General features: G+C 66.2%; 54 protein-coding genes and 1 pseudogene (2 of these 55 cut by a window edge). 30 read left to right on the top strand and 25 right to left on the bottom strand.

The features are described from left to right. The 5 genes from IWX78_RS09145 to pip all read right to left on the bottom strand — a co-directional run. Window positions 1-549: the 5' portion of a hypothetical protein gene (locus IWX78_RS09145; RefSeq protein ID WP_196833204.1), read on the bottom strand. 114 nt of this gene lie to the left of the window's left edge; the window shows 549 of its 663 coding nt (coding positions 1-549); it begins with the start codon at window positions 547-549; its stop codon lies off the left edge, out of view. Next, a complete protein-coding gene (locus IWX78_RS09140; RefSeq protein WP_196833203.1) occupies window positions 546-1,031 on the bottom strand; it encodes an adenylyltransferase/cytidyltransferase family protein in 486 nt (161 codons plus the stop codon). The genes IWX78_RS09145 and IWX78_RS09140 overlap by 4 nt, the downstream gene beginning before the upstream one ends. After that, a complete protein-coding gene (locus IWX78_RS09135) occupies window positions 1,031-2,638 on the bottom strand; it encodes a sugar transferase (RefSeq protein ID WP_196833202.1) in 1,608 nt (535 codons plus the stop codon). The genes IWX78_RS09140 and IWX78_RS09135 overlap by 1 nt, the downstream gene beginning before the upstream one ends. A gap of 116 nt (window positions 2,639-2,754) precedes the next feature. Further along, entirely contained in the window at window positions 2,755-3,642 is an 888-nt protein-coding gene (ypfJ, locus tag IWX78_RS09130; protein ID WP_196833201.1) for a KPN_02809 family neutral zinc metallopeptidase, read from the bottom strand. Window positions 3,643-3,705: 63 nt separating this feature from the next. Continuing rightward, entirely contained in the window at window positions 3,706-4,662 is a 957-nt protein-coding gene (gene pip, locus IWX78_RS09125; RefSeq protein ID WP_196833200.1) for a prolyl aminopeptidase, read from the bottom strand. A 78-nt stretch (window positions 4,663-4,740) separates the two neighbouring features. Between pip and IWX78_RS09120 the strand changes: the two genes are divergently transcribed. Genes IWX78_RS09120 through IWX78_RS09110 form a run of 3 tightly spaced genes read left to right on the top strand, consistent with a single transcriptional unit; the run spans window position 4,741 to window position 7,454 of the window. Then, window positions 4,741-5,724 carry a malate dehydrogenase gene (locus IWX78_RS09120; RefSeq protein ID WP_196833199.1) on the top strand — a complete coding sequence of 328 codons (984 nt, stop codon included), beginning with the start codon at window positions 4,741-4,743 and terminating at the stop codon, window positions 5,722-5,724. 33 nt (window positions 5,725-5,757) lie between these two features. Then, window positions 5,758-6,762, top strand: a complete 1,005-nt coding sequence (locus tag IWX78_RS09115) for an aldo/keto reductase family protein (protein WP_196833198.1) — start codon at window positions 5,758-5,760, stop codon at window positions 6,760-6,762. A gap of 26 nt (window positions 6,763-6,788) precedes the next feature. Continuing rightward, window positions 6,789-7,454 carry an SDR family oxidoreductase gene (locus tag IWX78_RS09110; RefSeq protein WP_196833197.1) on the top strand — a complete coding sequence of 222 codons (666 nt, stop codon included), beginning with the start codon at window positions 6,789-6,791 and terminating at the stop codon, window positions 7,452-7,454. Between the two features lie 25 nt (window positions 7,455-7,479). On the opposite strand, the gene IWX78_RS09105 is transcribed toward IWX78_RS09110, so the two are convergent. Continuing rightward, window positions 7,480-8,280: a TetR/AcrR family transcriptional regulator gene (locus IWX78_RS09105; RefSeq protein WP_196833196.1), complete on the bottom strand. Its 801-nt coding sequence runs from the start codon at window positions 8,278-8,280 to the stop codon at window positions 7,480-7,482. A gap of 77 nt (window positions 8,281-8,357) precedes the next feature. Between IWX78_RS09105 and IWX78_RS09100 the strand changes: the two genes are divergently transcribed. Continuing rightward, the gene (locus tag IWX78_RS09100) at window positions 8,358-9,293 is read left to right on the top strand and encodes an ATP-binding cassette domain-containing protein (RefSeq protein WP_334684650.1); all 936 of its coding nucleotides are present in this window, start codon (window positions 8,358-8,360) and stop codon (window positions 9,291-9,293) included. Further along, entirely contained in the window at window positions 9,293-10,093 is an 801-nt protein-coding gene (locus IWX78_RS09095; RefSeq protein WP_196833194.1) for an ABC transporter permease, read from the top strand. The genes IWX78_RS09100 and IWX78_RS09095 overlap by 1 nt, the downstream gene beginning before the upstream one ends. Window positions 10,094-10,152: 59 nt before the next feature. On the opposite strand, the gene IWX78_RS09090 is transcribed toward IWX78_RS09095, so the two are convergent. From IWX78_RS09090 to IWX78_RS09070, 5 genes are all read right to left on the bottom strand, one after another. Beyond that, window positions 10,153-12,273: an acyl-CoA dehydrogenase family protein gene (locus IWX78_RS09090; RefSeq protein ID WP_196833193.1), complete on the bottom strand. Its 2,121-nt coding sequence runs from the start codon at window positions 12,271-12,273 to the stop codon at window positions 10,153-10,155. Window positions 12,274-12,753: 480 nt separating this feature from the next. Further along, window positions 12,754-14,625, bottom strand: coding sequence for a DNA helicase RecQ (gene recQ, locus IWX78_RS09085; RefSeq protein WP_442929232.1), 1,872 nt, complete (start codon window positions 14,623-14,625; stop codon window positions 12,754-12,756). Between the two features lie 109 nt (window positions 14,626-14,734). Further along, complete coding sequence (locus IWX78_RS09080) at window positions 14,735-15,439, bottom strand: copper resistance CopC family protein (protein ID WP_196833192.1); 705 nt, start codon at window positions 15,437-15,439, stop codon at window positions 14,735-14,737. Further along, window positions 15,436-16,200 carry a YcnI family copper-binding membrane protein gene (locus IWX78_RS09075; protein WP_196833191.1) on the bottom strand — a complete coding sequence of 255 codons (765 nt, stop codon included), beginning with the start codon at window positions 16,198-16,200 and terminating at the stop codon, window positions 15,436-15,438. Before IWX78_RS09075 ends, IWX78_RS09080 begins: the two co-directional genes overlap by 4 nt. Window positions 16,201-16,324: 124 nt before the next feature. Then, window positions 16,325-16,930 (bottom strand): hypothetical protein, encoded by a 606-nt coding sequence (locus tag IWX78_RS09070; RefSeq protein ID WP_196833190.1) that lies wholly within the window; start codon window positions 16,928-16,930, stop codon window positions 16,325-16,327. Window positions 16,931-17,049: 119 nt separating this feature from the next. Between IWX78_RS09070 and IWX78_RS09065 the strand changes: the two genes are divergently transcribed. The 7 genes from IWX78_RS09065 to IWX78_RS09035 all read left to right on the top strand — a co-directional run bounded on the left by IWX78_RS09065 (window position 17,050) and on the right by IWX78_RS09035 (window position 23,366). After that, complete coding sequence (locus IWX78_RS09065; protein ID WP_196833189.1) at window positions 17,050-17,373, top strand: GNAT family N-acetyltransferase; 324 nt, start codon at window positions 17,050-17,052, stop codon at window positions 17,371-17,373. Next, the gene (locus tag IWX78_RS09060) at window positions 17,370-18,326 is read left to right on the top strand and encodes a pirin family protein (protein WP_196833188.1); all 957 of its coding nucleotides are present in this window, start codon (window positions 17,370-17,372) and stop codon (window positions 18,324-18,326) included. The genes IWX78_RS09065 and IWX78_RS09060 overlap by 4 nt, the downstream gene beginning before the upstream one ends. Before the next feature lie 92 nt (window positions 18,327-18,418). Then, the gene (locus IWX78_RS09055) at window positions 18,419-19,015 is read left to right on the top strand and encodes an ECF transporter S component (RefSeq protein ID WP_196833187.1); all 597 of its coding nucleotides are present in this window, start codon (window positions 18,419-18,421) and stop codon (window positions 19,013-19,015) included. A 13-nt stretch (window positions 19,016-19,028) separates the two neighbouring features. After that, the gene (locus tag IWX78_RS09050; RefSeq protein ID WP_196833186.1) at window positions 19,029-20,738 is read left to right on the top strand and encodes an ABC transporter ATP-binding protein; all 1,710 of its coding nucleotides are present in this window, start codon (window positions 19,029-19,031) and stop codon (window positions 20,736-20,738) included. After that, on the top strand, window positions 20,735-21,535 hold the full coding sequence (locus IWX78_RS09045) for an energy-coupling factor transporter transmembrane component T family protein (protein WP_196833185.1): 801 nt from the start codon (window positions 20,735-20,737) through the stop codon (window positions 21,533-21,535). The genes IWX78_RS09050 and IWX78_RS09045 overlap by 4 nt, the downstream gene beginning before the upstream one ends. Window positions 21,536-21,604: 69 nt before the next feature. Further along, a complete protein-coding gene (locus tag IWX78_RS09040) occupies window positions 21,605-22,702 on the top strand; it encodes an Rv2578c family radical SAM protein (protein ID WP_196833184.1) in 1,098 nt (365 codons plus the stop codon). A 64-nt stretch (window positions 22,703-22,766) separates the two neighbouring features. After that, on the top strand, window positions 22,767-23,366 hold the full coding sequence (locus tag IWX78_RS09035; RefSeq protein ID WP_196833183.1) for an antibiotic biosynthesis monooxygenase: 600 nt from the start codon (window positions 22,767-22,769) through the stop codon (window positions 23,364-23,366). Here IWX78_RS09035 and IWX78_RS09030 read toward each other — a convergent pair. After that, window positions 23,353-23,781: a GNAT family acetyltransferase gene (locus tag IWX78_RS09030; RefSeq protein WP_196833182.1), complete on the bottom strand. Its 429-nt coding sequence runs from the start codon at window positions 23,779-23,781 to the stop codon at window positions 23,353-23,355. The genes IWX78_RS09035 and IWX78_RS09030 overlap by 14 nt on opposite strands. A gap of 76 nt (window positions 23,782-23,857) precedes the next feature. Then, window positions 23,858-25,939, bottom strand: a complete 2,082-nt coding sequence (locus IWX78_RS09025) for a DEAD/DEAH box helicase (protein ID WP_196833181.1) — start codon at window positions 25,937-25,939, stop codon at window positions 23,858-23,860. 373 nt (window positions 25,940-26,312) lie between these two features. Here IWX78_RS09025 and IWX78_RS09020 point away from each other — a divergent pair, with 373 nt between their 5' ends. From IWX78_RS09020 to IWX78_RS09005, 4 genes and pseudogenes are all read left to right on the top strand, one after another. Continuing rightward, a complete protein-coding gene (locus tag IWX78_RS09020; RefSeq protein ID WP_196833180.1) occupies window positions 26,313-26,579 on the top strand; it encodes a GlsB/YeaQ/YmgE family stress response membrane protein in 267 nt (88 codons plus the stop codon). Between the two features lie 172 nt (window positions 26,580-26,751). Next, window positions 26,752-27,048, top strand: a complete 297-nt coding sequence (locus IWX78_RS09015; protein ID WP_196833179.1) for a Fe-S cluster assembly protein HesB — start codon at window positions 26,752-26,754, stop codon at window positions 27,046-27,048. Between the two features lie 45 nt (window positions 27,049-27,093). Next, window positions 27,094-27,588: a GNAT family N-acetyltransferase gene (locus tag IWX78_RS09010; protein WP_196833178.1), complete on the top strand. Its 495-nt coding sequence runs from the start codon at window positions 27,094-27,096 to the stop codon at window positions 27,586-27,588. Between the two features lie 49 nt (window positions 27,589-27,637). Beyond that, window positions 27,638-28,237, top strand: a pseudogene (locus IWX78_RS09005) (DedA family protein); the annotation flags it as partial. A gap of 137 nt (window positions 28,238-28,374) precedes the next feature. Here IWX78_RS09005 and IWX78_RS09000 read toward each other — a convergent pair. Beyond that, window positions 28,375-29,130, bottom strand: coding sequence for an IclR family transcriptional regulator (locus IWX78_RS09000; RefSeq protein WP_196833177.1), 756 nt, complete (start codon window positions 29,128-29,130; stop codon window positions 28,375-28,377). A gap of 94 nt (window positions 29,131-29,224) precedes the next feature. Between IWX78_RS09000 and hutH the strand changes: the two genes are divergently transcribed. The 3 genes from hutH to hutI are packed head-to-tail and all read left to right on the top strand — an operon-like array spanning window position 29,225 to window position 33,614. Then, window positions 29,225-30,796: a histidine ammonia-lyase gene (gene hutH / locus IWX78_RS08995; RefSeq protein ID WP_196833176.1), complete on the top strand. Its 1,572-nt coding sequence runs from the start codon at window positions 29,225-29,227 to the stop codon at window positions 30,794-30,796. Further along, on the top strand, window positions 30,793-32,448 hold the full coding sequence (hutU, locus tag IWX78_RS08990; RefSeq protein WP_196833175.1) for a urocanate hydratase: 1,656 nt from the start codon (window positions 30,793-30,795) through the stop codon (window positions 32,446-32,448). The genes hutH and hutU overlap by 4 nt, the downstream gene beginning before the upstream one ends. Further along, window positions 32,445-33,614 carry an imidazolonepropionase gene (gene hutI / locus IWX78_RS08985; RefSeq protein ID WP_196833174.1) on the top strand — a complete coding sequence of 390 codons (1,170 nt, stop codon included), beginning with the start codon at window positions 32,445-32,447 and terminating at the stop codon, window positions 33,612-33,614. Before hutU ends, hutI begins: the two co-directional genes overlap by 4 nt. 50 nt (window positions 33,615-33,664) lie before the next feature. On the opposite strand, the gene IWX78_RS08980 is transcribed toward hutI, so the two are convergent. The 3 genes from IWX78_RS08980 to yczR form a co-directional block, all read right to left on the bottom strand. After that, the gene (locus IWX78_RS08980; protein WP_196833173.1) at window positions 33,665-34,567 is read right to left on the bottom strand and encodes an arginase family protein; all 903 of its coding nucleotides are present in this window, start codon (window positions 34,565-34,567) and stop codon (window positions 33,665-33,667) included. Between the two features lie 104 nt (window positions 34,568-34,671). After that, entirely contained in the window at window positions 34,672-38,133 is a 3,462-nt protein-coding gene (locus IWX78_RS08975; RefSeq protein WP_196833172.1) for an efflux RND transporter permease subunit, read from the bottom strand. A gap of 145 nt (window positions 38,134-38,278) precedes the next feature. Continuing rightward, window positions 38,279-39,709 carry a MocR-like transcription factor YczR gene (gene yczR / locus IWX78_RS08970; protein ID WP_196833171.1) on the bottom strand — a complete coding sequence of 477 codons (1,431 nt, stop codon included), beginning with the start codon at window positions 39,707-39,709 and terminating at the stop codon, window positions 38,279-38,281. Window positions 39,710-39,771: 62 nt separating this feature from the next. Here yczR and yczE point away from each other — a divergent pair, with 62 nt between their 5' ends. Then, window positions 39,772-40,422, top strand: coding sequence for a membrane protein YczE (yczE, locus tag IWX78_RS08965; RefSeq protein ID WP_196833170.1), 651 nt, complete (start codon window positions 39,772-39,774; stop codon window positions 40,420-40,422). A gap of 60 nt (window positions 40,423-40,482) precedes the next feature. Here yczE and IWX78_RS08960 read toward each other — a convergent pair whose 3' ends face one another. Next, on the bottom strand, window positions 40,483-41,226 hold the full coding sequence (locus tag IWX78_RS08960) for a MerR family transcriptional regulator (RefSeq protein ID WP_196833169.1): 744 nt from the start codon (window positions 41,224-41,226) through the stop codon (window positions 40,483-40,485). A gap of 156 nt (window positions 41,227-41,382) precedes the next feature. Here IWX78_RS08960 and IWX78_RS08955 point away from each other — a divergent pair, with 156 nt between their 5' ends. From IWX78_RS08955 to IWX78_RS08935, 5 genes are all read left to right on the top strand, one after another. Further along, the gene (locus IWX78_RS08955) at window positions 41,383-41,682 is read left to right on the top strand and encodes a rhodanese-like domain-containing protein (protein ID WP_196833168.1); all 300 of its coding nucleotides are present in this window, start codon (window positions 41,383-41,385) and stop codon (window positions 41,680-41,682) included. A 125-nt stretch (window positions 41,683-41,807) separates the two neighbouring features. Beyond that, entirely contained in the window at window positions 41,808-42,686 is an 879-nt protein-coding gene (locus tag IWX78_RS08950; protein WP_196833167.1) for a DUF4097 family beta strand repeat-containing protein, read from the top strand. Then, window positions 42,683-43,309 carry a PadR family transcriptional regulator gene (locus IWX78_RS08945; RefSeq protein WP_196833166.1) on the top strand — a complete coding sequence of 209 codons (627 nt, stop codon included), beginning with the start codon at window positions 42,683-42,685 and terminating at the stop codon, window positions 43,307-43,309. Before IWX78_RS08950 ends, IWX78_RS08945 begins: the two co-directional genes overlap by 4 nt. Window positions 43,310-43,409: 100 nt before the next feature. Next, a complete protein-coding gene (locus tag IWX78_RS08940; RefSeq protein ID WP_334684649.1) occupies window positions 43,410-45,458 on the top strand; it encodes an APC family permease in 2,049 nt (682 codons plus the stop codon). Window positions 45,459-45,624: 166 nt separating this feature from the next. Continuing rightward, complete coding sequence (locus tag IWX78_RS08935; protein ID WP_196833165.1) at window positions 45,625-45,819, top strand: DUF3073 domain-containing protein; 195 nt, start codon at window positions 45,625-45,627, stop codon at window positions 45,817-45,819. Window positions 45,820-45,832: 13 nt separating this feature from the next. On the opposite strand, the gene IWX78_RS08930 is transcribed toward IWX78_RS08935, so the two are convergent. From IWX78_RS08930 to IWX78_RS08910, 5 genes are all read right to left on the bottom strand, one after another. Beyond that, entirely contained in the window at window positions 45,833-46,171 is a 339-nt protein-coding gene (locus IWX78_RS08930; protein WP_196833164.1) for a TIGR02611 family protein, read from the bottom strand. Between the two features lie 64 nt (window positions 46,172-46,235). Next, complete coding sequence (locus tag IWX78_RS08925; protein ID WP_196833163.1) at window positions 46,236-46,394, bottom strand: hypothetical protein; 159 nt, start codon at window positions 46,392-46,394, stop codon at window positions 46,236-46,238. 100 nt (window positions 46,395-46,494) lie between these two features. Continuing rightward, window positions 46,495-47,952, bottom strand: a complete 1,458-nt coding sequence (gene purF, locus IWX78_RS08920; protein WP_196833162.1) for an amidophosphoribosyltransferase — start codon at window positions 47,950-47,952, stop codon at window positions 46,495-46,497. 30 nt (window positions 47,953-47,982) lie between these two features. Further along, a complete protein-coding gene (gene purM / locus IWX78_RS08915; RefSeq protein ID WP_196833161.1) occupies window positions 47,983-49,104 on the bottom strand; it encodes a phosphoribosylformylglycinamidine cyclo-ligase in 1,122 nt (373 codons plus the stop codon). Continuing rightward, entirely contained in the window at window positions 49,101-49,577 is a 477-nt protein-coding gene (locus IWX78_RS08910; protein WP_196833160.1) for a hypothetical protein, read from the bottom strand. Before IWX78_RS08910 ends, purM begins: the two co-directional genes overlap by 4 nt. 104 nt (window positions 49,578-49,681) lie before the next feature. Here IWX78_RS08910 and IWX78_RS08905 point away from each other — a divergent pair, with 104 nt between their 5' ends. After that, window positions 49,682-50,461, top strand: coding sequence for an EI24 domain-containing protein (locus IWX78_RS08905; RefSeq protein ID WP_196833159.1), 780 nt, complete (start codon window positions 49,682-49,684; stop codon window positions 50,459-50,461). A 105-nt stretch (window positions 50,462-50,566) separates the two neighbouring features. On the opposite strand, the gene IWX78_RS08900 is transcribed toward IWX78_RS08905, so the two are convergent. Continuing rightward, window positions 50,567-50,929 (bottom strand): sterol carrier family protein, encoded by a 363-nt coding sequence (locus IWX78_RS08900; protein WP_196833158.1) that lies wholly within the window; start codon window positions 50,927-50,929, stop codon window positions 50,567-50,569. 19 nt (window positions 50,930-50,948) lie between these two features. On the opposite strand from IWX78_RS08900, the gene purD reads away from it, so the two are divergent. Further along, the gene (purD, locus tag IWX78_RS08895; protein ID WP_196833157.1) at window positions 50,949-52,238 is read left to right on the top strand and encodes a phosphoribosylamine--glycine ligase; all 1,290 of its coding nucleotides are present in this window, start codon (window positions 50,949-50,951) and stop codon (window positions 52,236-52,238) included. Between the two features lie 98 nt (window positions 52,239-52,336). Here the strand turns inward: purD and IWX78_RS08890 are convergent, their stop codons facing one another. Further along, complete coding sequence (locus tag IWX78_RS08890) at window positions 52,337-53,026, bottom strand: FadR/GntR family transcriptional regulator (RefSeq protein WP_196833156.1); 690 nt, start codon at window positions 53,024-53,026, stop codon at window positions 52,337-52,339. Window positions 53,027-53,261: 235 nt separating this feature from the next. Here IWX78_RS08890 and IWX78_RS08885 point away from each other — a divergent pair, with 235 nt between their 5' ends. The 3 genes in view from IWX78_RS08885 to IWX78_RS08875 are tightly spaced (at most 60 nt apart) and all read left to right on the top strand, a layout consistent with a single transcriptional unit that may run on beyond the window. Further along, window positions 53,262-54,491: an aminotransferase class V-fold PLP-dependent enzyme gene (locus tag IWX78_RS08885; RefSeq protein WP_196833155.1), complete on the top strand. Its 1,230-nt coding sequence runs from the start codon at window positions 53,262-53,264 to the stop codon at window positions 54,489-54,491. 60 nt (window positions 54,492-54,551) lie between these two features. Then, entirely contained in the window at window positions 54,552-55,850 is a 1,299-nt protein-coding gene (locus IWX78_RS08880) for an ABC transporter substrate-binding protein (protein ID WP_334684648.1), read from the top strand. Window positions 55,851-55,863: 13 nt separating this feature from the next. After that, window positions 55,864-56,096: the start of a carbohydrate ABC transporter permease gene (locus IWX78_RS08875; RefSeq protein WP_196833154.1), read on the top strand. 748 nt of this gene lie beyond the right edge of the window; only the first 233 of its 981 coding nucleotides appear in the window; it begins with the start codon at window positions 55,864-55,866; its stop codon lies beyond the right edge, outside the window.

Genomic DNA, 56,096 nt, shown 5'->3' with positions numbered 1-56,096 from the left:
CTTCAGGGAGGTTCCGCTCTCGTCGACGACATCCACATCGGAGGTGTCCACGCACACGGTGAGGGTCATGGTCGGGGGGCTTGCGGTCAGATCGACCGCCCCGACCGTGACTTCGGTGATCTCGGCGTCCCCGACCTGCTTGTATCCGAGGGATTTGCGTTCAGCCGCAAGTGCCTGCAACTCTCCGAGGACGAAACCGGCAGCGACTGTTTCTGCTCCGTCGATGCTCCCGTCACCACGCTGCAGGACCTGGTTGGTGGCCAGGATGAACGAGTCGAGGGTGGTGTCGACGGCGTCGACGGATTCGTCTTCGTTCCCGATTGGGCCCGGGGTCGCGGTTGGCAGGGTGAGCGGCTTCGCGGTCGGGGTCGGTGTGGATGTGGCTGCCGGTTTGTTCGATGCGCCGCCGGTGAAATCGAACCAGCCGTTGGCGAGTCCCAGCGCGAGCACCAGGCCGACGACAACGACGAAGACGGCCACAGCGGCCGCGAAACGCGGGATCGGGCCACGGCCGCGTGGTGCGGTGTCTGGAACCTCCGGGACAGTCATCGGTTCACCGACGATTCACGGGCGCCGCCCGCATCTACCTGACGGTCGGATTCGAGGAAGTCGAGTGCCCGACGCAACTGGGTGCTCGATGTGCTGACGGTATACGGGAAGTACACGACGTCGACACCGACGGCGGTGAACTCGCGTTCCAGCCGCTCGCCCCGTTCTGTTCCCCGCCAGTCGTCGCCCTTGAAGAACACATCGAACCCGATGGTCCGCCAGGTTTCGAGTTTGTCCGGGACGACTTCGGCGACGGCGTCATCGACGAATCGGATGTTACGCACGATCTCCAGCCGCTCGGACAGCGGGACGATCGGCGGCCGGCCCTTCGTCAGTTCGAGCATTTCGTCTGAGACGACCCCGGCGATGAGGAAGTCGCACTGGCTCCTGGCGTGTTTGAGAATATTGAGATGCCCGACATGGAACAGGTCGAAGGCACCGGCCGCGTATCCGACGCGCGCGCCGGCGGGGATGTGAGACATCAGTACGCTCCCACCGGTCGAATCAGCACCCGGAAGGTGCGCCAGATGATCATGAGGTCTCCGGTCAGTGACCAGTTCTCCACGTAATAGAGATCGAGCCTCACGCTCTCCTCCCAGTCGAGATCGGAACGTCCGTTGACCTGCCACATGCCGGTGAGGCCTGGCTTGATGTAGAGGCGTCTGTTGACGTGACCCTGGTAGTCGGCGACCTCGCGCGGGAGCGGCGGCCGCGGGCCGACGATGCTCATCTCACCGACGAGCACGTTCCACAGCTGCGGCAGTTCATCGAGCGAGTATGCGCGAAGGAATCGGCCCACCTTCGTCACGCGCGGGTCGTCTTTCATTTTGAAGAGAAGCCCCGAGCCCTCGTTCTTGTCGAGCAGGGCGGCGAGGTCGTCCTCCGCCGTCTCGACCATCGATCGGAATTTGAGCATGCGGAAGGTGTCGCCCCGACGGCCGACCCGTTCCTGGCTGAAGAGCACGGGTCCGGGTCCGTCATGCCTCACGGCGATGGCAATGGCGGTGAGGACCGGCGCGAGCACGATCAGGGCGCTGGCCGAGATGAGAACATCGAGGACGCGCTTGAACGTGTGCTTCGGACCTTCATAGTTCGGGAGTTCGACGTGCATGAGCGGAAGACCCTCGACCGGACGGAAATGGATCCGCGGTCCGGCGACATTCGTGAGCCGCGAAGCGACGACGAGCTCTGCCCCTGTCGACTCGAGTTCCCAGCCCAGGTCGCGAATGTAGTGGGATTCGCTCGCGTAGTCGCCAGCAACGATGACGGTGTCTGCACCGATCTCGTCGGCGACTCTCGCGACCTTGTCCGGCGTGGTGACGACGGGAATGACCGACCGGCCCTCCACGATCGGAGCCATCGCGTCGCCGTAGAGGGCCGCGCCGACGACGGTGTACGCTGCTCCACTGCTGTGGTTGATCCGTCGGATGACGTACCCGACGTCGGTCCGGTCGCCGACGACGAGAGCCCGGCTGAGGTAGTTGCCGAAGAGCCGCTGGTGCGTCAGCCAGCGCCGCCAGGACCAGCGACCGACCAGGAGGGCTGAGACGCCGATCGGTAGCGAGATCAGGAAGAAGCCCCGCGCGATGTCGACCTGCAGGAGAAGGAAGGCAATGGCCAGCAGGCCGAAGGTGATCGCACTCGCTGAGACGACACGCTTGTATTCGGCGGCTCCCACTCCGAGCTCCCTGCTTTCCCTCGTGCGGTAGAGCGAGAGTGCCCCGATCCAGCAGAGGGACATGACCAGTGCGATCAGCCATTCGTTGACGGCGACGCCACCGACAGAGATCGCTGGCCCGTCGGCACCGAACCGGAGGAAGGCACTGACGCCGATCGCCGCGAAGACAATGACGCAGTCCGTGAGAAGAAGCTTCGCGCGGTAACGCCGGGTCCAGGCGACCCCGGGAGCCGAGATGGCCCGGCGGCCGCGTTCGCCGAAACGAAGCGAGACGTCGCGGAGGACGTCCAGCGGCGTAGGCTGGGCTTCGAGTCTCGTCATGACAGACCCTGTGACGACAACTTCATAACGTGATCCCTCGATACCGCGCTCGGTGACGAACCAGCTCAGCAGGCTGACGGAATCGTCCACCGACTTAATGTGATGATTCCTCATTTAGTGGTATCAGAGTATTCCTCACGTTTGAGGAGTGCGCGCCCCCCTTAGGGGCACAGCGGTGTTGTCACCGCCGCAAACCGGGTTGTGCGTTAGAGGCCAGCGCCGTCCACCGCGAAGGTGTCGCAGGAGCCGGCGCCGTTCTCATACCCGGAGGTGAACCACCGCTGGCGCTGTTCGCTCGAGCCATGCGTCCACGCCTCGGAGTTCACTCCCTGACCGGATCCAGCCTGGATGCGGTCGTCGCCGACAGCCGCAGCGGCATCCAGCGCATCGGCGACCTGTTCGCGGGTGGGTACCTCGAGGAAGTTCTCACCGCTGGAGTCCTCGGTGGCGGACGCCGCCGCGACCCAGGCACCCGCGAAGCAGTCCGCCTGCAGTTCGATGCGAACCGAGTCTGAATCCGGTCCGGTCCCCGAGCGATCGGCTGTCTCCATCACTCCCGAGATGTTCTGGATGTGGTGACCCCACTCATGGGCGGCGATGTACATCTGCGCGAGCGTCCCACCCGTGGTGTCGAATGGCGGCTGCCTGAGCTGCTGAAAGAAGCTCGTGTCGATGTAGATGGTCTGATCGGGCGGGCAATAGAACGGCCCAGTCGAACTGGATGCTGCGCCGCACCCGGTCGTCGTCGACTGGTCGAACAGGACGAACGACGGGTCTGCATACTCGTTGCTCGCCACGGTCGGATAAGCCTCGGCCCAGTAGTCGGAGATCGACGCCGCCGAGCCCTTCATCAGGCAGTCGACGCTCGCGTTCGCGTCTTCTCCGCTCTGGCATTCGGTGAGCGCTTCGTCGGACGCCGCCGGCCCTGGCTGGGCGCCGCCGCCCAGGAGCCCGCCGACGTCGACCCCGGTGAGTTGCGAGATGACGAAGACGACGATCACGCCGACGATGCCGACGCCGCCACCGATGGCCGCACCGCGACCGCGTCGCTTGACATTGCCACCGGAGATGTCTGAATCTGGATTGAAGGTCACCGCATTACCGTATTGCCCTGTCGATGACGGGGCCAGCACCTTGCGACATCGTGCCCGTCACGGCTAGGAAGCGAACCGGTCGGTGGCGTCGATCAGGGCGTCGAGGATGCCTGGCTCGTCGAACGCGTGCCCGGCGTCTGGGATCATCCTGAGTTCGGCGTGCGGCATCGCCTCGGCGAGCGCCCAGGCGGTCATAGGCGGCGTACACATGTCATACCTGCCCTGGACGATGACCGTCGGGATGCCAGCGAGCTTCGGCGCGTCCCGGATCAACTGCCCTTCGTCCCACCACCCCCCGTTCATGAAGTAATGGTTCTCGATTCGGGCGAAGGCAACCGCGAATCCGGGCTCGGTGAACCTCGCCACGGTCGATTCGCTCGGACGCAACGTGATCGTCGAGGACTCCCATCGCGACCAGGCGATCGCCGCCGGCCCATGCACCGCAGGATCCGGATCGTTGAGGAGCACCGAGTATGCGCGGATGAGATGGGCACGCTCCTCGACAGGGACCGGTTCGAGAAACCCTTCCCACAGGTCGGGGAAGACGGCGGCGGCTCCGCCCTCGTAGAACCAGTCGAGTTCCACCCGACGGAGAGTGAAGATGCCCCGCAGCACGAGCTCGGTCACCCGCTCGGGATGGGTCTCGGCGTAGGCGAGCGCGAGCGCACTCCCCCACGAACCACCGAAGACCTGCCAGCGGTCGATCCCGAGGTGCTCGCGGATCTTCTCGAGGTCGGCAACGAGGTGCCAGGTCGTGTTCGCGCTCAGGTCGGCATCCGGTTCGCTGGCGTGCGGCGTGCTCCGCCCGCACCCGCGTTGGTCGACGAGCACGATGCGGTACCTGGCTGGGTCGAAGAGGCGGCGATGAGCGGATGACGTGCCTCCGCCAGGGCCTCCGTGGAGGAAGACGACGGGTTTCCCTTCGGGGTTGCCGCTGGTCTCCCAGTAGACGGCCTGCCCGTCGCCGACCTCGAGGTGGCCGGAGTCGTACGGTTCGATCTCGGGATAGAAAGTGCGCATGCATCGACCGTATCGCGGGCGGTTCCACCGGGCATCCTCCGCCCGTAGGCTGTGCCAGACGACCTCGAGGAGGCAATCATGACCGGAACGACCGCCACAGTGACGGTGACAGGAGCTGGCGGGCAGATCGGCTACGCCCTGCTTTTTCGGATCGCGTCCGGGCAGCTGCTTGGCCCCGATACCCGCCTGCGCCTGAAACTGCTCGAGATTCCCGCCGGACTGGCGTCCGCCGAAGGAGCTGCGCTCGAACTTCAGGACAGTGCCTTTCCTCTCCTCGACGGGGTGACGGTAACGGACAGCGCAGCGACGGCGTTCGACGGCACCAATGTCGCCCTCCTCGTGGGCTCGCGACCGCGCGGCCCTGGGATGGAACGCGCGGACCTGCTCGCGGCGAACGGTGCCATTTTCGGACCGCAAGGCGCCGCCATCAACGCAGGCGCGGCCTCAGACATCAGGGTCGTCGTCGTCGGCAACCCCGCGAACACGAATGCCCTGATCGCCGCGGCGCACGCGCCTGATGTTCCCCGCGAGCGCTTCACAGCCCTCACCCGCCTGGACCACAACCGGGCAGTCGGACTTCTCGCCGCCGAGCTCGATGTACCGACCGGCGACATCGACCGGGTGACCGTCTGGGGCAACCATTCGGCAACGCAGTACCCCGACCTCTCTCACGCGACAGCGTCCGGTCGGGCCGTCTCCGAGCTCGTCGACGACGCATGGGTGCGCGACGGCTTCATCCCGCGCGTCGCCAAACGTGGTGCTGAGATCATCGAGGTTCGGGGATCGAGTTCGGTCGGCTCCGCAGCGAGCGCGGCGATCGACCACGTCCGAGATTGGGTGCACGGCCAGCGTGGCGCCTGGACGAGTGTGGCCCTGTCGTCGGACGGCAGCTACGGCATCCCCGAAGGCCTGATCTCCTCGTTCCCGGTCGAGAGCGTCGACGGCGCCTGGCGAATCGTGCCTGACATCGGGATCGACGAGTTCTCTCGCGGACAGATCGACACATCCGTGCGGGAACTGAGCACAGAACGAGACCAGGTGCAATCGCTCGGACTGATTTAGCGGCCGGGACCTCAGCGGGCGTAGCGTTGCCGTATGGACTATCGATACCTCGGAAACTCAGGCCTCAGGATCACAGAGATCACCTACGGCAACTGGCTCACCCACGGTTCGCAGGTGGAGAACGACGCCGCCCGTGAGTGCGTTGCCGCAGCTCTGGAGAGCGGCATCACCACATTCGACACGGCGGATGCCTACGCCAACACGGCAGCGGAAACGGTGCTCGGCGAGGCGCTCGCCTCTGAGCGCCGCGAGTCGCTCGAGATCTTCACCAAGGTCTACTGGCCGACCGGGCCGAAGGGCGCCAACGACTCTGGTCTCAGCCGCAAGCACATCATGGAGTCGATCAATGGGTCGCTGTCGCGTCTCGGCACCGACTATGTCGACCTGTACCAGGCGCACCGCTACGACTCGGAGACGCCGCTCGAAGAGACCATGCAGGCCTTCGCCGACGTGGTCAGGCAGGGGAAGGCGCTGTACATCGGAGTATCCGAATGGGATGCCGACCAGTTGCGCCGCGGATCGGCTCTCGCGAAGGAGCTCGGCATCTCGCTCATTTCGAACCAGCCGCAGTACTCGATGCTCTGGCGGGTCATCGAAGATGAAGTGGTGCCGGCGTCGAAGGACCTCGGTATTTCGCAGATCGTCTGGTCCCCCGTTGCACAGGGAGTTCTGACCGGTAAGTACCTCCCCGGGCAGCCGCTCCCGGCCGGCAGCAGGGCGACAGACGACAAAGGCGGGGCGGATGCCGTCAAGCGGTTCCTCACCGACGACGTGCTCACGGCCGTACAGAACCTGAAGCCGATCGCAGACGAACAGGACCTGACGCTCGCGCAGCTCGCGATCGCCTGGGTGCTGTCGAACGACAACATCGCCTCTGCCATCATCGGCGCGTCTCGCCCGGATCAGGTACGCGACAACGTGAAGGCGGCGGGCGTGAAGCTCTCTGCGGATACCCTCACCCGGATCGACGACGTGCTCGGGTCGCTCCCGGAGCGTGACCCGCGCCAGACGGTCTCGCCCGAATCGCGCCCGTCCTGATCGCCCCGCTCAACGAAAGGCACGACATGAGTCGAATTGTTCTCATCGGTGGGCACGGTTCCATCGCCAGGCAGCTGACCGTTCTTCTGGTCGAACGTGGTGATGAGGTCGTCAGCATCTTCAGAAATCCCGACCACAGCGCAGAGATCGAGGCGTTGGGTGCAGAGCCGGTCGTCTGCGACATCGAGACGGCATCCGCTTCTGAGCTGGTCGCAGCCATGGCTGAAGCGGATGCCGTGGTGTTCGCCGCCGGCGCCGGGCCCAGTTCCGGTGCCGAGCGCAAGCACACCGTCGATTACGAAGGATCAGTGAAGTCGGCCGCCGCTGCCGAAGATGCTGGCGTGTCGCGCTTCGTGCAGATCTCGGCCATCGGGGTCGACGACGGACCCGGCCCTGATGCCGACGAGCAGTGGACGGCCTACGTCGTCGCGAAGCGAGACGCAGATATCGCACTGCGGCGCACGGGTCTTGCCTGGACGATCCTGCGCCCCGGCGGCCTGACCGACGACGAGCCGACGGGGATGGTGACGCTCGCAACCGAGACGGACCGCGCAACCATCCCGCGAGCAGACGTCGCCGCGACGATCGCGGCGGTGCTGACACTGCCGGACTCGGCTGGGCACTCCTGGGATCTCATCTCGGGTGAGACGCCGATTCCTGCTGCCATCGCCGCAGCCGTCTCCACCAGCTGACAGACAAACACCGCACTCGGGGGATTCACGCGCTGCGTGGATCCCCCGAGTCATGGGCAGGCGAAGCCTCGACGAACGACACGATCCCGTCGATCACCCGGGCGAGTCCGAATCGGAAAGCCAGTTGCGGGTTGCTCGCTGCGTTGTATGCCTCGCCTGATGCCTGGCCGACGCGGCCGGAGATCGGGTAGTCAGCCCCGTCCATGACCCGTTCGAGCAGTGGGGCGTTGATCGCCCACCACGCTTCATCGCTCAGCCCTGACCGCTCGGCTGTTCGCTTCGCGTCCCGGGCCGACCGCGCCGCGCTGGCGACGAATCCCGCGATCAGGGTGACGACCTGGTCCATCTCGATGTCGGAGATCCCGCTGCCCTCTACCGCTGAAAGCTCCCACTCGTAACGATCGGCGATGTTCGGCCCCAGCCAGGGCCGCGAGGTGTCCACCTGCAGCAGCCAGGGATGCCTGCCGTACTCGTCCCAGAGATGATGGGCGACGATCTCCAGCCGTGCGGGCAGGTTCCCCTCGAGCGCCGGGTGCGGCTTCTCCCCCGTCGCCTGGTCGATCATGAGTCCGATGAGTTCCTCACGACCGGGAACGTACGTGTACACCGACATGACCCCGATACCGAGCCGGTCGGCGACCTTGCGCATCGAGAAGGTCTCCAGCCCTTCGTCGTCGGCCAAGGCGATTCCGCTGGCAACGACGGCGTCGACGGTCGTCTTCTGCTTCGGCCCTCGACTGCCCGTCGGTTCCGGGAGCTTGTGGCGCCACAGCAAAGCGAGGGTGCGATCCGCTGTCGCGTCTACGGGTGCATCCTCCGGTGCCATGGGCCTAGTCTACGTACTCCGTATGGTGTACGTTAATGCTGTCCCGAACTTCGTACACTGTACGCAAAAGGAGAATTGTGACCTACTCATTGATCGCAGAGAGGCTGACGAAACGCTACGGCGACGTCGCCGCTCTCGACGAATTCGACCTGGCCGTGCGCGCGGGCTCGATCCACGGGTTGCTCGGCCCGAACGGCGCGGGGAAGAGCACGGTGGTCCGCGCCTTCAGCACGCTCATCGACGTGGATTCGGGTTCGGCCACCGTCGCCGGCCACGACACCCGAACGGCACCGGCGTCTGTCCGGCGAAGTATCGGTCTGATCGGCCAGTCGCCTGCTGTGGATGAGATCCTCGGTGGCCGGCAGAACCTCATGATGTTCGGCCGGCTGTTCGGACTCGGCCGCGATGCTGCACGCTCGCGGGCCGATGAGCTGCTCGACCGGTTCGGGCTCACCGAGGCGGGGAGCCGCCCGGTCTCCGGCTACTCCGGAGGAATGCGGCGGCGGCTCGACATCGCCGCCGGCCTCATCCTCACACCGGCCGTGTTGTTCCTCGACGAGCCGACGACAGGGCTCGACCCTCGCGGGCGCAGCGAGGTGTGGGCGACGATCCGTCAGATCGCCGAGGCGGGCACGACGGTTCTCCTGACGACGCAATACCTCGATGAAGCCGACCAGCTGGCCGACACGATCACGGTGATGAACGCTGGACGTGTCGTCGCCTCCGGCACCCCTGACGAGCTCAAAAGGCAGCTCGGTGCCGACCGTGTCGTCGTCACCGTGAAGGATGCCGCCGATATCGACCGCGTGGCAGCATCCGTTCGGATCGACCGTGAACCCGTCATCGACCTCGCGTCGCTCACCGTGACCGTGGAATCCCCGGCCGGTGCCGCCGGCCTGCTCAGAGCCGTGCGAGCGCTGGATGCGGCCGGGATCGAACCGGAGGACCTCGCCCTGCGCCGGCCGACCCTCGACGATGTGTTCCTGTCACTCACCCGCAAGGAGAATGCCTGATGACCACGCCCCCAGCACCGTCGCCCGCTCTGCGGAACGCCTGGATCCTCACCCAGCGCGAGCTTCTGCACTGGGTGAGGCAGCCCGCCCTGCCGATCTTCGGCCTGCTCTTCTCGATCATGCTGCTGCTCATGTTCGCCTTCCTGTTCGGAGGAGCCATCGCCGTGCCTGGCGGCGGCGACTATGTCACCTTCCTGCTCCCCGGCATGTTCACGTTGACCATGCTCTTCGGCCTGGAGGGCACGCTGCAGGCGATGTCGACGGATGCCGCGAAGGGCATCACCGACCGGTTCCGATCCATGCCGATCGGAAGCTCAGCCGTTGCGCTCGGGCGGAGCGGCGCAGACCTGGCGTCGTCGATCCTGAACCTCGCCGTGCTGATGGGCGGCGGACTCCTCATCGGCTGGCGGATCACATCGGACGTCGGATCGGCCCTGCTCGCCGTTCTCCTGTTGCTGTGGTTGCGCTTTTCTCTCCTCTGGATCGGTATCTTCCTCGGCCTCATCTTCCGCGGGCCCGGCGCGACGATGGCGGTGCAGGTTCTGATCTGGCCGATCGGCTTTTTGTCGAACGTCTTCGTGTCACCGGAGACGATGCCAGGGTGGCTCGGTGCCATCGCGCAGTGGAATCCGATCTCGGCGACGGCGACAGCGACGCGGCAGCTGTTCGGCAACCCGACGGGTGTGACGTCCGGGTGGATGGCTGACGGCGGAGTGCTGCTCGCCGTCGCCTGGCCGCTGGCGCTGACCCTCGTGTTCCTGCCGCTGTCTGCGAGGGCATACCGACGGTTGCGCCGCTGAGGGGCAACACAGAACGGCGGCGGCTCCCGCTAGGGAACCGCCGCCGTCGCCGTTCCCGGCTACTTCTTCTTTTTCTTCGGGTGGTTCAGTGCGTCGAACGCCGACGTTGCGGCCTTCTCATCGACCGGTGCGTTCCCGGATGCCCGCAGCTCCGCGAAGTAGGCGGCGGCCTCATCCTGCCGCTCGGCTTCGATCCCTGACGCGATCGGCGCCCGGAGGTGATCCTGCGTGTACCCGAATGCGTCCGCGAGGTCGACGGCGTGGGGACGCAGCCGCGCCAGCAGGCGGTCGATGTATGCCGTCACCGACTGGGCACGCTGCCCGGACAACCGCCCGTGAATCAGGTACCAGGCGAGGTGTTTCTCGATCAGTTCGAATCCGAACAGGTCTCGGAGCCAGGTCAGGACCTTCTTCGTCGCCGGGTCGGTCACGGTTCCGAGCACCCGGGTGAATGCTTCCCACTGCAGCAGTTCGGCATGAGCCTTCGCCGCTTCGATGAGCTCGTTCTGATGGGCATTGAACAGCGCGGCTGCCTCGGTCTTCGACATCTTGCCGGCGACGCGGAGCCGACCGGCGATCGAAGCGATCATGCTTTCGACCCGATCAGTGAGAAGTTCACGCTGGGCGTCCTCATCCTGCAGGTGTCCGACCGACCGTGCCGTCGAGCCGAAGTCGGAGACGGTCTGAGCGAGTGAACGCAGCCCGGTGCCGTGCACGACCTTGCCGCGCGCCTGTTCGGCGGCGAAACGGGCGAGAGTCGTGGCATCCGCACCCTTGAATCTCTTGCCGTAGTCTCCGAGCAGTCGCTTGCCGACGAGCTGCAACAGCACGTTGTTGTCACCCTCGAACGTGACGTACACGTCGAGGTCGGCCCTCAGGCTGGTCAGACGGTTACCGACCATGAAGCCGGCGCCGCCGCAGGCCTCGCGAGCCTCCTGCAATGTGTCGAGCGCGTGCCAGGTCGACAGTGATTTGAGGGCGGCGGCCAGGGTTTCGAGATCCTGCCGGTCGTCGTCGGTGTCGCGTTCGCCGCTGAAGACGCCGTCGAACTTCACGAGGAGCTCATCGTGCGCGAAGTTCTGCGCGTAGGTCGTCGCGAGTTTCGGCAGCAGCCGCCGCTGGTGACGCTGGTAGTCGAGGATCACTTCTTCCTGCTCATCGCTGCCCGCGTTGAACTGGCGTCGCTGGCTGCCGTAGGTGATCGCGATCTGCAGGGCGACGGCGGATGCCGAGACGGCGGCACCGTCGAGCGACACGCGACCCTGCACGAGAGTGCCGAGCATCGTGAAGAAGCGCCGGCCGGGGCTGGCGATGGGTGAGGAGTAGCTGCCGTCGGCCGCGACGTCCCCGTAGCGGTTGAGCAGGTTGGTGCGCGGAATTCGCACCTGCGTGAAGTGCAGTTTTCCGTTGTCGATGCCGTTGAGGCCACCCTTGATGCCGTCGTCTTCGCCACCGACGCCCGGGAAGAAGTTCCCCTCATCGTCACGGATCGGCACGTAGAAGCAGTGCACACCGTGGTTGACGCCATCGGTGATCAGCTGGGCGAAGACGGTTGCCGCCTTGCCGTGCACTGCGGCATTGCCGAGGTAGTCCTTCCACGCGGCGCGGAACGGCGTGTGGATCACGAACTCTTCGGTCCCGGCGTCGTAGGTCGCCGTCGTGCCGATGGACGCGACATCCGACCCGTGACCGATCTCGGTCATGGCGAACGCGCCGGGAATGTCGAGGCTCATGATGCCAGGCAGCCACTTGTCGTGGTGTTCCCTCGTGCCGAGGTGCATGACGGCGGAACCGAAGAGGCCCCACTGCACGCCGGATTTGATCTGGAGCGACGGGTCAGCCGTGACGAGTTCCTCGAACCCGGCGATGTTGCCACCGTGATCTTCCATCCCGCCGAGGTGTTTGGGGAACGCCCGGTGGACCTGCCCGTTCTCGACGAGCAGTTTCAGCTGGCCGAAAACCGTGTCGCGGTGCTCGGTCAGCGTCTGGCCTTCTATACGGTGCAGCTCCGGCCTTGCAGTGAGCCTGCGGGCAGCGCGACGTGCGTCCGGCCACGAGCCGAGGAGCTTCTCGCTGAGCTCGGAGACGTCGATGCGGTCGCCCGTCGCCGGTCGGGTGCCTTCTGCCTCGCTGACGCCGTCGGAGTCGGCGTCGAGGGTGCGGATGGAGGTGTCAACCATGGGTGTTCCCTTGTCTTTCATCACTGAAGTACGTCGTTCTCCACGGTACGAGCGTCGCTTGACGCGCGGAAATGCCCCGTTCCCGGGCTACAAACTCAACCGGGTCCGGAGCGGAGCGGACTGAGGAAAGCTACAGTCGGAGCCGTCGATCTACGGATACTCTCCACAAAGAGCGCGCAGAGACGGGTGCTCGTTGCACGCGCACGGCAGCGGAGCACTCGCTGGCATCGAGAAACAGCGTAGTGTCGAGGGACGAAGCCGGCGTGGCTGGCCAGGTCAAAGGAGTACGAATGCCGAACAAGTCACCTCAGAAGAACTCGTCGAAGAAAGAACCAGCGAAGTCGCTGAAAGAGAAGCGCGCCGACAAAAAGGCCAAGGGCGAGGACAAAGCCCGCAAGGGCTGACCTGCTGACACACACACGCTGCCCCGACCGTCAGGTCGGGGCAGCGTTGCTGTATCTGGGCGGTATCGTCGGGGCGTCAGCCGGCCGAGGCCACGACGGCGACCAGGGCTTCGCCGTAGCTGGCGCGCTTCTTCTCGCCGATACCGCTGATCCCGCCCAGGTCGTCGACCGTTCCGGGCCGCGCGGTGGCGATGGCCCTCAGCGTCGCGTCACCGAACACGATGTACGCGGGCACACCCTGCTCTTTCGCCTCGGCAGCCCGCCAGGCCCTGAGCGCTTCGAACAGCCCGGCGTCTGCGGGAGCCAGGTCGGCGACCGCAGCGCGACGGGCTGAGCTGGAGGATGCACGCCGCTCCGGCTCGTTGCGCATCGGGACGGTGCTCGTTCCGGAGAGCACAGCGGCGCTGCCCTCGGTGATGCCGAGTGTTCCGTACTCACCGCGCGTGGCGAGCAGGCGTTTGGCGAGCAGCTGGCGAACCACTCCCCGCCACTGCTGGTCGGAGAGATCCGCTCCGATACCCCAGGTGGCGATGGTGTCGTGGGTCCACTGGGTGGTGCGCGCCGTCGTCTTGCCGCGCAGGATGTCGATGAGATGACCTGCACCGAACTCCTGGTTACGTTCGCGCTTGAGCCGAACGATCGTCGAGAGAAGTTTCTGCGCAGGCACTGTGCCGTCCCAGACCTCAGGCGGGTCGAGACAGGTGTCGCAGTTTCCGCAGGGTTCGGAGGGTTGGCCGAAGTAGGAAAGCAGGTTCTGCCGACGACATTCAACGGTCTCGCAGAGCGCGAGCATCGCGTCGAGGTGGGCGGACATGCGTCTGCGGTGGGCGAGATCGCCGGGCGAATCGTCGATCATCCGCCGCAACTGCACGACGTCCTGTAAACCGTATGCCAGCCAGGCCACCGACGGCTCGCCATCGCGGCCGGCCCGCCCGGTCTCCTGGTAATACCCCTCGACGCTCTTGGGCAGGTCGATATGTGCAACGAATCGGACGTCGGGTTTGTCGATGCCCATCCCGAATGCAATGGTCGCAACGATGACGATGCCGTCTTCGCGCAGGAACCGGGACTGGGTGGATTGCCGAACCGCGGCATCGAGGCCGGCGTGATACGGGAGGGCATTGATGCCCTGCGCTTGCAGGTGTGCTGCCGTCTTCTCGACGGTGTTACGGCTGAGCGCGTAGACGATGCCGGCCTGCCCCGCTCCTTCCTGTCGGATGAAGTCGACGAGTTGCTTGCGCACCTCGTTCTTCGGCACGATGCGGTACTGGATGTTGGGGCGGTCGAAGCTGGCGACGAAGTGCTGAGCGTCGTGCAGGGAGAGTCGTTCGGTGATCTCGCGGTGGGTGGCGTCGGTCGCCGTCGCCGTGAGGGCGATGCGCGGAACGTCTGGCCAGCGCTCGGCCAGGTCGCCGAGGCTGAGATAGTCGGGGCGGAAATCGTGACCCCACTGGGACACACAGTGTGCTTCGTCGATGGCGAATAACGCGACCCGGCCGTTGCCGAGAAACCGTTTCGTTGCCTCGGTGTTCAGTCGCTCGGGCGCGACGTAGAGCAGGTCGAGTTCGCCGGCCAGGTAGGCGTTTTCGACGCGGGCACGCTCGTCTGCTGCCTGCGTCGAGTTGAGGAAGGCCGCGTTCACCCCGACGGCCAGCAGGGCATCGACCTGGTCCTGCATGAGGGCGATGAGGGGGGATACGACGATTCCGGTGCCATCACGGACGATGGAGGGCACCTGGTAGCAGAGGCTCTTGCCGCCACCTGTCGGCATGAGCACGACGGCGTCTCCGCCAGAGACGAGCTGGTCGACGATCGCCTGCTGGTCTCCGCGGAACGCATCGAATCCGAACACCCGGTGGAGCACCTCAGCGGCAGACGGGCGGGCGACACCGGGCGTCGCTGACGTGGTCGGGGGAACGGTCGAGGCGCTTGTCACGTGACGAACGATAGCCTGAGCGCCCGACAGAACGGTAATTCCTGTGCCGGCCGATCACTCAGGCGGCCGAGCGGATGCCGACAGGCCGACGAAACGGGCATCCGTTCCGTCGGCCGGCCGGTCAGCGTGCTGCGGGCGGGTCGACCCGCGTGTCGTCGTCGCCTGCGTCTGTCGCCGCGGAGGACCGGCCGCGCGACCGGACGACCACGAGCACGACGATCGCAGCGAGAACGAGGACACCGAGGGCGGCTCCGATCCACACGATATCTGAGACGGACGCCGAGGCGGTCCCCTCCTCACCGACCGGCGCCGTGGTTGCGGTCTGGGTTGGTTCCTCGGGCGTGGCGGTCACGGGTGCCGGGGTCTGGGATTCGGTCGGCTCGGCCCCACAGGTCGGTGCTGATGCGAATCCCTCCCCGAGCTCCTGGCCCTCCGCCGGTGCCCAGGTGAATGCGAAATCGCCGGTGATCGGGTGACCGTCTGCCGAGACCACTCCCCAATTGACGGTGTACTCGCCTGCCTCGCCGAGCTGGGCGGGCATTGTGAGGGTCGCGCCGTCGACGGTGGCGCATCCGTCGCCGTAATACAGGGCTGACTCACCTGGGCCGCTCACCTGGACGAACGTGGTCGGACTGTCGGTTCCCGAGTCGAGGAGGAGATCGCTCGTCGTGACCGCAAACGTTCCCACCTGCTCGGTGACGACCGCACCGGCAGCCGGGTTGGTCGACACGAGCGAGTTGTGCGCCTGGGCGGGAGCGAGACCCAGCACGGCGACCATCGCCACGCCGGCCACACCGCCGAGTCCGATCAGAATACGGAGTTTCATGAGTGGGTGCCTTTCTTCGATGTGCGGGGTGCGGCGCGTCCACGGGAGAGCACGGCGAGAAGGACGCCGCCGAGGCCGACGACGAGTCCGCCGAGCCCGAGCCCGCGAGCGACGAGGTCGGGTTCGGACACCGCTGGAGCCGCAGGTGCGGCGCCGGTGGCGGCTGCCGTATCTGCGGTGTCTCCGTCGCCAGGGTCCGCTTCGGTGACGGTCACGGTCGGTGCAGGAGCTTCGAGGTCGTGGGGGTCCTGACCCTCGTCGGCGACATCAGCCCAGTTGGTTTCGCCGACCTCGCACGATTGAAGAACAGGGAACGCCAGCGTCGAACCGTCGGAGTCGGCGGGGAGGGTGAGTTGCAGGGTGACGGTGTCGCGGAATCCGTCGGCGAGCGGGGTCTTCGCCGTGTAAACGACCTGCCCGACCCGCTCGACGAGCGAGGTGCCGTGCGCATCGGTGATCGGTTCGGCGAGGTCGACCATCACTTTCTCGGCCGTCCAGTTCGGGTTGACGGTCGGGGTGACCGACACGATTTCCTCGGGGATCGTGAAAGCGAGCGCTGTGGTCGGGGAACCGTCGCAGCCGTGACCGACCGAGAAGGTGAGCTGTGTGGTGGCCCCGGCTGCTGTCGTGGACGGCGTCACCGTCACGTGGGCGACGGCGGCGAGGGGAACGGCGACGGCCAGCGCGGTACCCGCGAGGACACCGGCCGCAAGTGTGCTTCTGCGACGGGAAGATGTGGAACGGTTTCGGGATGACGACATGGGAAGAATCCTTCGAACAGGAGAGAAACAGGAACACCGACGAGCGCGACGAGGCGCAGACAGGCCGGGAGAAACCAGGGAGGCGCGGCAGGAGGACCTGACGTGCGGATGACCGCAGGCAGGCTCAGGCGCAGAGCGCGACCGGCGGGCCGCGTCGCTGAACGACGGATGGCAGCAGTACCGTCGTCGCCGACCGTACAGGTAGCCACTCTGGAGCGGCACAGGCGACCGGAGGGACCGGCAGGGCGACAAGGGCGCGGACGAGCGCTCGGATCGTCAGGCGCAGGACCTCGACGATGGCCGAAAAGGAGCGCTCCCCATGGCTGAGCGCCAGGATGGTGACAACGGCAGCAGCGGCGTGGCCCAGCCACATGCCTGGGTCCGTTGAGGTGTGCAGGTGTGCGGCGGCATCCGTCGTCATCGTGACCGTGCCGTGGTGGCCGCTCATACTCATCGAACCGTTGGCGGTCGGCAGCAGAGCGAAGAGTGCGTGGAATCCGAGCTGGCTGAGCACGACAGCGACGGCGAGACGCAGCCGGGTCACCCGGCCGGCCAGCGCGGTGCACACGGCGACCGCGAGGACGGATGCCGCGGCGAGCGCCAGAACGCTCGGCGGCTCGGAGGCGGCGACGCCGTGCGAGAACGCGGCGGCAAACGTGGAGACGGCGGCAGCGAGGACACCACGTGTCACTCGAGCTTGCCTGGCCTGCATGTCGTTCTCCTGTCGCATCCACTCTACTTCGGAGCCGACGGTGCCCCGGGTCGGTCGCAGCTCCCCATCCATGCTCGCGAATAAAACCGGCCGCGCGTAGGTTGGCACTCAACAACACCGAAGGAACAGGAGCCGGGATGACCGACAGCGCCGTCAGCGACGAGCCACGCCTCGTTCGGAATGAGCCCGAGTCCCGCTACGAGGTCTGGGTCGGTGAGACGAGAGCCGGAATAGCGACGTACCGTGAGTCGGACTCCCGGGTGACCTTCGTGCACACCATCGTCGATAAGGCCTTCGGCGGCCACGGACTGGGCAGCAGGCTCGCCGCATTCGCCCTCGAGGACACGGTCAGCCGGGGCAAGAGAATCGTGCCGCGTTGCCCGTTCATCCGCGAGTATCTGCAGAGCCACCACGAGTTCGACGATCACATCGACGACCTGCCCGAACGGACCAGGTCATGACCAGGTGGGACGCAGCGGTCGAGGAGTCGACGAGCGGCCCCGTCACGTCGTCCGGCCCGACCGTGCGCAGGTTCGAGCCGCGTGAGGTTCCGCTCGGAGGGATCAGGGGCATCCTGGTCCACCGGTCGCTTCCCCAGCGCGAACTGCCGATGGTCGGCGCCTGGTGTTTTCTCGACCGGTTCGACGATGAAGAAACCACGATGCGAGTACTTCCTCATCCGCACATGGGTCTGCAGACGGTGACCTGGCCGATCGAGGGAACCATCCGCCATCGCGACAGCGTCGCATCCGATGTCGTGGTGAAGCCAGGAGAGCTCAACATCATGACGAGCGGATCGGGGATCTCGCACTCGGAGTTCTCGGTCGGTGATGAGAGCGGACCGATTCGCGGGCTCCAGCTCTGGGTGGCCCTGCCCAGGGAGATGGCCGGAGTCGAACCGTTCTTCGAGCAATACACGACCCTGCCGGTGTTCACCGTCGACGGGCTGGTCGCCACCGTTCTTGTCGGCAGGCTCGGGAACGTCGTCGCCGACGCCACCATCTATACCCCGCTCGTCGGGGCGGATGCCGTGATCACAGCGGGTGCAACCGTCACCATGCCCCTGGAGTCACATTTCGAATACGCGGTGATGGTGATCTCCGGCACTCTCGATGTCGCCGGCGAACGCGTCACAAGCGGACCGCTGCTCTACCTCGGAACCGAACGCGAGCAGGTGGAGTTGTCGAGCTCGGACGGAGCACGATTCGTGCTTCTCGGAGGGGCGCCGTTCGGTGACGAAATCATCATGTGGTGGAACTTCGTCGGGCGCAGCCACGAGGAAATCGTCGCCGCCAGGGAGGACTGGGAGAACAACTCTCCACGATTCGGGCACGTCGACGGACACGGCAGGCAGCGCATCCCGGCTCCGCCTCTTCCGTCCGTGCGTCTGACGCCGAGGAGACGCCGGGTGTGAGCCCCGGGCGACCTTGGAGATGAGGCTAGGCTCAGCTAAGTTGAGAGGAACAGGACAGCCCGACCCCTCCCGACCCACGACTGCGAGCACCCATGCGTTTCAGCACCAGGCTTCTGCTGACCTGCGCTGCGATCGGCGTCGCAGGCGGTCTCGCGTTCGTGGTCAGCGGCTACGTCCAGGGCCTGCTCGCAGCGACTGTTCCGATCCTCTATGGCGCTCTCATCGGGATCTACTTCCTCCCAGGGGTCATCTCGCAATCCCTCCTCCGACGCGGAGGAGTCGCGTTGCTCACCGGCTTGTTCGCCGGGCTCGTCGCTGCAGCGTTCAGTCCGCAATGGTTCTTCCGATACCTCGGCACCGGCCTCGCCATCGGGCTGCTTCAGGAGCTCCCTTTCGTCACCGCCCGGTACCGCTACTGGAAGGCCTGGGTCTTCTACCTCGCCGCCGCGATCGCCGGCCTGCTCTTCGGCCTCGGCGTTTTCATCGCAGTCGGCCTCAGCCATTTCACCGGCTGGGCCAACCTCGTCTACTTCAGCCTGTTCGCCATCAGCCCCGTCGTCGTCACCTGGCTCGGGCGGATCATCGCCGACCGGCTCGACAAGACCGGTGTGGCCAGGGGGCTCCAGTATGAGATCGACCGACGTGCCGGGCGCTCGGAGTCGATGAATGCTCTGATGGCTGCGGCGTGACCCGCTGAACATCATGGGAGAACCCCCCTCCGTTCCCCTGCGCCTGGCCGATGTGCGCATCCGCCACCACGGTCGGTCAGCCGACACCCCTGACGGTGCGTCATTCGACATCGCCAGGGGCGAGGTCGTTCTGTTGCTCGGTCCGTCTGGCTGTGGCAAGTCGACGCTCGCTCTCGCCGTCAACGGACTGGTGCCGCACGCCGTCCCTGCCCGACTGACAGGATCCGTCGTCACCGGCGGCATCGAGACGACGGATGCCACGGTGGCGCTACTGTCCCAGGAAGTCGCGATGGTCTTCCAGGACCCGGACGCGCAGATCGTCACAGGCACCATCCTCGACGAGGTCTGTTTCGGACCGGAGAATCTCGGGCTCCCCGTCGACGTGATCCTGACCCGCGCACAGGCCGCACTTCTGGCTGTCGGTCTCTGGGACCGTCGGGGCGAAAATCCCGATGTGCTGTCAGGTGGCCAGAGGCAACGGCTCAGCATCGCCGCTGCACTAGCCATGGAGTCTCCCCTCCTCGTACTCGACGAACCGACAGCGAACCTCGACCCGGCCGGGATCGACGACGTGTACGCCGTGCTGCGGGATCTCGTGCAGCACGGCGACCACTCCATCCTTCTGATCGAGCACAACCTCGATGCGTCCATCGATCTCGTCGACCGGGTGGTGGTACTCGACCGGCGCGGCCGTGTCGCCATCGAGGGCCGGACCCGCGAGGTCCTCGTCGACCGGGCGGTGGAGGTCGCAGCACTCGGGGTGTGGCTGCCGACCTCGACGCTCGCCGCACTGAGGCTTCGAGACGCAGGAGTCGAGCTTGCTCCCCTCCCGATGACCGGTGGCGAGTTGACGGCGGCGCTCGACGGCATCCGCGAGCTTCCGGATCTGCCGCGGCGCCCGCCAGCGAGCCACGCGGCGTCGACCACGATCGAGGTCAGCCACCTCACGGTGAACCGCGGACGTCGTGACCTGATCCGCGACATCTCGTTGACAGTTCAGACAGGAGACTTCATTGCGGTTATCGGCACGAACGGTGCCGGAAAGACGACTCTCATCCAGGCGATCGCCGGCGTCGTCGCTCCCCCGAGGGGGCGGGTCACGGTCGGTGGCCTCGATCCGGCCACAGGGGATCTCCCTGCACTCGCCGCGCACGTCGGGTTCGTGTTCCAGAACCCTGAACATCAGTTCATCGCACACACCGTCGTGGATGAACTCACGCACGGGCTTCGGATGCGTGGCAGCAATCCACACGACATCGACGCGCAGGTCACGGCCATGCTCGAACGATTCGGACTTGCAGAACTGCGCGACGAGCATCCGTTTCTGCTGTCTGGCGGCCAGAAACGGCGGCTCTCCGTCGGTACGGCACTGATCGCCGGCCCACCCGTTCTCGTGCTCGACGAACCGACCTTCGGCCAGGACCGCGAGCGCGCAGACGAACTGATGTCGCTGCTGTCGCGCCTCAACCGTGACGGAACGACCATCGTCGCAGCCACTCACGACCTGCAGCTCGTCGCCGAGTACGCCACCCACGTCGCCGTCCTCCGCGACGGTGAGCTGCTCGACACCGGGCCAACGGAGCGGATCCTTGCAGACACCGATCTGCTCGAGAGCGCCGGCCTTCGCCCGCCTCCATTGGCACGGGCGATGCGGAATCTGACCGCCCACCCGGAGTGGCGGTCGATCACCCGCCTGGCCGATCTCCCGGGCGCACCGTCATGACCCTCGACCCGTACACGTCGCTCGATGCACCACCGCGGGCATTCCTGCACAGGCTCAACCCACTCGCGAAGCTCGCCGCTCCCCTGCCGTTCATGGCGTGGTTGCTCGTGGTGCGCGACCTGTGGACGCCCCTGCTCTTTCTGTGTTTCGCCGTGGTCCTTGTCCTGGTCGGAGGCCGGCTCAGCCTGCGGCGCGGCGCGGCGCTGGTCATCGGCATTCCGATCGGTGTCTTCGTGCTGTCGCTGAGCTTCGGCCTGTGGACGGATGCATCGCGCGTCGATTCGACCGCCGTCCTGTTCCAGCTCGGCGAGTACCGCTTCTTCGCCGGGGCCTGGCTGATCGGCCTCGCGACGGCGTTGCGCCTGGCTGCCATCCTCTCTCTCGCGCTGATCCCCGGGCTGACGACGACCGGGCCGGACTTTGTGCGGTCGGCGGTGCAGCACCTGCGGGTGCCGTATCGGATCGGCTACACGGCGCTTGCCGCGTACCGGTTCGTTCCGCGCTTCAGGCACGACCTCGACCTCATCACGCAGGCGCACCGCGTCCGGGGGGTCGCGGGCGGTCGCGGGCCGGTCGCGAGCATCCGACGGTCGTTCGGATACGTTGTTCCGCTTCTCGCCGGAGCGATCCGTCACGCCGAACGGGTGTCGTTCGCGATGGACTCCCGCGCGTTCGGCGCTCACCCCACGAGAACCGAGCGTCACCTCGTTCCTCTCCGGGCGCGGGATGCCGTCTTCGTCGCCACGTTCTGGCTGATCGGCATCGTTCTGCTGATCGTTGCGGCCCGCCTGGGCTGACCACACCTTTTTTGCCCACAGGCGCGGCTCGGCCATCCGCAATCATCGAATGTATGTTCTAATGAAGAGATGCGGTGGGACGGACAACAACTGGGCACGGAAGAACCGTCGGCGCTGCCGGGGCTCGCGAAACTCAACAACCTCGTGCGGAGCGTGCAGACTCCGGACTTCGCCGGGGTGACCTTTCACGAGGTGCTCGCGAAGTCGGCCCTCAACCGCATTCCGCGCCAGTCGCAGATGCCGTTCGGCTGGACGATCAACCCGTACCGTGGCTGCAGCCATGCGTGTGTGTATTGCTTCGCCCGCCCCACCCACACCTACCTCGACTTCAACGCCGGCGACGATTTCGATAACCAGGTGGTCGTCAAGGTCAACGTCGCCGACGTCCTCAAGAAAGAGGTGTCGAAACCGAGCTGGGGCACGTACCCGGTCGCCCTCGGCACCAACACCGATCCGTACCAGCGGGCGGAAGGCCGATACTCCCTGATGCCCGGCATCATCGAGACGCTGGCCCACTCGGGGACTCCGCTCTCCATTCTGACGAAAGGGACGCTGCTCCGACGCGACCTGCCCCTCCTCGCAGAGGTGGCGCAGACCGTGCCTGTCGACCTCGCCATGTCCATCGCCATCTACGACGACGAGCTGCAGAAGTCCATCGAGCCCGGGACCCCGTCGGCGAAGGCGCGCTTGGCGACGGTCACCGCTGTGCGCGAGGCCGGGCTGGACTGCAGCGTGTTCCTCATGCCGATCCTGCCCTACCTCACCGACACGAAAGCGCATCTCGACGAGGCACTCAGGCGCGTGGCTGACGCCGGTGGCACGAGCGTGCTGTTCAGCTCGCTCTACCTCAAACCCGGCGTCAAGCCGTGGTTCATGCACTGGCTCGAGCGGCAGCATCCGGAACTCGTGCCGAAGTACCGGGCCCTGTACGCGAAAGGGTCGTACGCACCTAAGGAATATCGGCAGTGGCTCGCTTCCCGTCTCTCCCCGCTGATCCGGGCGCACGGACTCGAGCGGGGAAAGGAAGACCCGTCGACAGGCGGCATCCGCTCGAAAGCGCTCGGGATGCTGCGCAACGACGTCGGCGAGCGTGTCGCCTTCGCGAGCGACGACGGTTCGACCGGTGCGCGAATCCTGCCGTCGACCGCCGAGCCGATGCTGTTCTGAGGCAGGCATCACAGCGGATGCTCCGCGTTACGTCGCCGAAACAGTTATGCGCTTGGCTTGGGGCATGGAACACCAACCAATCACCGTCTCGATCGAGCGCCGGGTGAACCCCGAGCGCATCGCCGAGGCCACCGCCTGGGTCCAGTCGGGCATCCGCATGGCCGGGGCTTTTCCCGGCTTTCTCGGGTCGGGCTGGGTACGAGCCGGAGCGCGGTCAGAGACCTGGCACATGCTCTACCGCTTCACCGACGAGTCCACCCTCGAGGCGTGGGAAGACTCGGACCAACGCACGCACTGGCTCAGCGATGGCCGCGAGTTCATGGAACAGTCCCGGGTGGAGAAGCGCACCGGGATCGAGGGCTGGTTCGACGAACCATCCGAGCAGCAGGCGACCGCGGCCTCGGCCGTCACCCCGCCACGCTGGAAGCAGGCCACGAGCATCTGGCTCGGTTTCTTCCCGCTCAACCTCGCGTTCACGGTACTCGTCACGGCGTTCATCCCCGGCTGGGACGAGCTCGGCGTCTTTCTGCACGTTCTGATCTCGACGCTCACCCTCGCGCCGATCATGACGTTCTGGGTGCTCCCGTTCGTCACCCGGCTCCTCCGAGGCTGGCTTCACGCGCCACGCCGGCGGCTGGGCGTCGTCGAGCTCAGTCCTCGATGAGCCTTTTGCCGAGCACGACGACCTCGTCAGTCGCGTAACCGAGAGTCCGATAGAACGCGACGACGTGCTCGTTCGTCGATCGCACCATGAGCATGATCTTCGGGCAACCACGCTCGGTCAACAGTCTCTCTGCCTCGGCGACGAGAGCCCGGCCGAGACCTGTTCCTCGACGGTCGGATGCGACGGCCAGGTAGTACATCCAGCCGCGATGCCCGTCGAACCCGACCATGACGGAGGCTTGCACCCCGGCTTCCGTCTCGCCGACGAGGAACAGTTCCGGCTGGCTGCTGAGCTTTCGTACGATGTCAGCGTACGGATCGTTCCACGGACGGGTAAGACCGCACTCGCGCCACAGGGCGACGACCGATTCGGTGTCGTCGGTCCGGTCGTTTTTCGAGAATGGGCGGATGCGCATCCGCCCATTCTCGCGTTAACGAGACATCGGCGGACCAGACCGTGAGGTCCGATCCGCCGATGTCGGCTGCAGCGGGTTAGCGCGTGAGCTTCGCGTTGGTCATGCGACCGGCGAGCTCCTCGATGATTTCGTCACCGGGGCGGGCGTTGACGTAGTCCGCCTCGATCTCGGCGCGGCCGAGAAGGTCGGTCATCCGACGCTGGCGTGCCTTCGGGATGATGGTCACGACGGTGCCGACCTTGCCCGCGCGGCCGGTACGACCGGAACGGTGGAGGTACGTCTTGTACTCGTCGGGGGCGTCAGCCTGGATGACGAGCGTGATGTCATCCACGTGGATGCCGCGGGCGGCGACGTCCGTCGCAACGAGCACGTTGACCCGACCAGAGGTCAGCTGCGCCAGGTTGCGGGTACGACGGGCCTGGTTGAGGTCACCGTGGAGCGAGACGGCGCGGATGCCTGCATCTTCCAGCTGGTCGGCCAGACGCTCGGCATATGCACGGGTGCGCGAGAAGATGAGGGTCTTCTCGTTGCGGTTGGCGAGCTCTTCGATAAGGCGGTCCTTGTCGCGGTGCTCGACCACGAGAACGCGGTGGTCGATCGTCGCTGAGGCCTGGTCTTCACCGGCGACCTCGTGAACGGACGGCTTCGGCAGGAACTCCTTGACGAGCGAGGCAACACCCTTGTCGAGCGTGGCAGAGAACAGCAACTTCTGGCCACCGGGGGCGGTCAGTCGCAGGATCCGCTGCACCGGCTCGAGGAAGCCGAGGTCGCACATGTGGTCGGCCTCGTCGAGGACAGTGACGGTGACCTCGGAGAGGTCGAGGCGACCCTGCTCGATGAGGTCTTCGATGCGGCCCGGCGTGCCGACGATGATGTCGACGCCACGCTGGAGGGCACCGACCTGGCGGCCCTGCGGCACTCCACCGTAGATCTGGGTGGTGAAGAGGCCGACGCTGCGGGCGATGGGCTGCACCGTACGGTCGATCTGCAGGGCGAGCTCACGGGTCGGAGCGAGGATGAGGGCGCGGGGCTTGCGACCCATGGCACGCTTCTTGCCTCCGCCGTTTTCCATCAGCTTCTCGACAAGCGGAGCGCCGAAGGCGATGGTCTTGCCTGAACCGGTGCGGCCACGGCCGAGGACGTCGCGACCAGCGATGACGTCAGGAATGGTCGCCGCCTGAATGGGGAACGGGCTGGCCGCTCCGAGTTCTGCGAGGGCCGCGACGATGTTTCCGCCGAGACCGAGGTCTGCGAACGAGACGCCTTCGACGTCGGTGGCCAGGGTTGCCTGTGCCTCGAGGCGCTCGAGCACGACGTCGTCCTCGGGCGTGAAGTTGCCCTTGGCGTCGCGGTTCGGGTAGAAGTTCTTCTCGCCGGAGTCCCGGCGAGGACGGTCGTTGCCGAAGTCCTTACGCGGTTCGCGATCAGTGCGGTCGTACGAGCCACGCTCGGGGTGGTCGCCGAACGAGCGCTGCGGGCGGTCGTCGCGCTTGTACGCGGGACGCTCGGTCCGCTCGCCACGGTTGTACGCGGGACGCTCAGTGCGGTCCGGACGGTTCTCACCACGGTTATAGGTGGGACGCTCGGTCCGCTCGCCGCGGTTGTACGCGGGACGCTCAGTGCGGTCCGGACGGTTCTCACCACGGTTGTACGCGGGACGCTCGGTGCGGTCCGGACGGTTCTCACCACGGTTATAGGTGGGACGCTCGGTGCGGTCCGGACGGTTCTCACCACGGTTATAGGTGGGACGCTCGGTGCGGTCCGGACGGTTCTCACCACGGTTGTACGCGGGACGGTCGGTGCGGTCCGGACGGTTCTCACCACGGTTGTACGCGGGACGCTCGGTGCTGCGGGGGGCGCGCTCTCCGCGCGTGTAGCTGGGGCGCTCCGCATTGCGGGGAGGCTGCACGTCGCGGTCATAGCGCTCGTCGCGGGGCGCACGCTGTTCACGGGGCTCGTCCGAGTGACGACGAGCGGCACGCTCGTCGGCGTTCCAGCGCGCCTTCTTGGGGGCATCGCCCTCGACCGGGCGGTGGCCGCGGTGTCCGGGGCTCCGGCTTCCGGTCGCGGCACCTGCCGGACCACCGCTCTTGCGTGCGTAGGTGGGATCGAAGTTCTTGGCAGGGCGCCCGCCGGCTGGTTTCTTGTTCTTGGGCATAGTTCTTTCCGGGTTGTATGTATGCATGAATCGCGAAGCGCGCGCAGCAAAACTGCGGCATTCTCATACCCGAGCAGTCGATGGCCGGGACCGTTTCACATCGTGTGAATACGTACGCGTTATCGCGACGTATAACCGGCCCACCAGACTTACAAACCCTTCCGCGGTACATCCCGCGGTGTCCAGAGCCGACCCGGCAACATTACGGCATGATCGGGTCCTGTGTCTATGGAGAAAGCAAAATGGCCCAGATTCGCGGCAAATACGCAGAGTTCCCCCGCTCCGGAGTATCCTTCAGTTACACCCGCCTAACCCGGCGGCGAACCCGAGTCCCGGGCTCGGGACGACGTACTGAACAAATGGAGGTGGAGCTTTGAGCTTCCTCGCGTTTCTTCTACTCGGTCTGATCGCTGGGGCGATCGCTAAGGCCATCCTTCCTGGTAAACAGGGCGGCGGCTGGTTCATCACACTGCTACTCGGTGTCGTGGGCGCCCTGCTCGGTGGTTGGCTCGGCAGCCTGCTCTTCGGAGTCGACCTGCAGGAGTTCTGGAGCATCCAGACCTGGCTCGTCGCCATCGTCGGCTCGATCATCGTCCTTCTGCTGTACGGACTGTTCACGCGTAACTCCCGTAAGGCGTAACCGACCACTCGCGTTCGCACGGATGCCTCCCCGCTCGTCGGGGAGGCATCCGTCGTTAACGAGACCAGCGGTCGGCAACATGTGAAAGGCCTCCGAACCGGGCTGAGATGTTGAGATCGACCGCCTGGTCAGGAAGGGTGGGACACTTCATTCGCCAACCGGAAGGAAGAGCATGCTCACCCTCACCGAGAACGCCAGCACCATCGTCAAGACCATCACCGTCCAGACCACCGGCACCGAGACCGGCGGACTTCGCATCTCGAGCCCCGCCGCAGAGAGCGTCGACCTGTCGGTCGCCGTCGCCGGCTCCCCCGAGCCCAGCGACTCCGTCGTCGAGGTGGCAGGCGCTCGCGTCTTCCTCGAAGAGAACGCTGCCGTCGTGCTCGATGACAAGATTCTCGACGCCGAAGTGGACGAAGCCGGTGCCGTCCGGTTCGCCATCGGCGAGCAGACACCGCTGCAGAATTAAGCACGTCGTAACCACGGCGAAACAGTTCCGCGGTTGACTGGCAGCATGACGACTACGGAACCGACGCACACCGCGGCATCCGTTTCGGTTGCCGTCGAAAGCCCGAGGCAGGACGAGGTCTTCACCCTCCTGCGCCTCGGTACCGAGTTCGCCGAGTCGCAGTACCGGCCTGAGAACAACTTCCTCCTGGACACCGATGAACTCGAACGCCCGGGAGTGCAGGTCTATGTGGCTCGATCCGAGGGCGGTGATGCGGTCGGTATGGCCGCCCTCGTTCCGTGGGGGATGGCCGTGACCGAACTCAAACGCATGTTCGTTCACCCCGACGCTCGTGGGCGCGGGGTCGCAGCGCGCCTCCTCGAACGCATGGAGGCCGACGCCCGGGCGGCCGGACTCCGGCAGATCGTGCTCGAAACGGGCACGCTCCACACGGCAGCTCAGTCCCTGTACCTGCACTGCGGCTATGAGAGCATTCCGCAATTCGGTCAGTACATCGGCGAGAAGTACAGCTACTGCATGGCGAAGATGCTGTCGCATTGAGCGATCAGCACTCGGTGATCTCCGCTCAGCGGGCAGCTGTTGAGGGCCGATGTGGTCTGCCCGCCCTGTCTGGAAGTCGTCCTCTGGGCTGACCCGTTGCGATACCTGCGGCGGACGCGACGGATCGGTGCCGTTGCCTACTGTCGGATCGTGGCGCACAATCGTGCGCCACGATCGGACGGACGCAATGCACCAACTCACCGAGGTCATCCTCGATACCGTGACCTCTCCGTGGGTGTTCGCGGTGGTCTTCCTTGTTGTCGTCATCGACGGGTTCTTCCCTCCGATTCCGAGCGAAACCATCGTCGTCGCCGCTGCGGCGATCGGAGTGACAGCCGGAACCCCCCACCCGCTGCTCATTGTGCTTGTTGCCGCTGTCGGTGCCGCCTTGGGCGACAACATCGCCTACCTCATCGGTCGGGGCATCGGTGTCGACCGCTTCCGCTGGATGAGGCATCCACGAATGACACGAGGTTTCGACAGGGCTTCGAAGGGAATCCGGCAGCGACCAGCCGCGCTCATCCTCACCGCGAGATACATCCCGGTCGGACGGATCGCCGTCAACATGACCGCGGGCGCCACTCGCTTCCCCCATCGCCGATTCTGGCCACTCACCTTGCTCGCCGGAGCGTCGTGGGCCGCATACTCCGTGGCGATCGGAGTACTCGCCGGCCACTGGGTCTCTGATCAGCCGATTCTCGGCGCCGCGATCGGGGTCGTTCTCGCGGTCGCGCTCGGGGTCGTTCTCGACCGGGTGACGCAGCTGGTCGCGCGCAGGCGTGCCGCTCAGGTCCGCCCACGGATGCGTCGGGCCAGGTCGGCGGCCGTCGCCGAGACCTCACGCACCACGGCGTCGGATGCCGTTCCGGCCGGGAATGTCACCGCAACAGCGGCAGCGGGCCAGCCCACGTGGTCGGGAACAGCCACCGCGACGGATGCCATCCCCGGAGACACCTCCCCGTCTTCCGTAGCCACACCCGATGCCGGGACGGCGTCGAGCAGCCGACGCAGCTCGCTGTAACGGGTGGGCCCGATCCCGGTGCGGTCGACGAAGGACGCCGCATCGGGAAAGAGCGCCCGCACCTGCCCACGCGGCATCCCGGCGAGCATCGCCCGACCAGATGCCGTCAGGTGCGCCGGAAGCCGCACCCCGACGTCGGTGACGAGGTGAGGCCGACGGGGAGCTCGCTCCTCGACGATGTAGAGGACATCGCGCCCGTGCATCACCGCGAGGTGCGCGCTCTCGCCGACCCGGTCGACGAGGTCGGCCAGCAGGGGATGGCCGAGCCTGCTCAGTGGCTGTTGCCGCGCGAACCCCCCCGACAGCTCGAACGCGGCGACGCCCAGACCGAACCGCCGCGCCTCGGGCAGGTGAACGACGAACCCGCGATCCTGCAGAACGCCGAGCAGGTGGTACACGGTCGAGCGAGGAAGGTGGAGCGCCCCAGCGATGCTGGCTGCGGCGATCGGTCCACGCTGGGCGGCGAGGTGCGAGAGGATGCGGAGCGTGGCATCCGCCGCTGGAACCTTCGAGTCGGCCATCGTGTCCACCTTGCGAATCAAACTGTCTGGGATACCGGACTGATCCGAGTGTACGGCTGTTGCCGCCCGAGCAGCGGAATGGTCGACTCGGAGGATGAACAGCACAGCTACGACGGCCCTCGCTCCCGGGGCGATCGTCACTGTCGGGCGCGCCGGCCTCACAGACGGTGACGTTGTCGCCGTCGCCCGGTTCGACGCCCGGATCGGGCTCGACCCGGCAGCGCTCGACGAGGTCAGGGCGACCAGAGCCATCATCGACGCCCTCGCCACTGACCCGGTCGGTCACTACGGGATCTCGACCGGATTCGGCGCTCTTGCCACGACATTCATCGACGCTGAACGCCGCGGCCAGCTGCAGCAAAGCCTGATCCGCTCGCATGCCGCCGGGTCAGGACCCGAGGTGGAACGCGAGGTCGTGCGCGCCCTCATGCTGCTGCGATTGTCGACGCTGATGACCGGTCGCACCGGAGTGCGCGTCCGAACCGCGCACGCATACGCTGACCTCCTGAACGCGGGTATCACCCCGGTAGTGCGCGAGTTCGGTTCGCTGGGCTGCTCGGGCGACCTCGCCCCTCTCGCCCACTGCGCCCTGGCGGTGATGGGAGAGGGTGACGTGCGTGATGCCACCGGAACGCTCGTTCCGGCGTCAGATGCTCTGCGCGCTGCCGGCCTCGAGCCGGTGCTCCTTGCCGAGAAAGAGGGACTCGCGCTCATCAACGGGACGGACGGCATGCTCGGCATGCTCGTACTCGCCTTGCACGATCTGCGGATGCTGCTCCAGACCGCGGACGTTTCGGCGGCGATGAGCGTGGAAGCTCTTCTGGGAACGGATGCCGTGTTCGCGGCGGACCTGCACGCCATGCGGCCCCAGATTGGCCAGTCGGAGTCAGCTGCGAACCTCCGCGCTCTGCTCAGCGGCTCGGCGATCACCGCGTCGCACGCCGGCCCGGAGTGCACGGCCATCCAGGACGCCTACTCGCTTCGGTGCAGTCCGCAGGTGCACGGCGCGGCGAGAGACACCGCAGACCACGCGGCCAGGGTGGCTGAGCGGGAACTGCAGAGCGCGATCGACAATCCCGTCGTCACCGCCGACGGGAGGGTCGAGTCCAACGGCAACTTCCACGGCGCTCCGATCGGCTACGTGCTCGACTTTCTGGCGATTGCCGCCGCCGACGTGGCATCGATGTCTGAACGTCGCACCGACCGCCACCTCGACGTGGCCCGCAACCGCGGCCTTCCGCCGTTCCTCGCTCACGAGGTCGGCGTCGATTCGGGCCTGATGATCGCGCAGTACACCGCGGCGGGGATCGTCTCGGAGCTGAAACGCCTCGCAATGCCAGCGTCGGTGGATTCGATCCCCTCGTCGGCGATGCAGGAGGATCACGTGTCGATGGGCTGGGCGGCGGCCCGCAAGCTGCGCCGCTCTCTCGACGGGCTCGCCCGCGTTCTCGGTATCGAGGTGCTCACTGCTGCCCGGTCGCTCGACCTGCGGGCTCCCCTGCGGCCGGCACCGGCAACAGCCGCAGCACTCGCCGCCGTCCGGACGGTCGCTGCGGGACCGGGCCCCGACCGGTATCTCTCCCCCGAGATCGAAGCCGTCGCCGGTCTCGTGCGCTCCGGCGCGATCAGGGATGTCGCGGCAGCCGTCACGAAAGGACTGAAATGAGCGCCCCACGCACCGTTCGCGCAGCCCGCGGGACCGCCATCACCGCCAAGAGCTGGCAGACCGAGGGCCCATTGCGGATGCTGATGAACAATCTCGACCCCGACGTGGCAGAACGGCCGGACGACCTCGTCGTTTACGGCGGCACCGGTAAAGCCGCCCGCAGCTGGGAGGCGTTCGACGCGATCGTCGAGACGCTCGAATCGCTCGAATCCGACGAGACCCTCCTCGTGCAGTCGGGCAAGCCGGTCGGCGTCTTCCGCACCCACGAGTGGGCGCCGCGCGTTCTCATCGCGAACTCGAATCTTGTCGGGGACTGGGCCACCTGGCCGGAGTTCCGCCGACTCGAGGCGCTCGGGCTCACCATGTACGGGCAGATGACCGCCGGATCGTGGATCTACATCGGCACCCAGGGCATCCTGCAGGGCACATACGAGACCTTCGCCGCCGTCGCCGCGAAGCGCTTCGGCGGGACCCTGGCCGGCACGCTCACCCTGACCGGAGGTGCGGGTGGAATGGGCGGGGCTCAACCGCTCGCCGTCACCATGAATGACGGCGTCGTTCTGATCGTCGACGTCGACGTGGCCCGGTTGCAGAGGCGCGTCGAGCACGGCTACCTCGACGAACTGTCCTCCTCGCTGGATGAGGCGGTCGAGCGCGTGCTTGCCGCGAAGACCGACAGGCAACCCCTGTCTGTCGGGGTCGTCGGCAACGCCGCCACCGTGTTCACCGAGTTGCTCGGCCGCGGCGTTGCGATCGACATCGTCACCGACCAGACCAGCGCGCACGACCCGCTTTCCTATCTGCCGGAGGGAGTCAGCGTCGACGAGTGGCCTGAGCTGGCGGCACGCGACCCGGAGGGCTTCACCGCCCGAGCCCGCGCCTCCATGGCGAAGCAGGTGGATGCGATGGTCGCTTTCCAGGATGCCGGCGCCGAGGTCTTCGACTACGGCAACTCGATCCGCGCGGAAGCACAACTCGGCGGGTGCGAGCGGGCCTTCGACTTTCCCGGGTTCGTGCCCGCGTACATCCGTCCCCTGTTCGCCGAGGGCAAGGGGCCGTTCCGTTGGGCGGCGCTTTCCGGCGACCCGGCCGATATCGCTGCAACGGATCGCGCCATCCTCGAGTTGTTCCCAGACGACGAGCATCTGCATCGCTGGATCACGAAGGCACAGGACGCCGTGCGGTTCGAGGGCCTGCCCGCCCGCATCTGCTGGCTCGGCTATCAGGAACGTCACCTCGCCGGTCTGAAGTTCAACGAGATGGTCGCGTCCGGGGAGCTCAGTGCGCCGCTTGTCATCGGCCGCGACCATCTCGATTCGGGATCGGTCGCGTCACCGTATCGCGAGACCGAGGGGATGGCGGACGGCTCGGACGCGATCGCGGACTGGCCGCTGCTCAACGCGCTGCTCAATACCGCATCGGGTGCCACCTGGGTCTCGATCCATCACGGTGGAGGCGTGGGCATCGGTCGGTCGATCCACGCCGGCCAGGTTCTCGTCGCCGACGGGACCGTCCTGGCTGCCGAGAAGATCGCCCGGGTGCTCGTCAACGACCCGGGCACCGGGGTGATGCGGCACGCGGATGCCGGCTACGACCGGGCGATCGAGGTCGCTCATGAACGCGGGCTGCGGATCCCGCTTCCGCGATCATGACCGCTCACCTGCTCACCGGCATCCGTCAGCTCGTCACCAACGACGCGGGGCGCGAGGGCCTGCTCGGAGTCGTGGACGAGGCCGCGGTCGTGATCGGTGACGGCCGGATTCTCTGGGTGGGCCTGGCGCGTGACGCCCCTGCCGCCGACACCGTGACGGATGCGACCGGGTCTGCCGTTCTCCCCGGTTTCGTCGACAGCCACACCCATCTGGTCTTCGGCGGTGATCGCGCGGCCGAGTTCGAGTCGCGAATGGCGGGTCGGGCATATTCAGCCGGAGGCATCCGCAGCACGGTCGTGGCGACGCGGGCGGCATCCGACGACGAATTGAGGGCCAGGCTGAGGGTTTTCGGTGCCGAACTTCTCGCGCAGGGCACGACCACGATGGAGATCAAGAGCGGCTACGGCCTCACCGTGAGCGATGAGGAACGACTGGTGCGACTCGCTGCCGAGGTGTCGTCTGAGGTGACCTTTCTCGGAGCCCACGTGGTGCCCCCCGAGTTCGCTGCCCGGTCAGGTGACTATGTCGATCTCGTCGTCGGCGAGATGCTCGACGCGTGCGCGCCCTACTCGCGGTGGATCGATGTTTTCTGTGAAACCGGTGCTTTCACTGTGGCCGAGGCCCGCCGGGTGCTCGAGGCGGGCATCGCCAGGGGGCTGGGCGCCCGGGTGCATGCCAACCAGCTGGGTCCGGGCGATGGAGTCCGGCTGGCTGTCGAGCTCGATGCTGCGAGTGTCGACCATTGCACCGTGCTGAGCGACGACGACGTGGCTGCGCTCGCGGCATCCGACACAGTGTGCACTCTGCTGCCAGGGGTCGAGTTCTCGACGCGGCAGCCGTATCCGGATGCGCGACGACTGGTCGATGCGGGAGTGACGGTAGCTCTGGCGAGCGACTGCAACCCCGGTTCGAGTTTCACATCGTCGATGGCGTTTTGCATCGCGGTCGCCGTTCGGGACATGGGGATGACACCCGAGGAGGCCGTATGGGCGGCGACAGCGGGCGGAGCGGCGGCATTGCGCCGCTCGGACGTCGGTCGGATCATCCCGGGTGCCAGGGCCGACTTGCTGCAGCTGCGGGCGCCCGATGTCGTGCACCTCGCCTATCGCCCCGGCGTGCCACTGGTCGAGCGCGTGTGGAAGGACGGCGAACTCGTCGTCGGCTGAGCCTGCGCCTGCTCATGGAGCTCTCTCCTGACTGTGGAGAGAGCCCCATGTCACCGCGATGCGATGCCCGCAGCAACCTCGAGCACGCAGAGCGCCGCGAGACGCACGGTGCGACCGTCCGGGGCATCCAGCAGCGCGTCGATCTCGGTGATGTCGACCGAGCGCACCCGGACGTCAGCTCCGGCAGCCCGTGCGACGGCCCGCAGTTCATGCGCAGCGATTCCTCCGGGAACGGATGCAGGGCAGGCAGGTGCCACCGTGCGGTCGCACACGTCCACGTCGAGGTCCACGTGAATCGGACCGCCTGCGCTCCCCGCTACGTCGAACGCCTCGGCGAGGATGTCGGCGAGCGGGCGGGAATGCAGCGCGCTCCTCGGCACCACGGTGATACCGAGATCCAGCGCGCGTTCGGTGTATGCGCGGGAGTTGGCGAAGTCGGCTATCCCGATCTGCACGATCCGCCGGGGGTCGAGTCCGGCTTCGATCAGACGGCGCACGGGGGATCCATTCGAGATGCCGTCGCGGAGGTCATGGTGCGCGTCAAGTGTGACGAGTCCCGCCGAGGGCAAGTCACTCCCCCACGCGCCAAGCGCAGCCGGAACGGTCGCGGCGTTGTCCCCGCCGAGCGCCACGGTGAGGGTCGCGGGTGCGGCAGCAGCCGCCATGAGGGCCGTTGCGATCGGTTCGCCGTCGCCGTCCGGTTCCACAGCGTCACCGGCGTCGGCGAAGACGAGCTCGTCGAGGTTGCGGCCATCGAGAGAGGCTGCATACGGGGAATAGCGCCGCAGTGCCGCGCGCACGGCAGCGGGGGTCGCGTGGGCGGAGGTCGGCGACAGCGACGTTCGCCAGGTCGGGATGCCGATGAGCGCCAGGTCGGCCGGCCCTCCGAGGTGCAGAGGCCAGTCTCCCGCTCGCGGCCAGAGGGGGTCAGCAGGAAGATTCGGCATCGGCATGGGAGAACGCTAGCAAGCACGTGCCGGTGCCGACAGGCATCCGTGCGGGCGCGCGTCCGGGATCCCGGACCGGATGTCGCCGTCCGGAACCGATGCCGTCGCGCCTATGCCGTCGCCGCAGCCTCGCGGGCGGCCCGGCGGGCAAGCCGCCTTTCCCGCGCGCCCTCGACGAGGTTGTAGAGCGTCGGGAGCACGATGAGCGTGAGGAACGTCGAGGAGACCAGGCCACCGATCACAACGATCGCAAGCGGCTGCGAGATGAACCCGCCGTGCCCGGTGATTCCGAGCGCCATCGGCACGAGAGCGAAGATCGTGGCGAGTGCGGTCATCAGGATCGGACGGAGCCTTCTGCTCGATCCATGACGAACGGCTTCAGCCACACTCATCCCCCTGTCGCGGTACTGGTTCACGAGGTCGACGAGCACGATGGCGTTGGTCACCACGATTCCGATGAGCATCAGGACACCGATGAGGGATGCCACGCCGAGCGGCACGCCAGTGATGACCTGCAGGCCGATCGCTCCTGTCGCCGCGAACGGCACCGAGACGAGCAGCAGCAGCGGCTGGCGGAGCGACCGGAAGGTCGCGACCATGACGACGTAGACGATGAGGATCGCCGCGAGCATGGCCAGCCCGAGCTGCTCGAACGCCGTGCTCTGGTCGGCGGTGACGCCACCGAGGCTGGCGCTGGCACCCCCGGGAAGATCGAGCGAGTCGAGTGCGGCGGTGACCTCGGCACTCGCGGTGCCGATGTTGTCGCTCGATGGGGTGATCGCGACGGTGGCCGAACGCTGGCCACGCACCGTGGTGATCGACGACGGACCGTCGACCTCTTCGACGGTGGCGAGCGAATCGAGGCTCACCGGTCCGAGTATGGTCGGCACGGTCAGTGCGGCGAGCTCGGCCATCGACGTCGGGGGGTTCTCGGTGGCGATGTAGATGCTTACGGTTGTCTCGTCGATGACGATGGTTCCTGCGGTCGACGGCTGCATGGCTGCCGAGACGAGACTGCCGAGCGCCACCTCCGAATAGCCGGCCTCAGCCGCGCTGTCACGGTCGACCTCGATAGCGATGTACGGGCGCGAATCGCTGAGGTTGTTGGTGACCTGGCGCATGCCGTCGAGGTCCTCTGCGGCTGCCGTCACAGCGTCCGTCGCCTCCTGGAGTGCGTCCTGTGTCGGGGCGGTGATGTCCACCTCGATGTCGCTCGATGCCCCGAATCCACCGGATGCCGCCACCTCGATCTCACCGGCGCCGTCGACGTCGGCGAGTTCGGTGCGCACGCGGGACTGCAGTTCTTCCTGGTCGGCGTCTTCGTTCGTGGTGATCGAGTAGGTGATGCTGCCGGCTCCGCCGCCCGTGAAAGCGTCGCGCAGGCTGCTCCCGGACGATCCGATCGAGAGCTGGACTGTTTCGATGCCATCGATCCCGCGCAGGGCTTCCTCGACCTGTCCAGCGGCGGCATCCTGCGCTTCGAGGCTGGAGCCGACCGGGAGCGTCTGCGAGACGGTCAGGGTGTTCTGTCCGGAGTCGCCGAGGAAGTTCGTCTTCATGAACGGCACGAGCGCCAGGGTTCCGCCGAGGACGAGAACCGCGAGCAGAATCGTGACGAGCGAGTGCTTCAGCGTCCAGGCGATGATCGGCAGGTAGCCCTTTTGCAGGAGCGTGGGGTGGTCGAGTTCGTCTTCGTCTTCGGTGCCGCTTCGGCGGGAACGACGGGTCGAAGGCGACGCGGGAACCGATGCCGCCTCGGCCACGAGCACGGGAGCGGGTTCGGTCACTGTCTCCGCTGCGGCGGTGTCGGCTTCGGCTTCGGCGACGTCGACACGGTCGGCGTCAGCACGATCGGGGGCGACAAGGTAGCGGGCTTCGACGATCGCCGGAGAGGCGAACACGCCTGAGGGAAGCTCGCTGGTCACAGGCGCGGGGTCGCCGGCGCCGACGGCGGCTGGAGCATCCACGTCTGTGCCGGCGGATCCCGTGCCTGTCGAGGATTCCAGCGCGGCGGCCTTCTCGGCTCTCGACCGGCGTGCCTCTCTCGCAGTGCGCGGCTCCTTCGGCTGGCGCGCGTCTTTCGCGCGGAGGAACCAGTACGCGAGCACCGGCACGATGGTGAGAGAGACGAGGAGCGACGCGAGCAGCGCGATCGTCACCGTGAGCGCGAACGGGCGGAACAGCTCACCGGTCATGTCACCGACGAACGCCAGTGGCAGGAAGACGGCGACGGTCGTGACCGTCGACGCGGTGATGGCACCGGCGACCTCGCGAACGGCGGTCAGGATGGAGAAGGTACGGCCGTCTGCACTGCGATCCCGTGCCGCGTTCATGTGCCGTTTGATGTTCTCGATCACCACGATCGAGTCGTCGACCACCCGGCCGATGGCGATGGTCAGCGCACCGAGGGTGAGGATGTTGAGCGTGTAGCCGGTGGCCTGCAAACCGATGAAGGTGATGAGCACCGACGTGGGGATCGAGATGGCTGTCACCAGGGTGGCGCGGAAGTCGAGCAGGAAGACGAGGATGATCAGAACGGCGAAGACCAGCCCGAGGAGCCCTTCGGTCGCCAGTGATTCGATCGACTGTTCGATGTACGGCGCCTGGTCGAACACGATCGACAGTTCCACGTCGGAGCCGAGAGCCTCTTCGAGGTTGGGAAGCAGTGCCCGAACGCCCTTCGAGACGTCGACGGTGTTCGCAGCAGGAAGCTTCGTCACGGCGATCGTGAGAGCAGGCTTTCCGTCGACCCGCGAGATGCTCGTCACCGGGTTGTCAGTGAGGGCGACGGATGCGACGTCGCCGAGGGTGAGGAGCTCACCGGGGGTCGCCCCGATCAGTGGGAGTGCAGAGATGTCGTCGACCGATCCGAGCTTCGACCCGGTCTGCACGGCGAAGGTGCTGTCGTTCTCGGTGATCTCGCCTGCCGGGCGGAGCACGCCGTTCTGTTGGAGCGTGCGGCGGATGTCTGAAGCGGCCAGACCGGCATCCTGCAGTTCACCGGCATCCGGAGTGATCGTGACCCGCTGACCGACATCACCGACGAGAGCAGCCTCGCGAACGCCCTCGACGTCTTCGATATCGGGAACGGCGGTGCGGCTGAGCGCTTCGGAGAGCGCGTCGGTGTCGCCGTCGGCGCCGGTCGCCGCGAGTTGGATGACCGGCAGATCGTCGAGGCTTCCCGAGAGGACCTGCGGGTCGATGTCGGCGGGGAGTTGCGACTTGATGCGGTTGATGGCCTGATTGATTTTCTGCTCGGCGGTGGCCAGGTCGGTGCCGTAGGTGAAGGTGGCCGAGATGAGGCTGAGGTTCGTCGACGAGGTCGCACTCGTGGACTCGAGGCCGGCGACGCCCTGAATGGCGGTCTCGATCGGGGTGGAAACGTCGTCGTTCACCACTTCGGGGGCTGCACCCGGGTAGTTGGTGATCACAGCGAGCTGCGGGAACTGCACGCTGGGGGCGAGTTCCTGCTTGAGGCTGGTCAGTGCGATTCCGCCGAACACGGCCGCGACGATGGTGACGAGTGCGATGAGCGCACGGTTTCTCATGCTGAGGACGGCGAGGGCGTGCACGATTCTCCTGTAGCCAAGGCGATGGATGCCGCGATCGCGACGAGCGAGGCGGTGATAGGCCGCTCAGCCAGTGAAATTCTGTCACAGTCCACAGCCCCACGATCGCGTATTCGCGGCGAACAGACAGTCTGGCGACGGCCGCGGATCAGACCACGCCGGCGAGCAGGGCGGAGTCGGGCACAGGGGCCCGCATGATCGACCGCCACGCGGAGGCGAGAGCGTCGATGGCGAGTTCGGTGTCTGCGACCGGGTAGGTGATCGGGATGCGCAGAAAACGTTCGAATGCCCCATCGATTCCGAAGCGTGGCCCTGCGGCGATGAGCAGTCCCTGACTGCGCGCGGCCAGGGCGAGCTGTGAACTGACGGGGGCGCCGAGCCCGACCCAGGCGGCGAGCCCGCCCGAGACGTGCGGAACCTCCCACTGCGGCAGCCGTTCGGCGAGCAGCTGCTCGACCCGATCGCGAGTGGCGCCGAGTTGGTGGCGACGCGCCAAGAGGATCTCCGGCATCTCGGGCAGTAGTTCGAGCGCGGTGAGCTGCTCGAGGATCGGCGTTCCCAGGTCGCTCGCCGTTCGTGCAGAAACCAGCTTGCGGATGACACCGCGTTCGGCCCGGATCCAGCCCAGGCGGATCCCACCCCACACTGTTTTTCCGAACGACCCGACGGTGAGGATCTTCGCACCGGCGTCGTCCGAGGCAGCGAACGGTAGAAACGGGATGCCGCTGTCGATGTCGAGCTCGGCCGTGGTCTCATCGATGACGAGCACAGTGCCCTGCCTCGCCGCTGCGCGGCACACCCGCCGACGGGCATCCGTCGTCATTGTCGCCCCTGTCGGGTTGTGGAAGTCTGGCATCAGATACGCGATCGTCGGCGACGACCTGTCGATCGCCTGCTCGAGCTCGTCGGTGTCCCAGCCGTCAGCAGCCGTTACGGCGACGGGTACGAGGCGGGCGCCGGCGATGCGGAGTGCGTCGTGGGCGTGCGGATAGGTGGGGTGTTCGATGACGGCCCGGTCGCCTCGCGACAGGTGCGTCCGCGCGATCAGCCCGATCGCATGTTGCGCACCCAGGGTGACCATGATCTCGTCAGGGGAGGTGGGCAATCCTGCGTCGATGTACCGGTCAGCGATCGCCGCCCGCAGTTCGGGGAGCCCCATCGTGTCGTAGTCGAAGTCGTCGAGGTAGTGCGTGAGCCGTGCAGCCGCCCGCTGTGCTGCCCCGGTGATCTGGTCGACGGCGGGAAGAGCAGCCTTGCTGAAGTCGAGGTAGCCGGACCCGGCGGTCGGCCCTGGACCCGGTCTCGCGCCGGGGAGCTGGGCGACGCTCCCGGAGCCGCGGGTGCTTTCGAGGAAGTCACTGTCGCGCAGTTCCCGGTAGGCGGCTGTCACAGTCGTGCGGCTCACATCGAGCCGTTCGGCGAGGTCACGCTCAGCCGGTAGCCGGGTGTCGGCGGGGATGCGGCCGTCGAGGATGAGCAGGCGAATTCGATCGGCGAGGCTGCGGTACGCGGCGTCGTCGGTTCGCCACCGCCCCAGAAGAGCGGACAGGGCTCGAGCGGTGATGTGGACCTCTGCCATGAGGCCACTATAGAGAGATTGGCCTCTTGATAGAAGGCCAATTATCAAATTGGATTGCACTTATGATTCGACGTTCCGTCCAATTGCTGATTGGACTCTTCCTGTATGGCATCGCGCTCGCGCTCATCGTGCGGGCCGCCATCGGCGTCGCACCGTGGGACGTCCTCACCCAGGGGATCGCTCTCAAGACCGGACTGGGTTTCGGGCTGATCACCATCGGGGTCGGCGCAATCGTGCTGCTGCTGTGGATTCCGCTCAAGCAGAAGCCGGGAATCGGGACGGTTCTCAACGTTCTGCTCGTCGGGCCGGCAGCCGATTTCGGTCTGTGGCTGATCCCCGATGGCCTCGACCTGTGGGTGCGGATCCTGCTCTTTCCTGCCGGGCTGATCGTGCTCGCGCTTGCCACCGGCCTGTACATCGGTGCGCGATTCGGCGCAGGACCCCGCGACGGGCTGATGACCGGGGTGCACGAACTCACCGGCTGGCCGATCTGGGTCGGACGCACCGGGATCGAAATCGTCGTCCTGTCCATCGGCTGGATCCTCGGTGGCAACGTCGGGATCGGAACCGTGCTCTTCGCCGTTCTCATCGGGCCGCTGTGCCACGTCACGATCCCGTGGTTCCGCATTCGCCTGCCGGGCGACCAGACCGACGACCGCCTCGAGGGCACCGTCCTGCCCAGCCAGCCCCTCGTGGACTCCCCCGCCAATTAGCGACGGCATGACCGACGGCATCCGCTCACCGGATGATGAACGGATGCCGTCACATCAGTTTCAGAGGTTGCGGTCAGCGTAGACCGCAAGCGCGTCGCGCACGAACTCGGCGCCGTGGAGGCCACCGTAGTTCGCGGCGAATCGCTCGTCGGCGACGTACATCTCGCCGAGTCCCGTCACGTATTCCTTCACGGCTCCCGGCGTACCCGGGATCGAGCCGAGCCACTCGACATGTCGCGCGGCCAGCACTTGCGCCTCGGCGCTGGCTGCTGAGACGCCTGACCCGGCAGCCGCCGTCCAGTCGGAGTGGAGCGTGGATACGAGCCCCTTCCACTCTCGCTTTTCCGTATCGGTCTTCGACCGCCACCAGGCGTCGGAGCTGGCGTAGGCTTCCGTGCCCCAGCGCTCCTCCACCTCGTCTTTGTACCGGGTGTGGTCGAAGCCATCGAACATGTTCTCTGCCATCAGTTGTTCACCTCCTTCCAGCTTGTTGAGGGTGTCCTCGACAGCTGCGATCTGCAGCGTGAGGCGGTCATGCTCGCGGCGGAGCCAGTCCAGGTGCGAGCGCAGGGCCGGGCCCTGGTCGGCCGACCGGCTCAGCACGTCGGCGATCGCCGGCAACCCGAGGCCGAGGTCCCGCAGGAGCAGGATCCGCTGGAGCCGCACAAGCGACTCCTCGTCGTAGTAGCGGTACCCGTTCGCGCCGACCCTGCTCGGTTCGAGCAGGCCGATCTGCCCATAGTGCCGCAGGGCGCGGCTCGTCGTTCCCGCATGTCGGGCGACCTCCTGAATCGACCAGTCCACTGCGCCTCTTCCCGTGTTGATGATCTACCTCACGCTAGAGGTTGACGCCGCGTCAAGGTCAAGCAGTAGTCAAGGTCAAGCAGTAGAGGTGCGGCGAATTGCGGATGCCGTCCGCGGAGCGAATAATCGCTGAGAACCCCTCTTCGATTGGACCCCATGGACACCATCACCGTCTCCGAACTCGCGAAGCTTCCCGACGCAGCCATCATCGACGTGCGCGAAGCAGATGAGTTCCGCCAGCTTCGTGCCGTCGGTGCCGTCAGCATCCCGATGAGCCAGTTCGTCGAGCGGAGCGGCGAACTTCCGGCCGACGAGACGCTGTACCTGATCTGCGCATCCGGAGTCCGCAGCGCCAGCGTCGCCGACTACCTCACCGGGCACGACTACCGGGCAGTGAACGTCGAAGGCGGCACATTCGCCTGGCGGGACGCCGGGTTGCCCGTGACGGAGGGCTAATCGTTTCCTGAGTGTTTCTCAGCGACCCTTGCCTCACGTTCAGACGCGATATATCGTGATCAGATCAATTGCGATATATCGCGAACCGAGAGCGGCCTCGCGGCTGCCGGGGAGAAGGAAGAACAATGGCTCTGGAAAAATGGATCGTGCTCCCTGGGGAGTCACGCATCATCGACGTCGAGCTCGTGCGCAAGCTCAAGGTCGGCCTTGTCGGAGGTCAGATCGACATCATCGGGCACGACGAATCCTCGGCGCGGGTCGAAGTGCACAGTGTGTCTGGCCGTGACCTCAAGATCTCGATCGACGGCGACGTCCTCGAAATCGATCATCCCCAACTCGGCTGGGAGAACTTTCTCGACGTCTTCAAGTCGTTCGGACAGAACTCGGCCAAGGCGCAGATCAGCGTTCTCGTTCCGCGTGCCGTCGCCCTGAACTTCGGCATGGTGTCGGCGAGCGCCCTCGTCTCCGGCCTCACCACCGATGCGCGACTCTCGACTGTGAACGGTGAGCTGCAGGTCGAGGGCGTCACCGGGGACCTCGACCTCAAGAGCATCTCAGGCGAAATGAGTGTGCAGTCGCACACCGGCGCAGTCAACGCGCACACCGTCTCGGGCGACATCACGGCATCCGGGCAGCTCACGCGCTTCTCGAGTGACGGCGTTTCCGGCGACGTGTTCGTCGACGCACTCGGACACTGCGACAAGATCTCGGCCAACACCGTGTCAGGCCACCTCACCGCGCGTCTCAGCGCGGACGTCGGCGCCCGCTATGTCGTCAACACCGTCTCAGGCACACTGCAGCTCGACCACTCGGTGATCAAAGGCACGCGCGGTCGCGGGTTCTCGAGCACCACAGAGGGCGACGGCAACTTCTACACCGACGTGTTCGCGAATTCCGTCTCAGGCAACGTCTCGGTGATTCGCCGAGCGGCAGCGGCGGAGAAGTCACGAGGCGCTGACGGTGCCGAAGACGCAGACGTTTTTCACACGGGTGGTCTGGCATGACCCCCGTCTTCAGCCACGGCAGCCTCCGGCTGTACCTGCTCAGTCTGCTCGCCGAGGGACCGAAGCACGGCTACGAGTTGATTCAGTCGCTGTCCGAACGATTTGGCGGAACCTACTCCCCCAGCGCAGGCACGATCTATCCCCGGCTCGGCAAGCTCGAGGAAGACGGTCTGGTGACCAAAGAGAGTGACGGCCGCAAGACGGTCTACTCGATCACGGATGCCGGCAGACAGGAACTCGCAAACAGACAGGGAGACCTCGAGGCGATCGAACTCGAGCTGACCGACTCGGTTCGGCGGCTGGCGGACGACGTTCGCATCGGGGTGACGGATGCCATGCGCAGCCTCAAGGCGGATCTCGCGTCTGCGGCCAGGCAGGCCAAGCAGGCGGCGTCGAGCGGGCCGTCGGTCTCCACGGAGGGCGCTGACCCCCGCACGACCGGCAGGATCGCGCTCCACGAAGCAGACGTCGTCATCTCCGCCTTCCGTTCCCAGCTCCGCACGGACCTGCGCACGCAAGCCGCGGCAGGAACTCTGACGGATGCCACGGTGCAGCAGCTCCGTGATGACCTCGACCGCGTGCGCGAGGGCATCACTGCGACGTTCGGTTCGACCACCGAATAGCCCGCATCAGCGACGAGAAGAAACGGCCCGACCCGACAGGGCGGGCCGTTTCTTGTCGTCCTGCTTGACAGCGTCCGGCGAAAGAGTAGTGTTCTCGCTCGTGACTACAGAGGGTAAACAACCCGGGTCTGACAGCCGATCGGCCAAGCGCCTTCTTCTCGGCGAACCACTCCCCACAGACAAACTCGACGGCCAGCTCCTCCCGAAGAAGCTCGCCCTCCCCATTTTTGCGAGCGACGCCCTGTCGAGCGTCGCGTACGCGCCGCAGGAACTCCTCATGATCCTCATGCTCGGCGGACTCGCATTTCTGAGCTTCGCCCCCTGGGTGGCTGCGTGCGTCGTCGTGCTCCTTGTCGTCGTCGTCGCCAGCTACCGGCAACTGATCAAGGCATACCCGTCCGGTGGTGGCGACTACGAGGTTGCGCACAAGAACCTCGGCGAGAAAGCCGGCCTTGTCGTCGCATCCGCGTTGCTCGTCGACTACGTCCTCACCGTCGCCGTGTCGGTGGCATCCGGCGTCGACAACATCATCTCGGCCCTGCCAGACCTGAATCCCTGGCGGATCGAACTCGCCGTCGGCTTCGTGCTGCTGCTCATGGCCGTCAACCTCCGAGGCGTGCGCGAATCGTCGAAGGCCTTCGCGGTTCCCACCTATCTGTTCATCGGCAGCGTCTTCGTGATGATCGTCGTCGGCCTTCTCCGCACGGCGTTCGGCGACGCGCCGGTCGCGTCGAGCGCGGCGTTCACCGTCGAGGGAGAGGATCTCAGCCGAGCCGCGTTCATCCTCCTGCTCCTGCGTGCGTTCTCCAGCGGGTGCAGTGCGCTCACCGGTGTCGAGGCCGTCTCGAACGGCGTCCCTGCGTTCCGTCGCCCGAAGGTCAGGAATGCGCAATCGACGCTCGTTCTCATGGGCGGAACGGCCATCGTGCTGTTCGCCGGGCTCACCGCCGTCGCGCTCGTCTCCGGAGTGCACTACGCCGAGAACGCGTGTTCTCTCGACGGCTTCGCCAATTGTGAGACCGCTCCCCAGCCGAGCCTGATGGCGCAGGTCGCTGCCGCGGTGTTCGGGCAGGGCAGCATCCTGTTTTTCATCATCCAGGCAGCCACGGCCTGCGTGTTGCTTCTCGCGGCGAACACCGCCTTCAACGGGTTCCCGCTGCTCGGCGCCGTCCTGGCCAGGGACGCGTACGCCCCGAAGTCGCTCAACACCCGCGGCGACCGTCTCGTCTTCTCGAACGGGATGATCCTGCTCGGGCTCGCAGCCTGCGCCATCCTCGTCATCTACCAGGCCAGCCTCACCCAGCTGATCCAGCTGTACATCATCGGCGTGTTCGTTTCGTTCACTCTCGGCCAGACGGGCATGGTGCGACACTGGGTCAGGATGCTCCGCGCGGGCGAAGGCGACCGCGGGGAAGTCTGGCGCGGCCTGGTCATCAACTCCGGCGGCGCGCTCCTCACTGCCGTCGTGCTCATCGTCGTCACGGTGACGAAATTCACCCACGGTGCCTGGCTGGTCTTCGTGCTCATGCCCGTCCTGTACACGCTCATGCTCGGGGTCAACCGGTACTACCGCGACGTCGACAGGGAGATCGAGGTCGACGACACCACGACCTTCGGCTCAGCGGGCGATCACGCGATCGTGATGATCGGCAAGATGCAGAAGCCGGCGCTGAAAGCCCTGGACTACGCTCTCGCTGCGCGTCACGAATCGATCGCTGCCGTCCACGTCTCCACCGACGAGGAGGCGACGCGTCTGCTGGAAAACCAATGGAAGCAGCAGGACATCCGGGTGCCGCTGGTCATCCTCGAGTCCCCGTATCGTGACTTCGCCGTGCCGATCGTCACGTACATCAAACGTTATCGAGAGCTGCACGGCCCGACGGTCGTCACCGTCTACCTCCCGCAGTACATCGTCGGGCACTGGTGGGAGTCGCTGCTGCACAACCGCCGGGCGAAGCGGGTGCGCAACCAGTTGATGCTTGTCCATGGCGTCGCCATCGCGCTCGTGCCGTGGCTGCTCGACTCGTCGGAACTCATCTACGGCCGCCGGTCCCGGCCGCTGCCAGGCCAGGAGCGCCGCGGTGAGCCGATCAGGGCCGTCACACGCACACCGCTACCGCCGCCGGGAGACCGCCACGCTCATCGATGAGCACGTCGACAGGCCGCGTGAACGAGCCCGGCTGGCGCCCGCGTCGACGGCGGTTCCCGGTGGGGCACCATGCTAAGATCGAAGTTAGTCTTTATCGTTCCCTGGTGGGTGAAAACCATAGGGCGGATCTTCACCGCCCCGCTACTAATTCGTAAGGGGGTCTCGCATGGGGCGTGGCCGTCAGAAGGCAAAGCACACCAAGATCGCGCGTGAGCTGAAGTCGTTTAGTCCTGATGTGAACTACGACGCTCTTGAGCGCGAGCTCACGGGTCATTCACACGACGACGCCTACAGCGACGAGGCAGCGAAGTGGTCGGAGTACACCGACGACTACCCCGCAGGAGAACCCAAGCGGGCCTGACCCAGCGACGTTTCTACGCGGCGCGAGCTGCCCGGCGTTTGTTCCACCACGCCCAGAATCGTGACATTGAACGTTTGAGGAAGCCAGCGAGTCGGCGCGCCCAGCGGAATTCGGTGCCGAGAAGAGCAAGTCCAAGAAAGACGATGAGCCACCCTGGTCCCGGCAGCGGGACGAGAAGCAGCCCGAGAATTGCCGTTCCGCCGCCGAAGACCCCGACGACCAGTCGGTAGACGCTGCGCAGCCGCGGACGCGTGTCGATCCACGCGCGCAGTGATCGCAGCATCCGGCGGAGAGGGTGCGCGGGATTCTCGCCTTCGGCGATGTCGCGACGGAGTTCGACTTCGGAAACCATGGCCTCACGCTAGAGCGTGAGGCTGGAACTTTGCCCCGAGCCGTCAGCCCGTCAGCCCGTCAACTCAGAGGATGCCGCTGACCGAGACGACGACGGCGATCACGGCGGCGACGACGACGATCCCGGTGACCCCGGCGATGGTCATCAGGAGTTCATCGCGCGCTGCTTCACGGACCTCGGTGAACGGGCTGGATAGCCGCTGACCTGTGCGTGCAATGCTCATGATGTCGAACCCCTTTCGTGAGTGAACTCTGTCACGAACGAAGGATGTCGACTGATCCGCCTGCACAGTCTTGACTTCGTGCGAGCGGTGTGCCTGAGGGTCAGGACAGCTGGTTGCGCTCCACCCAGTCGAGATACTCGGGGGTCACCGTTCCGGTGACGTAGTCGCCGGTGAAGCAGCTCATCTCGAGCTCGGTGACGTTCGAGCCCTGGATGATGGCCTGCTTCATGTCTTCGACCTCCTGGTAGATGAGGCGGTCGGCTCCGAGCTCGCGCGAGATTTCGGGGATCTTGCGGTTGTGCGCCACGAGTTCTGCACGCGACGGCATGTTGATGCCGTACACGTGCGGGTACCGCACAGGAGGCGCCGCCGAGGTGAACGTCACCTTGTTGGCACCGGCAGCACGTGCCATGTCGATGATCTCTTTCGAGGTCGTCCCACGCACGATCGAGTCGTCGACGATGAGGATGTTCTTGCCCTTGAACTCGGTCGACATCGCATTGAGCTTCTGTCGCACGCTCTTCTTACGCTGGGCCTGGCCGGGCATGATGAATGTGCGACCCACGTAGCGGTTCTTGTAGAAGCCCTCGCGGTATTCGATGCCGAGCTTCTGGGCCACCTGCATGGCAGCGGGCCGCGAGGAGTCCGGAATGGGCATGACCACGTCGATGTCGCCCATCGGGGTGTGTTCGGCGATCGTTCCAGCGAGACGGTCGCCGAGCCGCAGTCGTGCCTCGTACACCGAGATGCCGTTCATCACCGAGTCGGGGCGGGCCAGGTAGACGTACTCGAACGAGCACGGAACGAGACGCGGGTTCTTCGCGCACTGACGGGAGTACATCTCGCCGGACGTCGTGATGAAGATGGCCTCACCCGGCGCGACCTCCCGCACGACCTCGTATCCGGCGCTTTCGAGAACGAGGGACTCGGAGGTGACGATCCACTCTTCTCCGACCAGGCCGGCGGATCGCTTGCCGAGGATGAGGGGGCGGATGCCGTACGGGTCACGGAAAGCAAGCAGGCCGTGCCCGGCGATCATGGCGATGGCGGCATACGATCCTTCAACCCGCTCGTGCACCTGCGAGACGGCGGTGAAGACCTGGTCGGGGTCGAGTTCGAGTCCGGTGATCTGCGACTGCAGTTCGGTCGCCAGCACGTTGAGCAGCATCTCGGTGTCGCTCGTGGAATTCACGTGTCGGCGGTCGATGTGGAAGAGGTCGTCGGCGAGCTCACGGGTGTTGGTGAGGTTGCCGTTGTGCACGAGGATGATGCCGTACGGAGCGTTGACGTAGAACGGCTGGGCTTCCTGCTCGTTGTCTGCGATGCCTTTGGTGGCGTAACGCACATGGCCGAGGCCCATCTTGCCGAGCAGGGAGCGCATGTCACGGGTGCGGAACGCCTCGCGCACCTGGCCCTTGGCCTTGTGGATGTGGAACGTCGGACCGTCAGCGGTGGCAATACCCGTCGAGTCCTGTCCACGGTGCTGCAACAGCAGCAGTGCGTCATAGACCTGCTGATTGACAGGCTCAGGTGAAACGATGCCGACGATGCCGCACATACCTAGCGGGCTCCTTGCGTTGCGCTGTTGTTAATGGGAGTAGCTTCCGACCAGGCGGACGGCTCCGCCGTCGACACCCTTTGCGCCCTGCTCGAAGCCGCTGAGGTCGCGGGCGGTCGTCGACACGGTTCCGACCTGCCAGGTGGGGATGCCACCGGCAGTGAGATCTGCGGAGATGGTCGGTGCGGCATCCGCTCGAACGACCGCGAGGAAGCCGATGCCGAGGTTCCAGGTTCCTTCTGCACTCTCGAGGCTCGACGACGCGAGATCGCTCAGCGTGCGGAAAACCGGCGCAGGCGACCAGCTGCTGCGATCGACCTCGACCCAGCTTCCGGCGGGAAGCACACGGGCGAGGTTCGCGGCGATGCCGCCGCCCGTAACGTGCGAGAGCGAGTGCACGGTCCCGGGGTGCCGGCCGATGAGGTCGAGGAGCGGGGACGTGTAGAGACGGGTCGGCTCGAGGAGGACCTCTCCGACGACGCCACCGAGTTCGGCCGAGATATCGGTGAATGCGATGCCGCGTTCGGCGAGGATGTGCCGCACGAGCGAGTATCCGTTGGAGTGCAGCCCGGAGGACTCCAATGCGAGGACGGCGTCGCCGTCCTGCACCAGGTGTGCACCCAGAAGATCGTCGGCTTCGATGACGCCCGTTGCCGCGCCTGCCACGTCGTAGTCATCCGGCCCGAGGAGACCGGGGTGCTCAGCGGTCTCTCCCCCGACAAGGGCGGTTCCGGTTGCGGAGCAGGCGCGAGCGATCCCGGCGACGATGTCTGCGATTCGCTGCGGGACCACCGTGCCGCAGGCGATGTAGTCGGTCATGAAGAGGGGCTTCGCGCCGACGACGACGATGTCATCGACGACCATGCCGACGAGGTCCTGCCCGATGGTGTCGTGCTTGTCGATCGCCTGCGCGATGGCTACCTTGGTGCCGACGCCGTCGGTCGAGGTGGCCAGAAGTGGCCTGGTGTACGAGGTGAGGAACGAGACGTCGAACAGCCCGGCGAACCCGCCGACTCCTCCGAGCACCTCGGGGCCGTGCGTGTTGAGGACGGCTGACTTCATCAGCGAGACCGCGAGGTCTCCGGCGGCGGTGTCGACACCGGCCTTCCGATAACTCGTGGAGGAGTCCTCGACCGGAGAGTGTGTGCTCACGCGTTGCCCTCATTCGTCGTGCGGGGATTGTACTCGAGTGCCGGCGTGGATTCCGTGTCTTCGGCATCCGGTTCGACGACCGTGACGGTGTCGGAGGCGTCTCGCACGTCAACTCTATCGGCTTCGACCGTCGGGCTCCTGCGGTCGTTGCGGCGGTCGAGCAGGATGGCGACGGTGAGGGCCAGGGCGATGCCGACGACGACCCCGATCAGCAGGAGGAAACCGAAGACTTGCAACTGGGAGAACTCCGGAAGGCCGCGCGAACGGGCATATTCAGGGTCAGGCGGGATCGCGACCGTGAGCACGAACGCGGTGATGGCTCCGAGCAGAGCACCGAGCAGGGCGAAGTTCGCGAACTTCGGGGTGCGACGCACACGCACGGTCCTGCGGCCGGAGTCCGGAACGGACCCGGAGTCCGGGACGGACGGTGCGGAGACGGGGTCTTGCTCAGAGCGGGACGGCTCAGTGTTCATACCTCCATTGTCCCTTAGAAAGTTGGGTGTTCATCCCGCTCCCCTTTCTGGGCAGAGGGACGACGCAACGGTGCGTCACGCGAGGTCGCCACTAGCCTGTGAGGATGACGGACGAGAGAACGAAGACCGGGTTCGTGGCGGGATTCCTGATGGGGCTTCGACTGCTCGGTCGGGGGTTCCGGCTGTGGAGCACCTCACCGCGCCTGATGCTGATCGGGGCGATTCCCGGCGTCATCACCCTCGCCCTGTTCAGCGTCGCCGTGGTGGTTCTCGCTCTGAACCTCGAAAACGTCGCGACATTCCTCACCCCGTTCGCCGCATCGTGGGACGAGGGATTTCGCTCGGGGCTGCGGTTCCTCGTCGCCGCAGCACTCATCGCGGCCGAGGTCCTGCTCCTTGTCTATCTCTTCGCTGCTGTGACGCTTCTTCTCGGCCAGCCGTTCTTCGAGAAGATCTCGGAGCGGGTCGAAGAGTCTCTTGGCGGGGTCCCTTCGGAGGTCGAGGTGCCGTTCTGGCCGTCCATCGGTCGCGGGATCTGGGAGTCGATCCGGCTCCTCGCGCTCACCGTGCTGATCGGACTCGGACTTCTGTTGCTCGGGTTCATCCCGCTCGTCGGTCCGATCTGTGCGGCCGTCCTCGGTGCGTTCACCGGGGGTTGGTTCCTCGCTCTCGAGCTCACCACCGTTCCGTTCGAACGCCGCGGGCTGCGGCTCGACGACCGGCGACGGCTGCTCACGGCCCAGCGCTCGACGACCCTTGGCTTCGGTGTCAGCGTCTTCCTGCTCTTCCTGTTGCCGCTGGGTGCGCTCGTCACCATGCCGGCCGCCGCAGCCGGGGCGACCCTGCTGGCACGCCGCGCCCTCGGGGAGAGCGACAGACTCTGACGTCGGCGGAAAGCGCGAACGGCATCGATGCTGCACTTTCTCGTCGATGCTGCGGTTGCAACGACAGCATCGACACACAGGTGCAGCGCGGGCGAGCCCGGACGCTCAGGGGTCTCGAAGCACCGGGATGTGCCCGGTGAGGTCGGCGCGCCCACCGGATGCCAGCACGGTGCCCGACGCGACGGCATCCGTCCACGACATCGACCCGGTGGCGAGCGCCAGCCAGGTCTCGGCATCCGTCTCGATCACGTTCGGCGGAGTGCCGCGGGTATGGCGAGGACCCTCGATGCACTGGACAGCGCCGAACGGCGGCACTCGCACCTCGAGGGTGTTGCCGCTTGACCGCTCGGCCAGCAGCTGGAGGGTGTACCTCACAGCGGCAGCGTAATCGTCGCGCGATGCGGCCTCGCGGACGGCCCGATCGACCGCCGCGCGCCCTACGTCGTCAGGAATACGGGCACGTGCCATGCGCTCTAGGCTAGTACGCGTGAAGATCCTTGTCCTCGGTTCGGGCGCCCGCGAACACGCCATCATCCTCTCGCTCCTGTCAGAGGGTGTTTCCCACGAGATCACCGCTGCCCCGGGCAACGCGGGCATCGCGCGGGTCGTCGACACCGTCGACCTCGATGCGAACGACCCGGTCGCCGTCGCCAATCACGCGATCGCCGCAGCTGTCGACCTCGTCGTGATCGGTCCCGAGGCTCCACTCGTTGCCGGCGTCGCAGACGAACTCCGCGAGCAGGGCATCCCCGTCTTCGGCCCTGGTCGCGCGGCGGCCGAGCTCGAAGGCTCCAAAACGTTCGCCAAGCGGATCATGGACACCGCCGGCGTGCCGACCGGGCGTGCCTCCCGTGCAGGCACACTGGCAGAGGCAGAAGAGGCGCTCGACCTGTTCGGCGCTCCGTATGTGGTCAAGGCCGACGGCCTCGCCGCCGGCAAAGGCGTGCTCGTCACCACCGACCGGGCTGCGGCCATCGACCACGCCAGGACCTACCTCGAGCAGGGCAGCGTCCTCGTCGAGGAGTTCCTCGACGGCCAGGAGGTCAGCCTCTTCTTCGTGAGTGACGGCCACACCGTGGTCCCGCTCTCCCCCGCGCAGGACTATAAGAGACTCGCCGATGGCGACGCGGGCCCGAACACCGGCGGAATGGGCGCGTACTCTCCCCTGCCCTGGCTCGAGGAGACCTTCGGCAGTGAGACGGCATTCGTCGACGAGGTCCTCACGACGATCGCGAAACCCGTCATCGCTCAGCTCGCGGACGAGCAGACGCCGTTCATCGGCCTGCTCTACGCCGGCCTCATCCTCACCTCCAGGCGTGACGGCGACAGCGATCGCGGCATCCGGGTGATCGAATTCAACGCCCGTTTCGGCGACCCCGAGACACAGGTGGTCCTGCCGCGCCTGACGACGCCGCTCTCGAGTCTCCTCTTCGCGGCAGCCACCGGAACCCTCGGCAGCCATGAGCTGCCCACATTCTCGAACGACGCCGCGGTCACTGTCGTACTCGCGAGCGAGAACTACCCGGGCACGCCACTGACGGGTCGCCCCATCACCGGGCTCACCGCTGCGGATGCCGTCGACGGCGTGCACATCGCGCACGCGGCGACTGGCGCCAGGGCCGGCGATCTCGTCTCCACCGGTGGACGCGTGCTCAGCGTCGTCGCGCTCGGAACGACGTTCGGCGAAGCGCGATCACGCGCATACGACGCGCTCGGGCAGATCAGGCTCGATGGTGCTCAGCACCGCACAGACATCGCGGCCCGCGTCGCGACCTAGACGGCCGCGAAAATGCACTTACGCACCCATATCATCCGTCAGGCTGGTTCATGGGTGCGTAACTGCGATCTCGCGCGCAATCGGCGCGCTCGGCGCGCTCAACGCTCGCTGACCGGCGGCTGGTAGAGCCGGAGCCACGCCTCGGTCTGGGCGACGTGAGCGGCTGCGGCGACGGATGCTCCGACCGGGTCGCGCTTCACGATCGCGTCCGCGATGGCGCGATGGCCCTGATCGCTGATCCGCTTGAGCTCAGGGCCGTCTGGCAGTTCGAAGATCTGGTACGCCCGGGAGCGCGAACGGAATACCCCGAGCAACGCCATGAGGGTGGGGTTCCCGCCGGTCGCGGCGATGGCCGCATGGAAGCGCGCGTCGAGCGCCGAAGCCTCGTCGGGGTCTGCGGTCGCCTCCATCGCCTCGATCAGACCGAGCAGTTCCTCCTGGTCGGCTGGCGAGATGCGCGCGGCGGCCTGAGCGGCAGCGTGTGATTCCAGCACCCGACGCAGTTCGTACATGTCGAGCAGACCCGAGAGCGGCAGCAGGTCGACGGTGAGCGCCAGGCTGCCGACGATCTCCTCCGGGCGCAGCTGCGAGACGTACGTCCCCGACCCGTGACGGGACTCGATCACTCCCAGTGCTGACAGCATCCGCACAGCTTCGCGCAGTGATCCCCTGGAGACCCCCAGTTCTTCGCAGAGTTCGGCTTCCGGCGGAAATTTCTGGCTGGCGGCCAGGCGCCCGGAGGCGATCATGTGGCGGAGCCCGTGGAAGGCGTCGTCGACCGCTGACATCTGGAGTTCCTCTCTACCGCAATCCGCAGGGATTGTGCACAGGTTAGTGGACGAAGGCGTCGGTGGGTCGGGCGCCGTCAGAGTTCAACCCGATCACTTAAGTCATTAGATGACTTTACGCGGATTTCGTCATATAGTGCTTATTCACGGCCCGGAAACAAAGATGTAATCCAAGTCATCCAATGTCTTCGTAGAGTCGAACCACGACATCCGCAGACAGGAGACCACAGGCACCATGAATTTTCCGCTTCTCGCCGCACCGGCTCCCCTGCTTCTGCCCGACGGCGGCGCTGCGGCCGGGGCGTGGACCCTCGACGAATCGTCTGTGCACATCAACCACGGTTCGTTCGGTGCGGTGCCGCGGGTCACACAGGAGCTGCAGAATGCACTGCGAGCCGAGATGGATGCCGCCCCGGTCGCCTGGTTCCCTGCCCTCCCCAGCCTGGTCCGCGAGGCCCGCACGAGGATCGCTGCATTCCTCGATGTCGACGTCGACCGCACGGCGCTGGTGCCGAACGCATCGGCAGGGGCGAGCGTCGTCTACTCGAGCCTGCCGGTCACCCGCGGGCTCGAGATCGTCGTCACCGACCACGGGTACGGCGCGGTCACCATGGGTGCCGAGCGCCTCGCCCGCCGGTGGGGCGGAACGGTCCGCACCGCCCACATCCCGCTGGGGGCGACCGCCTCAGAAGCGCACGACGCGATCGTCGTCGAGTTCAGCGACCGAACTGCGCTCGTCGTCATCGACCAGATCACGTCGCCGACCGCCCGGGTGCTCCCCGTCGGCTCGATCTCGGCCGAAGCGAAACGCCGCGGCATCCCGGTCCTCGTCGATGCCGCCCACGTACCCGGTCTCTACGCGAGCCCGATGGACGGAATCGACTGCGACTTCTGGGTCGGCAACCTGCACAAGTTCGCCTGCGCCCCGCGCGGAACGGCCGCGCTCGTCGCCAGGGGCGACCTCGCCGATGAACTGTACCCGCTCGTCGACTCCTGGGGTGCGCCGTACCCCTACCCCGACCGCTTCGACACCCAGGGAACCCTCGACCAGACGAGTTACCTGGCAACACCCCGCTCGCTCGACTTCATCGAAGAGACCTGGGGCTGGGATGCCGCGCGCAGGTATCTGTCCGAGCTCGCCGACTATGCCGAGCACCGCATCGCCGACGCGTTCGGCGCGGTCACCGGGGATGACCACCTCGTCGACGTCGGGATGCCGGTGAACGCGCTCCGACTGGTGCGCCTGCCTGCCGGCATCGCGACGACCCACCCGTCTGCGGATGCCCTGCGCGACCGGGTCGTCAGCGAACTCGGCGTCGAGGGTGCGTTCACCAGCTTCGACGGCATCGGCTATTTCCGGCTGTCGACGCACGTCTACAACACCCCAACCGATTTCGACATCTTCGCCGAGCGCTGTGTTCCAGCGCTCCTCGAGTGGGCGCGGGAGGCAACCTCCGCGCCGTAGTACGCACCACCGTTCCAACACATTTCGCACCACTCAGAAAACCCAGGAAAGAGGAAAGCTGTGGCTATTCGAAAGTCATTCGCCGGGCTCGGGCTCGGTCTGACCGCCGCACTCGCACTGTCAGGATGCTCCGCAGACGCGGGCGACGGATCCGTCACCCTGCAGATGGTCGAGTCCCTGACCAACCCGGCACGGACCGAGGTGCTCAAGGGACTGATCGCCGACTTCGAGGAGGAGAACCCGGATATCACCGTCGAGCTCGTGTCTCCCCCGACCGACCAGGCCGACCAGAAGATCCAGCAGATGCTTCAGGCCGGAAGCGGCGTCGACGTCGTCGAGGTCCGCGACATCACTGTCGGTCCGTTCTCCACCAACGGCTGGCTCGCCGACATGTCAGATGAGCTCGAGGACTGGGACGGCTGGGCGAACCTCACCGAGAATGCCACCAAGTACGCGAAGAACGCCGACGGCGAGACCTTCTATGTGCCGTACGGCTTCTACGGTCTCAGCCTGTTCTACCGCACCGACCTCGTCGAGGACGCCGGATTCGACGGGCCGCCGGCGAGCTGGGAGGACCTGCTCGAGCAGGCCACAGCACTTCAGGACCCGGCGAAGAACCAGTTCGGCTACGCATTCCGCGGTGGCACGAACGCCAACTCGAACGTCGTCGTCGCGATCGAGGCCTACGTCGCAGACCAGATCGACGAAGAAAACGCCTTCAAGCTCACCAACGGGGACACCATCTTCTCCGCCCCCGAGGCGAAGGACGCCCTCGAGACCTACTTCGACCTCTTCGAGGAGGCATCCCCGCCGTCATCCGTCGCGTGGGGTTACCCCGAGATGGTCGAGGGTTTCTCGAACGGTTCGACCGCGTTCCTCCTGCAGGACCCCGAGGTCATCGCGACCGTCGAGCAGTCAGACGCAATCACGGCCGAGCAGTGGTCGACAGCTCCCCTCCTCGTCGGCCCGTCTGGCAAAGCCATCCAGCCGATGGCGACGGCCGGATGGGGCACCGCCGAGGCCAGCGAGCACAAGGAAGAGGCAGCCAAGCTGATCGCGTTCCTCAGCGAGGGTGACGCGGCGACGACCTTCGCCGAGAAGAACAGCCTCGTCCCGATCCTCAAGGATGCCGCCGAAAGCGAGTTCTACAAGACCGGCGCCTGGGCGAGCTACGTCACCATGAACGAGGACCCGGAGACCTGGATCTCAGCCGTCCAGCCGCGTGACTCGAGCTGGTGGACCGAGTGGATCCAGAAGTCCGACTCCGAGGTGCAGCAGGTCCTGATCGGCGACATGACGCAGGACGAGCTTCTCGAGAGCTGGGACGCCTACTGGACCGACAAGTGGAAGACCGAATAGGTTTCCCGCTTTCATGACTCGATCCCAGACACCACCCGTGGAGCGCCCGTCGACGACGGCGGGCGCTCCCGCGGGGCAGGACAACGGCCTCCGCGCCGGGTCACGCCGCACCTTCACGCTGCGCAAAGGCCTCTCGATCCTCGCGTTCCTCTCCCCCGCCCTGATCTTCGTCGCGATCTTCATCTACTACCCGATGATCCAGGGCTCACAGATGGCGTTCCGCAACTGGAACCTCAACAACCTCAC

This window comes from Mycetocola sp. CAN_C7, assembly GCF_015752285.1.
Classification (GTDB): domain Bacteria; phylum Actinomycetota; class Actinomycetes; order Actinomycetales; family Microbacteriaceae; genus Mycetocola_A.
This window is presented reverse-complemented; position numbering and strand designations above follow the sequence as displayed.

Excerpts from the sequence above, each read along its gene's own strand:
- IWX78_RS09140 (WP_196833203.1), bottom strand. The coding sequence starts at position 1,031 with ATGTCTCACATCCCCGCCGGCGCGCGCGTCGGATACGCGGCCGGTGCC.
- pip (WP_196833200.1), bottom strand. The coding sequence starts at position 4,662 with ATGCGCACTTTCTATCCCGAGATCGAACCGTACGACTCCGGCCACCTC.
- IWX78_RS09120 (WP_196833199.1), top strand. The coding sequence starts at position 4,741 with ATGACCGGAACGACCGCCACAGTGACGGTGACAGGAGCTGGCGGGCAG.
- IWX78_RS09115 (WP_196833198.1), top strand. The coding sequence starts at position 5,758 with ATGGACTATCGATACCTCGGAAACTCAGGCCTCAGGATCACAGAGATC.
- IWX78_RS09110 (WP_196833197.1), top strand. The coding sequence starts at position 6,789 with ATGAGTCGAATTGTTCTCATCGGTGGGCACGGTTCCATCGCCAGGCAG.
- IWX78_RS09105 (WP_196833196.1), bottom strand. The coding sequence starts at position 8,280 with ATGGCACCGGAGGATGCACCCGTAGACGCGACAGCGGATCGCACCCTC.
- IWX78_RS09095 (WP_196833194.1), top strand. The coding sequence starts at position 9,293 with ATGACCACGCCCCCAGCACCGTCGCCCGCTCTGCGGAACGCCTGGATC.
- IWX78_RS09090 (WP_196833193.1), bottom strand. The coding sequence starts at position 12,273 with ATGGTTGACACCTCCATCCGCACCCTCGACGCCGACTCCGACGGCGTC.
- IWX78_RS09080 (WP_196833192.1), bottom strand. The coding sequence starts at position 15,439 with ATGAAACTCCGTATTCTGATCGGACTCGGCGGTGTGGCCGGCGTGGCG.
- IWX78_RS09075 (WP_196833191.1), bottom strand. The coding sequence starts at position 16,200 with ATGTCGTCATCCCGAAACCGTTCCACATCTTCCCGTCGCAGAAGCACA.
- IWX78_RS09070 (WP_196833190.1), bottom strand. The coding sequence starts at position 16,930 with ATGCGACAGGAGAACGACATGCAGGCCAGGCAAGCTCGAGTGACACGT.
- IWX78_RS09065 (WP_196833189.1), top strand. The coding sequence starts at position 17,050 with ATGACCGACAGCGCCGTCAGCGACGAGCCACGCCTCGTTCGGAATGAG.
- IWX78_RS09060 (WP_196833188.1), top strand. The coding sequence starts at position 17,370 with ATGACCAGGTGGGACGCAGCGGTCGAGGAGTCGACGAGCGGCCCCGTC.
- IWX78_RS09055 (WP_196833187.1), top strand. The coding sequence starts at position 18,419 with ATGCGTTTCAGCACCAGGCTTCTGCTGACCTGCGCTGCGATCGGCGTC.
- IWX78_RS09050 (WP_196833186.1), top strand. The coding sequence starts at position 19,029 with ATGGGAGAACCCCCCTCCGTTCCCCTGCGCCTGGCCGATGTGCGCATC.
- IWX78_RS09045 (WP_196833185.1), top strand. The coding sequence starts at position 20,735 with ATGACCCTCGACCCGTACACGTCGCTCGATGCACCACCGCGGGCATTC.
- IWX78_RS09040 (WP_196833184.1), top strand. The coding sequence starts at position 21,605 with ATGCGGTGGGACGGACAACAACTGGGCACGGAAGAACCGTCGGCGCTG.
- IWX78_RS09035 (WP_196833183.1), top strand. The coding sequence starts at position 22,767 with ATGGAACACCAACCAATCACCGTCTCGATCGAGCGCCGGGTGAACCCC.
- IWX78_RS09030 (WP_196833182.1), bottom strand. The coding sequence starts at position 23,781 with ATGCGCATCCGCCCATTCTCGAAAAACGACCGGACCGACGACACCGAA.
- IWX78_RS09025 (WP_196833181.1), bottom strand. The coding sequence starts at position 25,939 with ATGCCCAAGAACAAGAAACCAGCCGGCGGGCGCCCTGCCAAGAACTTC.
- IWX78_RS09015 (WP_196833179.1), top strand. The coding sequence starts at position 26,752 with ATGCTCACCCTCACCGAGAACGCCAGCACCATCGTCAAGACCATCACC.
- IWX78_RS09010 (WP_196833178.1), top strand. The coding sequence starts at position 27,094 with ATGACGACTACGGAACCGACGCACACCGCGGCATCCGTTTCGGTTGCC.
- IWX78_RS09000 (WP_196833177.1), bottom strand. The coding sequence starts at position 29,130 with ATGGCCGACTCGAAGGTTCCAGCGGCGGATGCCACGCTCCGCATCCTC.
- hutH (WP_196833176.1), top strand. The coding sequence starts at position 29,225 with ATGAACAGCACAGCTACGACGGCCCTCGCTCCCGGGGCGATCGTCACT.
- hutU (WP_196833175.1), top strand. The coding sequence starts at position 30,793 with ATGAGCGCCCCACGCACCGTTCGCGCAGCCCGCGGGACCGCCATCACC.
- hutI (WP_196833174.1), top strand. The coding sequence starts at position 32,445 with ATGACCGCTCACCTGCTCACCGGCATCCGTCAGCTCGTCACCAACGAC.
- IWX78_RS08980 (WP_196833173.1), bottom strand. The coding sequence starts at position 34,567 with ATGCCGATGCCGAATCTTCCTGCTGACCCCCTCTGGCCGCGAGCGGGA.
- yczR (WP_196833171.1), bottom strand. The coding sequence starts at position 39,709 with ATGGCAGAGGTCCACATCACCGCTCGAGCCCTGTCCGCTCTTCTGGGG.
- yczE (WP_196833170.1), top strand. The coding sequence starts at position 39,772 with ATGATTCGACGTTCCGTCCAATTGCTGATTGGACTCTTCCTGTATGGC.
- IWX78_RS08955 (WP_196833168.1), top strand. The coding sequence starts at position 41,383 with ATGGACACCATCACCGTCTCCGAACTCGCGAAGCTTCCCGACGCAGCC.
- IWX78_RS08950 (WP_196833167.1), top strand. The coding sequence starts at position 41,808 with ATGGCTCTGGAAAAATGGATCGTGCTCCCTGGGGAGTCACGCATCATC.
- IWX78_RS08945 (WP_196833166.1), top strand. The coding sequence starts at position 42,683 with ATGACCCCCGTCTTCAGCCACGGCAGCCTCCGGCTGTACCTGCTCAGT.
- IWX78_RS08935 (WP_196833165.1), top strand. The coding sequence starts at position 45,625 with ATGGGGCGTGGCCGTCAGAAGGCAAAGCACACCAAGATCGCGCGTGAG.
- IWX78_RS08930 (WP_196833164.1), bottom strand. The coding sequence starts at position 46,171 with ATGGTTTCCGAAGTCGAACTCCGTCGCGACATCGCCGAAGGCGAGAAT.
- IWX78_RS08925 (WP_196833163.1), bottom strand. The coding sequence starts at position 46,394 with ATGAGCATTGCACGCACAGGTCAGCGGCTATCCAGCCCGTTCACCGAG.
- purF (WP_196833162.1), bottom strand. The coding sequence starts at position 47,952 with ATGTGCGGCATCGTCGGCATCGTTTCACCTGAGCCTGTCAATCAGCAG.
- IWX78_RS08910 (WP_196833160.1), bottom strand. The coding sequence starts at position 49,577 with ATGAACACTGAGCCGTCCCGCTCTGAGCAAGACCCCGTCTCCGCACCG.
- IWX78_RS08905 (WP_196833159.1), top strand. The coding sequence starts at position 49,682 with ATGACGGACGAGAGAACGAAGACCGGGTTCGTGGCGGGATTCCTGATG.
- IWX78_RS08900 (WP_196833158.1), bottom strand. The coding sequence starts at position 50,929 with ATGGCACGTGCCCGTATTCCTGACGACGTAGGGCGCGCGGCGGTCGAT.
- IWX78_RS08890 (WP_196833156.1), bottom strand. The coding sequence starts at position 53,026 with ATGTCAGCGGTCGACGACGCCTTCCACGGGCTCCGCCACATGATCGCC.
- IWX78_RS08885 (WP_196833155.1), top strand. The coding sequence starts at position 53,262 with ATGAATTTTCCGCTTCTCGCCGCACCGGCTCCCCTGCTTCTGCCCGAC.